The sequence below is a fragment of the Weissella sagaensis genome (assembly GCF_010306265.1).
In the GTDB taxonomy this organism is placed as follows: Bacteria; Bacillota; Bacilli; order Lactobacillales; family Lactobacillaceae; genus Weissella; species Weissella sagaensis.
Genome location: NZ_BLKA01000001.1, coordinates 173,015 through 228,380 on the forward strand (window position 1 = coordinate 173,015; position 55,366 = coordinate 228,380).

The window sequence follows — 55,366 nt, forward strand, 5'->3', positions numbered from 1 at the left end:
ATAGTTCAAATGGTGAACGTTCATACAATTCACGTGCAATTCCCACTTTTGCTAAGGCAACTTCAGCTGATGCCTTAGCAACTGCTTCGGAAGCACCAAAATTTTTAGGGCCAAACATCACATCTTTTAAAACTGTTTGTTCAAACAATTGTGCTTCAGGAAATTGGAAAACTAAGCCAATATGTGAGCGTACTTCATTTAATGCCTTTAACTTTGTATCTGCAGTAATCACTTGATTCCCAATTGTAATAGTCCCAGTCGTTGGTAGCACAAGTCCATCTAAATTTTGTACCATGGTTGATTTACCAGATCCGGTATGTCCAATCACAGCGGTAAACTGGCCTTCTGGAATATCAAAAGATACATCATGGATTCCAGGTGTTGCAAACGGCGTATTAGGCTGATAGGTAAACCCTACTTGGTTGAAATTGATTGCCATAACCACGTCACCAATCCTTCCGTTGTCAAATATTCATCAGGAACTGTAATTCCCCGCTGCCGTAATTTTTCTTTCAATTGTTCTGCAAATGGCACGGCTAAACCAAAACGACGTAATTGATCTGCATTTGCAAAAATTTCTGATGGCAAACCCGTTTCAATTAATTCACCATCATTGATGACCATTACGCGCTCTGCACTTGCCGCTTCATCAATGTCGTGGGTAATCGAGATAACCGTTAAGTCATCCCCCATTCGTGCTTTTAAATCACGAACCAATGCAATCATTTCACGACGGCCTTTAGGATCTAACATAGCTGTTGCTTCATCTAAAATTAATATTTTGGGCTGTAACGCCAACACTGAAGCAATGGCAACACGTTGTTTTTGGCCACCTGATAGTCGTGCCGGTTCACGATCAGCAAAAGGCATCATTTGTACCTCAGTTAGTGCATCGTCAACCCGTTTCATCATTTCTTCACGAGGAACACTACGATTTTCCATCCCAAAAGCCACGTCGTCTGCGACCGTTGCCCCAACAAACTGATTATCGGGATTTTGAAAGACCATGCCAACCATGTCACGAATGGTCCACATATTTTCTTCGTTAGCGACAACATCATTAATTTTAATTTCACCTTTAGTTGGTGCTAATAGATAATTTAGTAGTTTTGCAAAAGTTGATTTACCAGACCCATTATGCCCAATAATCGCAACCCATTCACCTTGATTAATTGTTAGTGACAAATCATGCAAAGCCAGTACATCACTATTTGGATATGCGTAATCTACATGCGACAACGATATAATTGGCGTCATGTTCGCGCCTCCTTTTTGTTTTCTCATAACTATTATCATAACAAATTAATAACCAATATGCTTTGAAATGTGTCATCTCATCTTATTTTATCAGGCATTATTTCGTTTGACACGTGATATTGCCACGACTAAAATAAAATTATCAATCAATCGTTTTTAACTAGGCTTATTCCTAGTTCACAAGGAGACCATAATGTCAGAAATCGACCTTAGCCGTTCAGCAGATTATCGTAATGTTACCGACTTTTATAAAGGTAAAACAGATGACGAAATTCGTACCGCTCTTGATATGCAACGTGGTGAAATGGTTTCAATCATGCAAAATCTAAGTCACGACTTTAATAAAGCATCTGCTGTTCGCAATAGTAACGCATTTGGTATGCGTAAACTTATTTTCTTGAACCCTGAAAACCCGGCCATTCCAGATGCGAAAGAAGGTATTAAAAAATGGGATCGTCGCGGATCACTGGGTACTCAAAACTATGAGCATATTGAACATCATCGCATTATTGATTATCCTGCTATTTTTAAGCAATTACATCAAGAAGGTTATACAATTTATGCTATTGATAACACACCAGGCTACAATCCACAATCATTATATGACGTAAAATTCCCTGCCAAATCAGCCTTTTTATTTGGCGAAGAAAAGCTTGGCCTTGCTGATGACTTAATTGCTGCTGCTGACGCCATGGTTTACATTCCCCAATATGGTAGTGTTCGTTCGATAAACGTCGGCGTTGCCCATGGCGTTATTGCCGCATTCTATGCATCACAACATCAACCACATGCCTAACTAAAAAGAGCGAGACAAGAGTCGTTTTGAAGCCGGTGTGTAACATGATTGGCGTAATTTTTGGCCGTAGCAACGCGAAGGACAAGGATTACGTTAATCACATTATATTGAGGCTTCAGAATTTTTGAACGCGTTTATGCCATAAAACCTACAGGCTTATAATTAATGTATTTTTAACTAAAAAGAGGCTGGGACAATTTTTTGTCCCAACCTCTTATTTTTTTACAATTAATTACTTACGCATATCGTTGTAACGTGAACGAGCCTTACCATACCATGAGTTAGCCAAAGTACGTTCTAGAACTGGTGTTACCCAGTAGTCTAATCCAATCGTACGACCAGCCCCATTCATCAATGCTAGTGATGCAAATGGAATCAACAAAGCAGCAACACTAACCCCTGATCCAGCAAATACCATTACCAAACCAAAGATGAAACCGATGAATGCTGATAATGAAGTCAACAAACCAAAGGCTAGCAACCAACCAATAATTGTGGCAAGAATACCAGCACCACCACCAAGAGATGCTCCTAGTGAGATCCAAGTGATTCCCATAACAATACGCAAAGGTACTGCCCACAAAACGTTACCAACACGTGAAGTCCAACCAAAGAATGGATTACGTCCATTTGGTGTACGGAAGAATTCATCCAATGAGTATTGGAACATGTGGTAACCACTTGTGATTTGCATGAAGAAGTAGAAATTAATAATGTGCTTGAACATGTTAGCAATGAATCCAGTTACAGGAATACCTTCCTTACCAAGCTTCATGTTACCAAGTTGTTGTACGACACCTACTGTGTAATGTGAACCAATTGATACAGCATAACCTTGGTAGTGACCCTTAAATTCATGACGATCACCAGTTTGACCAGTAACATCATAAACAACGTTAGGGACAACTGTATTGGCAGCTGATTCTCCACCTTCAACAGTTTGTGGTGTCCAACCAGCACGTGGGTTATCAGGATCAGCCAAAGCAGGTTCTTGATAAGCAGCCACGTCACCAGCAACATAGATATCTTTTTCACCCAAAGCACGTGAGTACTCGTCAGCCAAGAAACGGCCACCAGGGCCTTGTTGCAAGCCCCACTTAGCACCTTGTGGCTTAGCCTTAACACCAGCAGTCCATACCAAAGTTTCAGTAGGTACTTCTGTACCATCCTTCAATAGTGCAGCATGTTCTTTAACTTCAACAACACCAGCTGATTTACGCAACGTGATACCGTGGTTAATCATGTATTGTTCACCCTTATCAGCCAACTTACGGTCTGAAAGCATGTTCAAAATTGTTGGCACAGCTTCAATAACTTCCAACTTGATTTCTGATTCATCCAAGTTGTTATCACGTGCCAATTCACGACGTTGTTCAATCAATTCACCGGCTAATTCGACACCAGTAAATCCTGATCCGACAACGGCAATTGTTAATTTAGCAGCACGGAGCTTTGGATCTGACTCCATGGCACCTTCGCGAATAACATTTTCAATATGTGCACGAAGCTTGACAGCTTCTTCAAATGACCACAATGTGTATCCATATTCTTCAACACCTGGTGTACCAAATGTGTTCGTTGTACCACCAGTAGCGATAACTAGCTTCTCATATGTAAATTCACCTTCTGATGTCTTAACGACCTTTGCAGTCTTGTCGATATCTTCAACATTTGCCGTGACAATCTTCACATTTGATTGGTGCTTAAATAGCGTACCTAAATCAAATTGAACGTGTTTTGGTTCAACACGCTTGGTAGCAACTTCATGCAATTCAGTCATATAAGTCATAAATGAATGACGATCAATCAAAACGATTTGATAATCAGTATTCTTTAACTTTTTAGCCAACTTACGAGCAGCAAATACACCAGAAAAGCCGGCTCCTAGTACAACAATGTTCTTACTAGACATTTAAAAATTCTCCTCAATAAAAATTTCTACAACACAAATAAATTTATAAACCCAACGATACATTGTATCGTTGAAAAGCTTATTTGTAAATATTATCACTTAACCTTAAATACGGTTTGCCCAAGATTAAATATTTCACCAATTCCATTATAGCAACTTTAAGGAAAACAATCACAAATTAGTCATATTTTTTTTAAATATTTTTGAAACTAGGCATATAAAAAAGCACATTAACGAGGTTAATTCCTAATTAATGTACTTATACAAAGGCTATTTTCCTAACATACCATCGTGAATTTTATCAATATTCCACTTTACCATGTCGTAATAAGTGTCACCTTGTGTGCCTTTCTTAGCCAAAGAATCAGTATAAATCTTTGAATAAATTGGCAAGTTAGTTTCTTTTGCCACTTGTTTCATTGATTTTGGTGAAACTGAACTTTCCACAAACAATGACTTTACATCCGAATCATCAATTTTAGCCAGCACTTGTTTCATTTGTTCTGGTGTTCCTTGTGCTTCAGTATTAATTTCCCAGATAAAAGCTGGTGTAATACCATATGCTTTTGAGAAGTATTTAAAAGCACCTTCTGATGTTACAAGTAAACGTTGTGCAACTGGGATATCTGCAAATTTATTTTGTGCTTCGTTATGCAAAGTTTGTAATTTCTTCACATAAGCATCTGTACGTTCTTGATATGCCTTAGCATGCTTAGGATCTTTATCTTGTAGCACACGACTAATCAACTTGACATATTTAACACCATTACTCAAGTCTAGCCAAGCATGTGGATCTGTTTCATCTTCTTTACCTGATTCAGTTAGATACATTGGCTTAACACTTTTAGATGCTGCAAAGACTTCTTTATTATCTCGCTTATTAGCAGTCTGTGTTAATTTATTAAACCAACCACTACCACCTGTTTCAAGATTTAAACCGTTATGGAATAAAACATCTGCTTCAGTTGCAGCTGCAATATCATTAGTCGTTGGATCATATTCATGTGGGTCAGTACCACGTTTCACGATACTATAAACCTTAACGTCTTTACCACCAACTTGTTCAACCATATCTTCTAAAATCGAATTGGTTGTCACAACCCTTAATCGACCACTTTGTGTGCTTGATTGTTCATCTCGACTTTTAACAAACCATACGACACTTCCACACACCATCAAAATAATTAATAAGGCGATACTAATCTTCTTTAACATGTTTTACTCCTAGTTTGGTGATAAATCCTTGCTTGGGGGCAATAATAAACGACAATAAGAATATAATGGCAGCGACTAACACTATTACTGGTCCTGACGCCCAGTTCATGGTATAAGACAAATACAAACCAATAATCGATGCCACTGCACCAATCGTTGATGACAAAATCAACATAAATGCCAAACGATTAGTCCATAGGAACGCTGTTGCAGCCGGTGTAATTAACATCGCAACAATCAAAATAATTCCCACAGTTTGTAATGCTGATACCGTAACCAACGTTAAAATAATCATCAAACCATAATGGATAATACTCGTATTCAACCCATATGATTTTGCAAAAACTTCATCAAAAGATGTAATTTGTAATTCTTTAAATAACAGCACAACAAATATCACAACAATTGCTAAGACAATAACCGTTGATATTAGGTCTTTATCCGATACTGCCAAAACGTTTCCGAATAAAATATGATGCAAGTTGGTTGACGACTCTGCCATCGAAATTAAAATAAATCCTAATGCAAAAAATGCTGAGAATACAATTCCAATAGCGGTATCATTTTTCAATTTACTATTAGTTGCAACAAACCCTATTAGTAAGGCGGCAATGACACCAAAAACTGTTGCACCAATTAATAAATTAATGCCCAGCATGTAAGCAACAGCAACACCTGGTAAAACAGAATGCGAAATAGCATCTCCCATCAACGACATACCACGTAAAATAATAAAACTACCGATAATCCCAGACATAATTCCTACCATAATGGCAGCAATTAATGCACTTTGTAAAAAATTGTAACGGCCTAATGCCTGCATAAATTCTATGATACTAGCCATATTAAGCACCTGCTATCTTATTAAACAATACGGCACTTAAGTCAGCTGAGAACGCTTGTTGCATGTTCTGCTGTGTATAGACCGTTGCAACGGGACCATGCACAATAACACCATGATTCATAATTAATAAATCATCAAAGTATGCCGCAACCTTATTCAAATCATGATGGACAACAATAATTGACTTACCAGCATCACGCCAACCACGAAGTACATTCATAATCTCTTCTTCAGACTTCATATCAATCCCAACAAACGGCTCGTCTAATATCACCACGTCCGCTTGTTGTACGATTGCCCGTGCCACAAAGACACGCTGTAATTGACCACCTGATAATTCACCAATTTGTCGTTGCTCAAATTCAGTTAAATTAACTTGTTGCAATGCATTTCGAGCAGCTTCCTTTTCCTTGCGACCAGGGCTTTTGAATAATCCTAACTTCCCATACGTACCCGTTAAAACCACCTCAAAAACACTGATTGGAAAGGTTAAATCAAGCGCTGCACGCTGCTCAACATATGCAATTTTTTGCCGAACGCGATTAACCATAACCCCATCTAATGTTGTCTGGCCCGAATGACGAACTAAACCGAGAGCACCCTTGATAAGCGTTGACTTTCCCGCTCCGTTTGGACCGATAATTCCAGTAATCCTACCAGGTGCAAATTCGACCGATAAATTCCTAAATACAGGCACATTGCTGTAAGCGACCGTTAAGTCGTTGATTTTCAGCATAAATATGTCTCCTATTCTATTTTTTGTTGTCGTTAAAAATATTTTTTCATAACGCAACTTAATCATCATAATAAATTTCATGAAACTAATCAATATATTTTATTAAATGAAAAATATTTGTAACTAAGTGTCATCCTTGTAAAGGAAATTTTTACGAACCGTTAATTTAGGTATTAAAAAAAACAACCAATATATTTATCATATTAGTTGTTCATCCTGACCTTATTTAGCTAATTCTTGATAGCTTTGTCGTGATAATTGTTCAATTAAATCAATACCATTTTGTTCTGTTGTATCACCATTCGTTAATATAGCAATAACATAATCAACTTTTTTGGTCTTAATATGTCCTAAACTATTAACCATCCAGCCATCGTCGTCATCTGGTAACCACCCATTTTTTAGTGAAATTTCAGCATTTTTTGGTACGCCAGCACTCACACCCCAAGCTTGATCATCATCAATTTGACTCATTAAACCCTGTGCATAGTGTTGTGAATCCTTGGACAACACATCACTCTTATAAAAAATATGACGTAATAATTTAATCTGATCTGGTGCTGTCGTTGTTGAATATCCCCACGCTGTTGGATTCATTTTTGAATTATTCATGCCCAATGTTTTAAATAAATTATCTGGTGCTTGATACCCACCCATTTGGTACAATAAATTCGTTGTTGCATCATTATCACTAGCTGTAATCATACTATTCGTTAATTCTTTTTGATTATCTGTTAAGACCGTTTGTGCCTTCTCATTTTCTAATAACAACTCAGTTAAAACAGATACTTTAACTGCACTTGCCATTACAAACTTATTCGTTTGACTATGGCGGGTTGTGATTAATTTTTGTGTTTTATTGTTATAGATAGCCACGTCAACATTTACTGATTTGCCTTTTAATGTTTTTTGCCATGATTGTTTTAAAGTTTTTTCATGATTAACAAATCCTAATTTTGGTGCAACTGTATCCACAATTTTCTCACGTTGTGTCCACAACAACGCACCTAAAAGAATGGTCACAATACCGACAATCAGCATTGCTAACCTTTTTGATTTAACAATTTTTGAATTTTGGTTATTTTGACGTAACCCTCTTTGATTTTTATTTTTCATAACTAATAGTATACGGTATTAACCTTTAAATAAAATAACAAATTTATTATATTTAATCGGCACAATTCATATGAATGCACTGTTTAACTGACAAAGTTGTAATTCTGTCAATTAGGTTTCATGGCCTTCAACACTCACAAGTTTCTTACCTGCTTCATAACGATATTGTCTACTTTTCAAAACGTGTTGGTCACTCAAATGTTGGTATGACTTTGAAAATATATTCTCACATGCTTAAAGAAAAAGAAGAATCTCAATCTAATTTAACTAAAAAATTGCTACAAAAAACCGCCATTCATAAGTTCCGGTGACCAAAAGTGACCAGAATACCTATAAATAGCGGTTTAATAAGACTTTAATTACTTTACAGTAACAACGGCACCAGCTTCTTCAAGCTTTGCCTTCAAGTCGTTAGCATCGTCTTCTGAAAGACCTTCCTTGATAACTGAAGGTGCATCGTCAACAAGACCCTTAGCGTCCTTCAATCCCAAACCAGTTGCTTCACGAACTGCCTTGATAACCTTAACCTTAGCTGAACCAGCTGAAGTCAATTCAACATCAAATTCAGTCTTAGCAGCGGCATCTCCACCAGCTGCACCAGCAGCTGCAACAGGGGCAGCAGCTGAAACACCAAACTCTTCTTCGATAGCTGAAACCAAGTCAGCCAAGTCCATAATCGTAGCTTCCTTCAATGAAGCAATGATTGAATCCTTATCAAATGCCATGATAAATAATCTCCTCTTAATATTTGCGTTAATTGCAAGTTTAATTTATGGGCAATGCCCGTTTAAGATGCGAAACTAAGCGGATGCTTAGGCTTCTACCTCTTCCTTTGAATCTGATACAGCTTTAACTGCATAGGCAAAGTTGCGAACAGGTGCTTGCAACGTTGACAACAACATTGATAGCAAACCGTCGCGATCTGGCAATGAAGCGTACTTATTGATATCTTCAATAGATACGATATTACCATCGATGAATCCACCCTTGATTTCCAAGGCTTCGATTTCATCAGCATACTTCTTTAATACGCGGGCAGGTGCGATTGCATCATCATTTGAAAATGCAACAGCTGAAGGACCAGCAAACAAGTCGTTCATTTCAGAAAAATCAGCGGCTTCAGCAGCGCGAGTCAAGACTTTGTTCTTGATAACACGTAGTTCAACACCTTCTCCACGTAATTCAGCACGCAAGTTGTTTGATTGCTCAACAGTCAATCCACGCACGTCTGCAACAACAGCAGACGTTGCGTTCTTAAACTTGTCAGCAACTTCGGCAACTTGTTGTGCTTTAACAGCAATGGTTGCTTCACTCATGGTATATTATTCCTCCTGTTTAGATTTTGATTCTTACCAAAAACCCCCAGTACATGCTGCACCGGGGGTCAAAAGTCGCTTTCGCGTTTTTCACTTCCTCGGCGGGATATTAAGTCTTACGACACCTGCGTCTTAGGTAGAATCGATTTATTACTTCAACTACTTTAACAGGTAGTCGAGGAAGTGTCAACATTCACTTACTATTTTAGTAAAATCTAATTATAGAGAAGCGATGTCAATGTTCACAGCAGGACCAAATGTTGAAGCGATTGATACGTGTTGTACGTATGTTCCCTTAACAGCGGCTGGACGTGAACGCAAGATAACATTAGCCAATGATTGGATGTTTCCTGCAAGCTTGTCAGCATCAAATGATACTTTACCAACTGGTACAGCAACGTTTCCGTCACGATCAGTACGGTAAGTAACCTTACCTGACTTAGCTTCTGAAACAGCCTTTGTAACATCAAATGTTACAGTACCCGTCTTAGGGTTAGGCATCAAGCCCTTAGGTCCCAAGACACGTCCAACACGTCCAACTTGTGCCATCATATCTGGTGTTGCAACAGCAACATCAAAGTCTAGCCATCCACCTTGGATACGTTGTACCAAGTCAGCAGCACCAACAACGTCAGCACCAGCTGCTTCAGCTTCTTTAGCCTTATCACCTTGAGCAAAGACAACAACAGTTTGGTCTTTACCAGTACCGTTAGGCAAAACAACGGCACCACGCAATTGTTGATCAGCTTGACGCGTATCAACGTTTAGGTTAAATGCAATTTCAACAGTTGCATCAAACTTGGCAAAGTCAATTTCCTTTACCAATGCAGCAGCTTCTTCGACAGTGTATAACTTAGCACTGTCAACTTTTTCAGCGGCTGCTAAATAATTCTTACCATACTTAGCCATGGTAGCTATTCCTCCTTGCAAATGCGGTCAAACGGTCATTGACCTCCCGCTTGATCTTGCTTAGTTTCCTACGCGATCCGTACGTTACTTGTTATTAGCCTTCAACAGTGAAGCCCATTGAACGAGCAGTACCTTCAATCATGCGAACAGCTGCATCAACATCAGCTGCGTTTAGATCTTGCATCTTAGTTTCTGCAATTTCACGTACTTGTGCTGCAGTAACTGTTGCGACCTTCTTCGTGTTAGGCTCACCAGAACCCTTTTCAACACCAGCGGCCTTCTTCAAAAGAACAGCTGCTGGAGGAGTCTTGGTAACGAACTCGAATGAACGATCCTCATATACAGTAATAACTACAGGGATTAACAAACCACCTTGATCGGCAGTGCGAGCATTAAACTCCTTTGTGAATCCCATGATGTTAACACCAGCTTGACCCAAAGCAGGTCCAACTGGAGGTGCAGGTGTAGCCTTACCGGCTGGAATCTGCAACTTAACAATACTTGAAACTTTCTTAGCCACGATTGTTTCCTCCTTCGTGTTTGTGGTGTAAATGGCGCGTTTCGATTTACGCCTCCCACATATGCATCTAGTAACAACACATACTAGATTATAGTAACAAAACTCTTGCACCTTGGCAAGAGAAGTATTCGATTTTATTAAATTTATTTAACTGGCTTAATATCGCTAAATGAGATTTGTGTTGGCGTGTCACGACCAAAGATGTTAATCAATACCGTAACTTCTTGGTGCTCTTCATCAACGTCAGTAACGGCTGCACCTTCTTGACCAGCAAAGCTACCAGCAACAACATCAACTAAATCGCCTACTGCAATATCCAAATGTTCAACTTTACGTTCAACAATGTTCATACGGGCTAACATATCATCCACTTCTTCAGGAAGCAATGGCACTGGCTTAGAACCACCACCGTGAGATCCCAAGAATCCTGTAACCCCTGGTGTATTACGAACAACATACCAAGCTTCGTCAGTCATAATCATTTCTACCAAAGCATAGCCAGGGAAATCATTTTCTTTAATAATCTTCGTTTCACCGTCTTTTTCAACTTCGACTTCTTGTTCTGGTACCAAGACACGGAAAATATAATCCTTCATCCCCATTGTTTCAATACGTGATTCCAAATTTGACTTTACACGATTTTCATATCCTGCGTATGTGTGCAAAACGTACCATTGATTATCAAATGACTCAGTTGCCATGATTGCCTCCTCAGACTGATTGACCTATTTTTTCGTAAATTAAAAACCCTCATAATTGAGGGTTTTATCTGCTAATTCATACTGATAGTATAGCGCATTTTGTTTACTTAGACAACCAAGTAATCCCTTGTTCAAATACCCAATCAGCTGCACCAAAAATTAATGCAAATGCTAATCCAGTTATAACAACAATTGTTGTATTATGAACATTTTCGCTAAATGTTGGCCAAGTTACTTGATGCATTTCATCAATAACACCCGAAATAAATTTCATCATATCACTCCTGCTAAATACTTACATTGTCTCACGATGCAAAGTGTGCGCATCGCAATACTTGCAATACTTTTTAACTTGTAAGCGGTCTGCACGGGTTGGCTTTTTAGTTACCATATAATTACGCGAACCACAAACACTACATGCTAAAGCGACTTTCTTCACTGCCATATGGCGTTACCGCTCTTTCTAAATTTAATTTTATGTGTAAAAGTGTAGCACTTTTACCCCTAAACAGCTAGTGTTTTCTTATCTCATCATGATAAAACAGTTGCCACTTACGCCGAACACCATAACACCATGAGCGTGAACGTTTGATTACTTTCGCAGCCTCTGCTATACCATAACCTTGCATCAGTAAATAGGCTAATTCGCGTTCCTTACCAGGCAATGTTAGATACCATTCAATAATCGTCGTTAACCATTCATTAATCATTGGCTCATATTTTACAATCGATTGTTTAGCATCATACGGCGCAATAGTTTCTTTCAAAATGGGAACCTGCACATCAAAGACACGATATTCATTACGCCATATTTGGACCACGTGTGTCTGCAACGATCGTTGGTAATAGATTGTCAACGCTGCCCATGTTTGATTACGTAATAAACGGAGCGTTTTATGCAACACAACCCGACATTCTTGTTGCCAATCATTTGGTTGCGGTCGTACTCGTTGTTGCGAATACATTTTCCAAACAAGGCCTTCAAACTGCATGAAAATCTGTTCAAAAGCCTGTTCATCCCCGGACTGTGCCCTAATAATTAGCTGTACTTGCTTTGTATCCACCATTTTATACCCATTCCTTACTAATGTAAGAAAATCATACGGTGGTTTATCGTCATTGCCAAAATTATGTTAGAAATTTCAAGTGATTTATCGGGCATTATGCCATTGCATCAGTTATTTTATGATAATGGATTACGACTGTTATAACCTTGATAGATTAATAAGCTAGCCGCTACTGAAGCATTTAGACTTTGCACATGGCCAATCATCGGAATCGTTAGTGTTTCATCAACGGACTTTTTAAGTAGTGGTGAGATACCCTTACCCTCATTACCAATAATTAGTGCCGTTGCCCCTTTAGCATCCCAACGACGGTAATCTTTACCATTCATATCAGTGCCAAATACCCAAACGCCACGTTCTTTTAATTGTTCAACGGTTTGCACTAAGTTTGTTACTCGTGCAACTGGAACGTGTTCAATTGCTCCAGTTGATGTCTTGGCAACAACTGATGTTAACTGTACTGCGCGACGTTTTGGAATAATAATACCATGGACACCGGCTGCATCTGCCGTTCGCATGATTGATCCTAAATTATGTGGATCTTCAATTGAATCAAGCACCAAAAAGAATGGTGCTTCATCTTTTTGAGCAGCCTTAGCAAACAAATCTTCAATTGTGGCATATGCATATGCTGCAATTGATAACACGACCCCTTGGTGATTTTGACCATTCGTTAATTCATCAAGTTTTGCTTTAGGAGCTTCTTGAATAATTAAGCCACGTTTCTTTGCCAAGCCACTAATTTCATTGCGCGCTTTATCTGCTAAGCCATTTTGCAACCAGACTTTATTAATTTCGGTTGTTCCTTTTAGTGCTTCAACTGAGGCATGATGACCAAATACAAATTCAACTTGATCATCAATTGGTTGACTAACTTCTTTAGCAGGATGCTGGCGACGTTGTTTTGCTGGTTTACGATCAGCTTGTCGTTTGTTATTTTGTTGTCCCATGATTTGCCGTTCGCCCACTTTCCACTTGTTTATAAATCCATGAAATTATTTCTTCCAAGCGTTCTGTTTGACCACTTGCACCTAAATAACCCATCACTGCCTCAAAGCCAGTTGAAATACGATATGTCACCACATCAGTGTTTTTGGCCTTCGTATGCGAATTCGCATTACGTCCACGCTTAAAATATTGTTGCTCTGTTTCAGTATAAATGCCATCTTCTACTATCAATGCATATAATGCAGCATGTGCCTTGGCTGAAACATACTTTGTCGATTCACGTTGTAACTTTGCTGGTTTGGTAATGCCCTTTGCTAGTAGATGTTGACGAATATATACTTCATACACCGCATCCCCATAATAAGCTAAATCCAAACCATTTAATTGTTCATAATTTATCTTCTCATTCATGCTTATTATCATACCATTTTATTGCAAAAATTTGGATAGTAAGTATTGGCAAACATTTTAGGCGAGTGTTTGATGCCATTCTTGAATCATCTGCAACTCAGCGGGTGTAATCTTCCCTGACTGTTGCGCAACTTGAATTAAGCTAGAAAAATTAGTTAATGATGCAAAACTGGTTTGGGCTGCTGCGAAATTTTTCACTGCTGCTGGCAATTCATAAGAAAAAATTGATACCACACCAATCACATTACCAGCTTCTGCACGAGTTGCTTTAACTGCCCCTAAGACTGAACCGCCAGTTGAAATCAAATCATCAATGAGAACAACTTTTTGTTGCGCCGTCAAAGCCCCCTCAATTTGCTTACCGGTACCATGATCTTTCGGTTTTGCACGCACATAGATTAAGGGAAGATTCATGGCTTGCGCTACCCAAGCTGCATGAGGAATACCGGCTGTAGCAACGCCCCCAATAGCTTGAACGTCTGGATATTGTGTTTTAATCAAAGCAGTTAATCCTGCAATAACAATCTCACGTTCTTTCGGAAATGAAATAATTTTACGATTATCTGTATAAATGGGACTTTTAATCCCTGATGCCCATGTAAAAGGTGCCTGTGGTTGTAATTTCACTGCTTCAATATCTAATAATGCCTGGGCAACCTGTTTTTGATAGTCTGTCATGTTTACTCCTCATTAAACGCTTTTGTTATTTGTGTGTAGGCAGCAACTGGATTAGGTGCTTGTGTAATTGAGCGCCCCACCACAATACCATTAGCGCCGTTTTTACGTGCTTGTTGCGGCGTCATAATCCGGCTTTGATCACCTTTGGCATCCCCTTGTAAACGAATCCCTGGTGTAATTGATAAAAATTCAGTACTCGTTGCTTGATGAATCATTGGTGTTTCAAAAGCTGATGAAATAACACCGGCCATGCCTGCTTGCTTTGCTAATTGCGCCAAATGAACCACTGATTCATCCAATGACACAGCCAACTGTTGGGTTGTCTGTAATTCAGTTGGCGTAAACGAAGTCAATTGTGTAATTGCTAGTAATTTCGTTGATTGGTTAGCCATAACAATTGCTGACTTAGCTGCAGCTAACATTTTCTCACCACCAGCTGCATGTAGTGTTAAGTAATCGATGCCTAAGCGCGCTAAATTTTTAGTCGCTTGTCCCACAGTATGTGGGATGTCGTATAACTTTAAATCTAAAAAGACCGTGTATCCGCGTTGCTTTAATGCAGCAACAAATTGCGGTCCCTCACGATAGAATAGTTCCATACCAACTTTGACCGCTAATGATTGCTGTGCTGGAAACTGTGCCAAAAATGCCCAGGTTGTTTTAGCATCGGCAAAATCTAAGGCAATAAACACTGGCTTGTTTTCATTCATAATAGCTCCTTTATGATGATTACTTTTCTTGCGCCTTAACCCATGCATCTTCATCAGTAGGCAGCGGTTGCAGTGCATGTGTTACATCAGCAGCTGTTTCAAAATGGTATTTATCAAGGGCTGCTGGTAATTGTTTAATCAACTTTGACAAAAAGAGTGGATCCTCTTTATTCATAATGCCAACTTGAACTGCTGATGCCCCTGCTAACATTAATTCAAGGGCGTCATCAATTGTTGTCACACCACCAACCCCTATAATTGGAATATCCACAACCGACGCTGCTTCCCAGATAAACTCTACAGCCAATGGGTGAATTGCTTTTCCGGATAAGCCACCTTTACCACGGTATAAACGAACTGAACGATCCATTAAGTCTAAACTCATTCCAACCAAAGTATTTACCATCGTTAACCCATCTGCACCCGCTTTTTGAGCTGCAAGCGCCAGTGGCTTAATATCAGTCACATTTGGTGACAATTTTGCATACACGGCTTTGGTAGTAACGGCACGTACAGCACTAACAGCTGCTGTAATACCAGCAGTAGAAACACCAAATGCACGGCCACCCTCATCAACATTTGGACATGAAAGATTTAACTCAATGGCACTAATACTTGGTATTTTATCAATGATGATAGCCAATTCAGTAAACTCAGTAATTGTTTCTCCAGAAATTGACAGCATTTTTGGTAGGTTTGGTAATTTTTCAGCTAACTTGGGTAAGTAATCTGCTTTAACAGCTGCAATACCTGGGTTCGCCAAACCAACTGAATTTAAAACCCCCGCTTTTGTTTGAATAGTCCATGGTTGTGGGTTACCTTTGCGTGGCTGCATCGTTGTTGTTTTTAATACTAGCGCACCTAATTCGTTTAAATCAAAGTCATCAATGTGATCCAGTCCATAATAGAATGAACCTGACGATGGCATAAATGGATTTTTTAATTCCAAACCAGGTAATGACACAGCATAACGGTTATTATTCATGGGAAGACTCTCCTTTTATTTTATGCAGGGTTAACTGTAAATGATTGTGATTCAAGGACACTAAGTAGTGCTTTAACTGTATCGAATGCTGTAAACAAAGGCACTGCATTTTCAATTGCTGCATTGCGAATGCGACGACTATCATTAACTGTCGCAATATCTTGATGGGTCGAATTAATAACCAATTGTAATGACCCCTTGCTCAAAGCAGTCACCGCATTATGTGCTGTCTCACTAATCTTATCTAGGATTTGTACCCGCAGACCGTTTTTTTGTAAATATTCACCTGTTCCCGCCGTAGCAAATAATTGAAAACCTAATTCATTAAAACGGTGAGCCAATCCTAGTGCTTCTGCCTTATCTTCATCAGCAATCGTAAACAAAACATTACCAGCATGTGGAATTTTAATGTTTGATGCCACAAAGGCCTTATATAAAGCTTTTTCAAAGGTCTTATCAGACCCCATTACTTCTCCAGTTGACTTCATTTCAGGTCCAAGCAATGAGTCTACTGCTGGTAACTTGGTAAATGAAAAGATTGGTGATTTCACATGAACCATTTCTGATTCTGGCACTAGACCTGTTTCAAATCCCATATCTGCTAATTTTTCACCTAACATCACACGGGTCGCTAATTGCGCTAACTTTAATTGCGTTACTTTTGAAATAAAGGGGACTGTCCGTGATGCTCTTGGGTTAACTTCAATCACATAAGCCGTATTATCATGAATAACAAATTGCACATTCATTAAACCAATTGTTTTCAAACTCTTTGCCAATGCTATTGACGCAGCAACAATTTCAGAACGTACTTTATCAGACAATGTTTGTGTCGGATAGACGGACATTGAATCACCTGAATGCACACCTGCTCGTTCAATATGCTCCATAATTCCTGGAATAACCACCGTTTTGCCATCAGATAATACGTCGACTTCAGCTTCTGAACCAACTAGATACGAATCAATCAAAACAGGATGATCATGGGATACTTTTACTGCGCGTCCCATATAATCCTTTAATTCAGCTTGGTTATTAACAATCTCCATTGCTCGTCCACCCAAAACATAAGATGGTCGTACTAATACGGGGTACCCAATTTCATTTGCGGCGGCTAAGGCACCGTCGATGGTCGTAGCAGTTTTCCCAACTGGTTGCGCCAAACCTAGCTGCTTAATCACTTGATCAAACTCTTCTCGATCTTCGGCACGATTTAAGTTGGTAACACTCGTCCCTAAAATATTGACGCCTGCATTAACTAGCGGTTGTGCTAAATTAATAGCTGTTTGACCACCAAATTGGACTACAACACCAATTGGCTTTTCTAACTCAGTCACGTTTAAGACATCTTCTAACGTGAGCGGTTCAAAATAAAGCTTGTCTGAAACCGAAAAATCAGTTGACACTGTTTCTGGATTAGAATTCATAATAATCGCTTCATAGCCAGCTGCTTGAATTGCCTTAACAGCGTGTACAGTTGCATAATCAAACTCAACACCCTGACCAATACGAATGGGTCCTGATCCTAAAACAAGCACACTGGGCTTTTGACTAACAACGGATTCATTTTGCATTTCATAAGTTGCATAATAATAAGGTGTTTGTGATTCAAATTCAGCAGCCACCGTATCAACCATTTTATAAACGGGCTTAATATCAGCTTCCATACGATAGTCTGATACTTCCTGGCTTGTCCATCCCCAAATATCAGCAATGGTTTGATCGGCAAACCCGTTCTTTTTAGCAGCCAACAATACTTTATTATTGTCAACATGCTGTGCTAAAGCTTGCTCAATTTCAATAACATGCAAAATTTTGTCTAAGAAGAAATAATCGATTTTTGTTCGTTCATGAATGACATCAATTGCGACACCTCGACGTATTAATTCACTAATCATAAACAATCGGTCATCACGTGCGGGCATTAAGTCAGCTAATAATTGTTGGCTATTAATATCATTAAAGTTGATATCACGTAACCCAGTCGCCCCAATTTCTAATGAACGAACGGCTTTATTCAACGCTTCTTCAATGTTGCGTCCAATGGCCATAACTTCTCCGGTTGCCTTCATTTGCGTCCCCAAATGGCGATCGGCTGTCGCAAACTTATCGAATGGCCAACGTGGAATTTTAACAACGACATAATCCAAAGCTGGTTCAAAGGCTGCTTTAGTAGTACCCGTTACTGGATTGATAATTTCATCTAATGTCAATCCCACCGCAATTTTGGCAGCCATTTTTGCAATTGGATACCCAGTTGCTTTAGACGCCAACGCTGATGAACGTGAGACACGGGGGTTAACCTCAATAATGTCATATTCAAATGAATTTGGATCTAACGCCATTTGAATATTAACGCCCCCTTCAATTTTCAGAGCGCGGATAATTTTCAAAGCAGCATCACGCATCATTTGTAATTCACGATCAGCTAAAGTTTGTACGGGGGCAACGACGATAGAATCACCTGTATGAATACCAACTGGATCAAAGTTTTCCATTGAAGCAACAATTAGTGCATTATCAGCAGCATCACGCATCACTTCAAATTCAATTTCTTTATAGCCAGCAATCGATTGTTCAATAAGTACTTGTGTCACCGGTGACAACTCTAATCCATTTGCGGCAATATCCTTTAGTTCCGTTTCATTATTAGCAATACCACCACCAGTACCACCTAATGTGTAGGCCGGCCGTACAATCACGGGATAACCACTTTGATTTGCAAAGTCAACAGCTTCTGTAACCGTTACGGCTATCAATGACTCTGGTACCGGTTCATGCAAGCGATTCATTAAGTTCTTGAAAGCTTCACGATCCTCAGCTTCTTCGATGGCTGATAACTTGGTTCCCAATAAAATAATCCCTAATTCATCCAAAATACCTGCTTCTGACAATTCTTTGGCCATATTCAAGCCTGTTTGGCCACCCAAAGTTGGCAAAATTGCGTCTGGACGTTCTTTACGCAAGATTCGTGCTAAAAATTCAAATGATAATGGTTCGATATAAACTTCATCAGCCGTTTCACTATCCGTCATAATGGTTGCTGGATTCGAGTTAACTAAGACAACTTCATACCCTTCTTCTTTTAAAGACATCGCTGCTTGTGTTCCTGAATAATCAAATTCAGCAGCTTGACCAATAATAATGGGACCTGAACCAATGACCAAAATTTTGTGGATATCTGTACGTCTAGGCATGTTGTAATTGTCCTTTCTTACTTTGTGCAATCATTGCTAGGAAATCATCAAATAAGTATTCCGCATCATGGGGACCAGGCGCTGCATCTGGATGAAACTGAACTGAAAATGCAGCGTGATTTTTTAACTTAAGTCCTTCAACTGTGTGATCATTAATTTCTTCATGGGTGATTTCCAAATTCGTTTGTGCAATCGACTTAGCGTCAACAGCGTAGCCATGGTTTTGTGATGTAAAGTCAATTTGATTTTTAACTTTATTACGAACAGCATGATTAAAACCACGATGACCAAATTTCAACTTAAACGTCGTTGCACCATTAGCTAGAGCAAACAATTGGTGGCCTAAGCAAATCCCCATCAATGGCATCTTTTCTTGTAATTCTCGAATAACTGGTAAGATATGCAACACATCTTCAGGATTTCCTGGTCCATTTGACAATAAGACGCCATCCGGATCCATATCTAATATAGTCTTTGCATCAACATTAGCTGGGAAAACCATCACATTCACATCACGTTTAGCTAATGAACGTAAAATAGAATTTTTCAAGCCAAAATCAATCAACGCAATTGATGGCCCATCCGTCGGGTTAACATACGTCGTTTTCGTCGTCATTTTGTTAACTTCATCTGTTGCTGGTTTTGCTGCCTGTAGTTGCGCCAATGCGTCATCAGTAACTTCATCAACAATAACTGCCCGCATCACACCGTATTCTCTAATTTCTTTTGTTAGGGCACGTGTATCAACATCCGTAATACCTGGCAAATCCATTTTTTCTGCCCATTCAGCAAGTGACATTTGTTGGCGCCAATTAGAAGGACGGCGTGCAATTTCATGTGCCACAATGGCATTTGCTGTTGGCTTTAATGATTCATAATCATCACGATTAATACCATAATTGCCGATTAATGGATACGTAAAAGTTAGAATTTGTCCTGAATAAGAAATATCCGTTAATGATTCTTGATAACCCGTCATACCCGTATTAAAAACGAGCTCTCCTGCAACATCTTTTGTAGCGCCAAAAGCTTCACCAGTATAAATTGACCCATTTTCTAAAACTAAATAACGTTGCATGTTTTCCCCCTATGCCTCGTAAACGATTTGACCATCAACCATGGTTAATACTGTCTGCCCGTAAATTGTTGCCCCAATAAATGGTGTATTAACCCCTTTTGAGGCAAATTCGTCTGCTGTAATTTTGTGTGCATGATTAATATCAAATAATGCCAAATCTGCTGGTTGCCCAGCAGCTATTTTCTGTGCTCCTTGTAACCCAAAGGCTTGTTGTGGTTTAACAACCATCCAATCCAATAATTGGTTCAACGTTGCAATACCCGGTTTAACTAAGTGGGTATAAAGCAATTGGAAACTTGTTTCAATCCCCGTAATCCCAAAAGCAGCCCCGATAAATGACCCTTCTTTTTCTGCTTTACTATGCGGTGCATGATCAGTTGCTACCATATCAATGGTGCCATCCAATAATCCCGCAATAACAGCGGTCCGATCAGCTGGTGTTCGAAGCGGCGGATTCATTTTAAAGTAAGCATTATCACCCGTAATATGGGTTTCATCCAATAACAAATGGTGCGGCGAGACTTCAGCCGTCACGTTGACTCCTTGTGATTTAGCAAATCGAACGAGCGCCACTGATGACTTTGTCGAAAGATGTGCGACATGATAATGCACCCCACTAGCCTTAGCTAATACTAAATCACGTGCAAGCTGAGAGGATTCGCCTAAAGGATCCATACCTGGTAACTGTAATGCTTTTGATTTTTCACCTAAATTCATCACGCCACCGTTAATTAATGAATTATCTTCCACATGTGCCACTAATGGTCGTTGTACTTTGGCAGCAGCTTTCATTGCCATTAGCATCGTAGCCGCCGTTTGCACACCCTTACCATCATTTGTAAAGGCAACGGCACCTGCCTTGGCTAGTGCATCAATATCACTGACCTCTTCAGTCGTTAAAGCTGTTGAAATAGCTGCATATTGCTTTAAATGAATTAAACTATTAGCCTCATTATTAGCTTGAATCATTTGAAAATTTTCTAAGTTGTCTGGCACTGGATCTAGATTAGGCATCGCTAATACTGTCGTAAATCCCCCACGTGCCGCTGCTTTTGACCCAGTTGTGACAGTTTCTTTATAGTCAAATCCCGGTTCACGAAAATGTACATGCACATCGACCAATCCTGGTGTAACTAACGCACCATTGGCATCAATCACACGGTCAGTCGTTTCTTTGATATTAGTTGCCACCTTTGTGATCATGCCGTCAATTACTAAAATATCTTGGCGAATTAAGGCACCATCTGTCCCAACACTTTGTGCATTCTTAATCAATATTGATGTCATTTACTGTCTCCTCCATCAGGCCAGTTAAGATGGCAATACGGGCATAAACACCATTAGCCATTTGCGTAAAAATACGTGATTTGTCTGCTTCTACTAATTCATCAGCAATTTCAATCCCCCGATTAACAGGTGCTGGATGCATAATAATGGCTTTGTCATTTAATCGACTATAACGGTTGTAGGTTAAGCCGAATTGTTGATGATACGTTGTTTCTAAAAAATCAGCATTATCTTGTTGGGCTAGCCGCTCATGCTGCACACGCAATAACATCAAAACATCTAAGGTTTCTAGACCCGCATCCATTTCCCGATAAGTACCATATTGATCAAAGTCAGTCGGATACCACTGTTTGGGTCCTGAAAAACTCACTTGTGCACCTAAACGTTTTAAAATTTCAGCATTTGAACGCGCCACCCTTGAATGCGCTAAATCGCCTACAATACGAATATTTAAACCTGCAAAGTAACCAAACTGTTCAAAAATTGTCATTAAGTCAAGTAAGCTTTGTGATGGATGCTGACCATTGCCATCACCTGCATTAACAAGTTGTGGCATCAAGGCTGAATTTTCAGCAATTAATGGCTCATACCAATCATTAATACTGTGCCGGAGTACCACTACATCTACCCCAATTGCACCAAGAGTTTTTAGCGTATCACTGAGTGATTCTCCCTTTTGCGTTGAACTCGTCTGGGGATTAACTTGAATTGGTTGCCACCCTAACTTTGATTCAGCCATTTGAAAACTACTAGCTGTCCGTGTTGAATTTTCAAAAAATAAATTGGCAACATGTTTTGACTGGGTAGGCAACGCTAATTGTCCATTTTTATACGCCAAACTCTTTTTAATTAATTGCATAATTTCTTGTATTGTTAAATCATTTAAATTCACAAAGTTTCGCATGCTATCTCCTCATTGTTTACGCAAAAAAGCCCTATGAATCCAGTGATTCATAAGGCTTACTAAGTTATTCGATAGTATGATTCACCTATTTTGGGTGACTGCCATCAACTTGGGTATCCTTTGTTAGCCTCACTGGACTACACTTAAAGGTTATTCTTGATTGACATTACTATATCATGTTTATTTACTTAGGTAAACAGTTAACTAACTAGTAAAATATAATTAAAACGTTTAACTCATTAGTTTAACAGATTTTATTTTTCATTAAGTTTGTTATTCATCAACAACGTCGTTGATGGTAATAACTCCCGCAACTTCACCTTTTTCAGTAACAACTAAATTAGAGATGTTATGCGTAGCCATCTTACGCCATGCTGCTCGATTTCGTTTATTAACGTCGATACTAATAAACCCTTCTGTCATATAATCAGCAGCTGTTGATTCCTTAACCTTAGTAACATGAAGCATTTTCTTACGAATATCGCCATCTGTCACAATCCCAACAACTTTATCTTGATCCTTTACTAGCGTCATTCCAATACCAAAATCACTAATACGGTAGATAACATCGTTAAGCGGTGTCTCGATATCAACATAAGGTACCTTGGTATGCATGACATTTTTAACTGTTTGCAACAACAGCTTACCAATTGATCCACCTGGATGATACAAAGCGAAATCTTTTTTCGTGAATTGCTTTTCTTTTTGAACCGCAATTAATAACGCATCCCCAACGACCAACGTTGCCGTTGTTGAGTTGGTTGGCGCTAATTTGGTAACGTCCGCTTCAGAAGCCACATCAACAATTAATGCCTCCTGTGTATTTTTTGCCAATGTTGAATCTGATGCACCTGTTAAAGCAATTGTTTTTAAATCTTTACCAAAAATCTCTTGCAACGCAAAATACGTTTGTAATACTTCTTCTGTTTCACCACTATTAGAGACAAATACAACCACATCATCTGCGGATACTCGACCTAAGTCACCATGAAAGGCGTTTCCAGCATCGATGAAAAAGCTTGGTACCCCAATCGAGGAAAATGAAGCCGAAATTTTTTCAGCAATAATACCTGATTTACCAATCGCGATAAAAATTAAACGACCTGTCATCTGTAAAACATCATCAACAAATTGGTCAAAGCTTTCGTCTAAAGCATCACGGACCTTTTCTAAAGTTTTAATTTCAATATTAAAGGTCTCTTTAGCATCTTTATAATAAGTCTTCATCTGCATACACCACCTTACTGTTAAGATGTTCGTGGAATAGCTTGTTGGCTTCTTCTAGGATTGGACGTGCCTTTGATAGATAGAGCTGACTATCTTGATCAGAAATAGCCTTAGGTGGGTTAGGGTGGACTTCAGCAAAAATACCATCAATACCAATTGATAAGGCTGCCCGCATCAATGGGAAGATGTATTCACGATTACCACCAGAATGGTTACCATAACCACTCGGAATTTGAACTGAATGGGTTGCATCGTAAATGATTGGGTAGCCAGTTTCACGCATTTGAATCAAACTCGTCATATCCACCACCAACTGATGATAACCAAACATGGTACCACGTTCAGTGACTAAAATATGCTCATTATCTTGTGAGGCAACTTTATTCACTGCACTCTGAATATCTTCTGGTGCCATGAACTGCGCCTTTTTAATGTTAACAACGCGACCTGTCTTAGCAGCAGCTAACAATAAATCAGTCTGACGACTCAAATAAGCTGGAATCTGCAACACATCAGCAACTTCAGCAACTGGTGCACATTGGTAAGACTCATGGACATCAGTCACAATTGGCACATTATACTTCTCTTTAATCTGACGTAGAATTTCAAGTCCCGTCTCCATGCCAGAACCACGATCAGATGAGATGGCACTACGGTTAGCCTTATCAAAGGATGACTTAAACACATAGTTAATCCCTAACTCATCAGTAATCTTCTTCAATTCTTCAACAACTTCAGCACAAGTTTCATATGATTCAATGGCACATGGGCCGGCTAGTAAAGTTAAACGATCGTCCTTAAAGCCATACTCTTGAAATACTTCACTAATTTTTGGCATATCTTTTCCCCCGCTCTTTGACTAGTTCATTTGCTAAACATTATTAGAAATTATTAATTTTTAAATATTATATGCTAACTATTGCGATTTTTCACTTTTAAAGTCTTCTTCTATTTTGCTTAGTGGGCAAAAAAAGCTGGTTAATGACTTGTAAATCAAGTATTTTAACCAACTTTTTTGTCTTATCATCATTTCAAAAATTAAGCTTCCACAACATGACGAACATATGGATCATCTGAAAAACCTTGATCCAAAATAATGCGCGCCCATTCTTTAGCAGAGTGCAAACTGTGGTCTTTAAAATTACCACATTCACGAATTGTTGTTGCAGGCACGTCATCCCATTGAATATCATCACGAATCTTACGTAGTGCATGCGTAAAGGCAACAGCTACCTCAGTCGATGAATAATCTTGCCAACTAATCACATGAAAACCAGTACGGCAACCGAATGGTGAAATATCAATAATACCGTCTAATTCATCACGCACCAAACTTGCAAATAAGTGTTCCAAAGTGTGTACACCAGCAGTTTCGATGGCGGTTTCGTTTGGTTGCGTCAAACGTAAATCATAATTTACAATTTGTCCACCTGCAGGTCCTTGTTGTGTCTCGATTTTACGAACGTATGGTGCTTGTACCTTGGTGTGATCCAATGAAAAACTTTCAACTTCTGCCATGTTAAATTCCTCCTAAGTAACTTCCCCTAAATTATCGACATGCTTTTAAACAAAAACGTCCCGTAATCAATTAAGATTACGGGACGTTATCACGTGGTACCACCCGAATTTAATAAACCAATTAGGCTCATCCTCTCATCGCTATAACGGGCGTTTCCGAACGGCATTCACGTGTTGTTCATGTCATTTATGACTCCAAGACCATCTTCCAATCAAGTGTTTATCAGTTTTCACCCATCACTGACTCTCTATAAAACACATTGACCGTACTCATCTTATCGCTGTCGATACGACTATGCTAAATCTAATCTCACGTTGTGTCAACTGTTTGATTAAAAAAAGCTCATTTTTGCCATTTATTATTAACGATGCCAACGTGTTCCTTGTGGTGTATCTTCTAAAATGATTGCTTGCTTTGCTAAAGTGTCCCGAATTTCATCAGAACGGGCAAAGTTTTTTGCTGCTCGAGCTTGGTCGCGTTCTTTAATCAATGCATCAATATCAGCATCTAATAATTCTTCTTGTGCTAAACCATCAACCCCAAAAACACCCATTAACGTCACAAGACTATCCAAAATAAATTGAACTGCTTGTTGATAAACAGCCTTAGCATTCGCATATTGATTAGCCAAATCCACTAGCTCATAAATCGCTGTTAACGCATTGGGCGCATTAAAATCATCATCCATTGCTGCATTAAATGCTGCAATATGTGTATTAACTTGCTTTGTTATGTGCTCGTCATTCCCCTCAAGCGCATCCTGCAAGCGGAATTGTAAATTACGATAACCAGTACGAATATGTTCCAAGTTTTGACCTGCTTGCGCCATGTTTTTTGTTGAATAGGCAATCGCACGACGATATTGTGTTGTGGCCATGAAAAAGCGTAATACCATTGGATCATCAATCTGTTGTAATAAGTCATGAACAGTCACAAAATTTCCAAGTGACTTAGACATCTTTTCATTTTCATCACCAACTGTCACAAAGCCATTATGTAACCACATATTCACAAATTGCTCGCCCGTATGAACTTCACTTTGCGCAATTTCATTCGTATGATGTGGGAACGCTAAATCAATGCCCCCACCATGGATATCAAAATGGTTACCCAGATACTTCGTCGACATCACTGAACATTCAATATGCCATCCTGGACGACCTTTACCCCATGGTGAATCCCAGGCAATCGCACCATCACCATCTTCACCTTTCCAAACTGCAAAATCCATTGGATCTTCTTTACGGGCCAATTCAACATCGTCCAAACGCCCTGCTGCATTTGAAGTCATCTCTTGTAAATCTTGATGAGCTAGTGCACCATAATTTTTAAATTTTTTGGCACGATAATACACATCACCAGCTGATTCATAAGCGTAACCTTTATCAATTAAGTCAGTCACAAAATCAATGATTTCTGTAATGTGTTCGGTTGCTCGAGGTCGTACTGTAGCTGGCTTAATATTTAACGCAGCCGTATCCTCATTAAAGGCAGCAATATATTTCTCAGCTAACTGTGGGACTGTAATGTCCTGAGCTGCTGCTGCCTTGATCATTTTATCATCCACATCAGTAAAATTAGATACGTAATCCACCTCATAACCGCGATACTCAAAATAACGACGAATCGTATCAAAGGCAATTGCGGAACGTGCATTTCCAATATGAATATAATTATAGACAGTTGGCCCACAAACATACATACTGATTTTATCTTCATGCATAGGTTGGAAATCTTCCTTAGTCAACGTCATGGTATTAAACATTTTCATCATGTTACGTCCCTCTCTCCTTTTAAAAATGTGGTAACCCTCATTTTTATTAACTGACTAAATGTCAGTATCGATATAAATATTTTACCATATTTCTCTATGACTTAGAATGTGGTCTAAATGGCTTTGGACACCCCACTAAATTACAGCTATAATTTACAATTAAGAATAGCTATTGTATATCATAAAATCATCGGGGGAATTTTAATGTATCAAGCAAATAAAGAACGTTATGACAAGATGGTTTATAATCGTGTTGGTCAAAGTGGTCTAAAATTATCAGCTATCGGATTAGGTCTCTGGCATAATTTTGGCAGTGTCGATCCTATTGAAAATCAAAAAGCCATTATCCATCAGGCCTTTGACTTGGGCATTACCTATTTTGACTTGGCCAATAACTACGGGCCAATACCTGGTAGTGCGGAACAAAACTTTGGCCATATTTTAGCGCAGGATTTACATGCCTATCGTGATGAACTTGTTATTTCAAGTAAAGCAGGTTATGAAATGTGGGATGGTCCTTATGGTAATTGGGGTTCTAAAAAAAGCATCATCGCCAGTGCTGACCAAAGTTTAGCACGACTACAATTAGATTACGTGGATATTTTTTATTCTCATCGCCCTGACCCAGACACACCAATTGAAGAAACAGCACTGGCTTTGGATCAACTTGTTCGCACTGGCAAAGCACTATATATTGGTATTTCTAACTATTCTGGTGCTCAAACTCAGGCAATGATTAAAATTTTCAATGATTTAAAGACACCTTTCATTATTCATCAACCACGCTATAATATGTTCAATCGTCAAATTGAACAGGATTTATTGCCCGTCTTACGCCAGTATGGCAAAGCAGCCGCTGTCTTTAGTCCGCTATCACAAGGTTTGTTGACTGATAAATATCTAAATGGTATTCCAAAGTCCTCACGTGCAGCTAAAAGTAACAGTCCCTTCTTGCATGAAAATCAAGTCGAAGCTACTATTCAAACTGTTCAAAACTTAAACGAGGTTGCTAAAAACCGCCACCAAACATTAGCTGAAATGGCTTTAGCTTGGGATCTTAGACATTCTGAAGTCGCTAGTGTTATTATCGGCGCTAGTCGTCCGGAACAATTAGTTGACAATGTTAAAGCTTTAAACCACTTAAACTTTAGCCAAGCTGAATTAGATCAAATCGATAATATTTTAAGCCAACAACCTCGTATTGATTGGCAAGCACATTAAAATCACATCATAAAAACAGGGCCGTTAATCTACCATCTCAAAATGGTTAGACTAACGGCCCATAATTTTTACACTTTTTATTTTTTAACGCCACCACTCATCAAAGACAGTTACAGGTTGACGGCGTTTATGTTCAGAAGTTGTATACAAATGCTCAATTTGATTAGCATCCGCATCAGATACTTCTTTGCCTTCCAAATAGTCATCAATTGCATCATAGGTTACGCCTAAAGCCTCTTCGTCAGGCAATGCTGGCCGATCTTCTTCCAAATCAGCTGTTGGCACCTTTTCGTATAAGTTTTTTGGTGCATCTAAGTAAGCTAATAGCTGACGACCTTGTCGTTTATTTAAACGATATAATGGTGTCACATCTGCTGCACCATCCCCAAACTTCGTATAAAAGCCTGCTAACGCTTCGGCTGCATGATCAGTTCCAATCACAACACCTTGTTTAGCTGCAGCAACACCATACTGTGCAATCATACGCTCACGAGCTTTAATATTTCCCTTATTAAAATCAGTTACTGCAATACCATTAGCTTCTAACTGCGTCACAACACCTTCAACTGAATCTTTAATATTAACCGTTACTGTTTGATCAGCACCTTGCCAAGCAATAGCAGCCATTGCATCTGACTCATCAGATTGTTGACTATATGGTAACCGCATCGCAATAAATTGATAAGTTTTATCACCAGTTTCTGCACGTAGTTGCATAACAGCCAACTGCGCTAACTTACCAGCCAACAATGAGTCCTGGCCACCTGAAATACCTAATACAAGAGTCTTAAGACCGGTCTTAATTAAGTAATCTTTCAATAATGATATTGAACGGTTAATTTCAGTTTCTGAATCAATTGTCGGTTGAACACCTAATGTTTGAATAATCTCTGCTTGTAATGTTCGCATAACAGCCTCCCTTAAGAAATATTACTATTAATTGTTTTTATTAATTTCATCAACATATGCACGGGTTTTCTTAATAAGATTCATCTTATGGTCCCATGCATCTTGTGACAAATCAACAGGATATTCTTGTGGATTCATATCACGGCGATATTCTGAATATAATGAATTGATGTGGTGTTGGGCAAATGTCCGTACTTCATCCAAAGTTGGTAGTTTATAAACCAATTCGCCGTCCACAAAAATATCTTGTAAGATTGGTCGTGCTGTATAATCAACAACTGTCTTATTCAAGTATGGATAACTAGGATGGAACATATACAAGCCCTCAGGCAAATTAGTTGGGTCTTCATGCCATAAGGCAACATAATCCCCTTGTGACTTACCATCAGAATTACGTGTAATACGCCAAACTTGCTTTTGACCTGGCGTTGAAATCTTTTCAGCCGACCCTGAAATCTTAATTGTGTCGGTCATCTCACCATTTTCATCCTCGACTGATACCACTTTATAAACACCACCAAGCGCAGCCTGGTCGTATGCCGTGATTAATTTTGTTCCAATACCCCATGTATCAATTTTAGCACCTTGGAACTTCAAACTCTTAATCGTTGTTTCATCCAAATCATTTGATGCCACAATAGATGCCTCTGGAAAACCAGCTTCATCCAACATCTTACGAACCCCTTTAGAGACGTAAGCCAAGTCACCTGAATCGATACGAACACCGATAAAGTTAATTTTATCACCCATTTCTTGTGCCACACGAATTGCAGCTGGCACACCAGAGCGTAATGTATCATACGTATCAACCAAAAAGACCACATCATGATGCGTCTCTGCATAGGCTTTAAAAGCTTCATAATCATTACGATAGACTTGTACTAAACTGTGTGCATGTGTCCCAGAAATTGGAATACCAAATAATTTACCTGCTCGCACATTTGAAGTTGCGTTAAAGCCCCCAATGTAAGCAGCACGTGTTCCCCAAAGGGCTGCGTCCATTTCTTGTGCACGACGTGAACCAAATTCCATCAAAGTTTGATCACCAACAACTGAACGAATTCTTGAAGCCTTTGTGGCAATCAAAGTTTGATAGTTAATAATGTTTAGTAACGGGGTCTCTATTAATTGCGCATCAAAAACAGTTGCCTCAACCTGCACGATAGGCTCATTGTTAAAAACAACATCTCCTTCGCTTGGCATCCGAACGGTTCCTTTAAAGCGCCAATTTTTTAAGTAATCTAAAAATGCTTCATTAAACTCCCCAGTTGAACGTAGATAATCAAGATCACTCTGAGAAAAATGTAACCCACTCAAAAAATTTACAACCCGTTCCAATCCTGCAAAAACGGCATAACCATTTTGAAATGGTAGTTTGCGAAAGTACATTTCGTAAACTGCCTTGCGTTCATGAATTCCCTTCATAAAGTACGTTTGCATCATTGATAATTGGTACGCATCTGTGTGTAATGCCAAGCTATCATCTGGATATGCTAAAGCCATAACAAAATTCTCCTCATTTTCTATATTGTTACTATTTTAACACAAATCACAGGGTGTAAAGTCATGTTAGGATGATATAACTAGTGGTATACTAAGGAAATTGTCACAGCAATAATTTTTTATTAAGGAACGATTATCATGATTCATCATTATCCAATTAAAGAATCAATGCGCACGGGGATGTTGCTCGCAGCAACAGCTGGCTTTATTGATGCCTATACATTTCAAATTCATGATATGCGTTTTGCAAGCTTTCAAAGCGGTAATTTATTACAAATTGGTCTAAATATTGCCAACGGTAAATGGTTACATGCCTTAATTTATTTCTGGCCCGTATTTGCTTTTTTAATGGGCACTAGTTTTAACCAGCTTTTGAAACAATTTGCAAAAAAACACCAGCAATCACATACTATGATAGCTTTACTCATTGAATTTATAGGTTTAGTCGGTGTCGCTTTATTAGAATATCACACTGTTTCATCCAATATTATCCTGCCATTACTAGCCTTTTTTATGGCCATTCAGGCAGATACATTTAATCTCATTCATGGAATGCCTTATATGACCATCTTAAGCACTGGTAATTTACGAACCCTTAGTAGTGGTTTAACTAATGGTTTATTATGGCATGATAAATCGGCGTTGCATCGTGCTGGACGGGTGGCTCCCGTTATTTTGGCTTTTTTTGCTTCAGCAATTTTGGCTTTTTTTGCGATGCAATTATTACATCAAGGTGCACTCTTCATCGCCCCCATTTTAATACTAGGCATCCTTGTTTTGGTTAATCGTGAAGAAAAATGATAGTGGTAGTTGACACAACAGATAATATCAACTAAAATACGGTTAAGTATTTCAGAAGAATAAACAAGTTGATCAGGAAAGTAAATTAATTATGATTTGTTAAGAGAGACAGTATTTGGTGTAAGCTGTTCAAATCATACTAGTTGAAAATGGCCTGTGATTGGCGTTAATGAGTAGCAAGTCTATAAATTAACGACGGAATGGTCTACGTTAAAAGACACACGAATCAGCATAGCATCATATCGCTCACTGCTCGCTCGTTGCTAAGGTTTTAATTAGTAATAGTTAAAATAAAAGTAGAATGGTAACACGAGACTCGTTTCTATCAGATTATATCTAATCATGATGGGACGAGTCTTTTTTGTTCCCCTTCCTTTCTAAAATACACTAACTCATACTTATAAAATTGTCTAAGGAGAAACGTTATGACACATAAAGGATTAAAAATTGGTACTATCTTAGCAGTTAGTGCCTTTGCTGCTGGAACTATTGCGCCTATTACGGCTAATGCTGCTGCCAAAAAAACAGTAACTGTTGGAATTGTTGGTACTAGTGATAAAGAACTTTGGGATAATATCAACAAAACAACGCAAAAGAAATATAACTTAACTGTTAAAACAAAAGTCTTTACTGACTACAACCAACCAAACAAAGCCGTTGCTGACGGATCACTTGACTTAAATGCTTTCCAACACGTTTATTTCTTAAACAACTGGAATAAATCAAATAACAATAAGGTCAAAGCAATTGGTAAAACTTTCATTACCCCAATTCGTCTTTATTCTGAAAAATACAAAGACGTTAAAGATTTTAAAAAGGGTGATAGTATTGCCGTACCAAATGACAGTACTAATGAAGGCCGTGCTTTAACTTTGCTACAATCAGCTGGCTTGATTAAAATCAAGAAAGGGGTTGATTTGCCAACCCTTAAAGATATTCAATCGAACAAGTTAAACCTTAAATTTAAAGAAGTTGCTGCTGATCAAGGCCCATCTTCTCTAAAGTCAATGGATGGTGCTGTTATTAATACTAACTATGCCCAAGAAGCTAAACTTAAGTTAAATTCAGCTGTCTACGTTGAACCAATTAATAAAAAGTCAAAGCAATGGATTAATGTTATTGTTGCCCGCAAGAGTGATGCTAACAAGAAAGCATACAAGCAAGTCGTTAAAACTTACCAAAGCAAGCAAACAAAGCAATACCTAAAGGACACTTGGGGTAAGGCTGAAATTCCATCATGGGATATCAAGTTGAAGTAAGCCATTTGCAACAACCGTGACGGGCCTTCGCTCGTTCACATACATATCAATAGTAGGAGAAGAATATGGCTGTTATTTCATTAAAAAATATAAATGTAACTTTTAAACAAAAAAAAAGTGAAATTGTCGCTGTTCAAGATGAATCCATCGAAGTTGAAAAAGGCGATATTTATGGCATTGTTGGTTATTCTGGTGCTGGTAAGTCAACGCTGGTTCGTACCATTAATTTATTGCAACGTCCAACCAAAGGTTCAGTCATTGTAAACGATATCGACATGCTACAACTTTCACCAAAAGAATTACGTAATCAACGTAAGAAAATTGGGATGATTTTCCAGCATTTCAATCTAATGAATGAGTTAACAATTTTTGGCAACGTCGCACAACCTTTGAAACATTCTAATTTATCAAAAGTTGATAAAGCTAAAAAGGTTAACAAATTACTAAAACTTGTTGGTCTTGATGACCGTGCTGATAACTATCCTAATCAACTTTCTGGTGGTCAAAAGCAACGTGTGGCCATTGCACGTGCATTGGCAAATGATCCTGAAATTTTGATTTCTGATGAGGCAACTTCAGCCCTAGACCCCCGAACGACTAACCAAATTTTGGCATTACTAAAGCAATTAAATCGTGAATTAGGCTTAACTATTGTTTTGATTACTCACGAAATGCAAGCCATCAAAGAAACTGCTAACAAAGTTGCTGTGATGGAAAACGGTACGATCATTGAACGTGGTTCGTTATTAGAAATTTTTACCAATCCTCAAAAGCCACTAACAAAAGATTTCATCAATACAGCTACTAATTTGGATGAAGCACTTGTTAAGGTGAATGAGCTATTAACCACCCAACCACTAGCAGACGATGAAGAACTAATCAAAATCAGTTATGTTGGTGCCGATACAGCGCAACCATTACTATCAACAATTTATGCAGATTTCGATGTCACAACAAATATTCTCTATTCAAACATGGAAATCTTGACACAGACACCTGTTGGTCTTGCCGTTGCAATATTTAAGGGAACGGTTGCTAATCGTAAGGCTGCTAAAGCAAGTTTTAGTGATCACGGGGTGGTCATTACTGAATTACAAGGAGGTACCAACTAATTATGGGATGGATTCAAGAACATATGCCTAATGCTTACGCTTTGGGCTGGTCAGGTGACTATGGCTGGGGTGTTGCAATTTGGCAAACAGTTTATATGACTCTCGGCGCCGCCATTATTGGTGGTATTATTGGTTTGTTATTTGGGATTGGCTTAGTTTTGACTGCCGATGACGGGATTGCACCTAATCGCACAGCTTTCCAAATCTTAGATAAAATTGTTTCAGTTGGGCGTGCTATTCCATTCATCATTATGGTGGTGGCTTTCTCACCTCTAACACAATTAATTGTCGGTACAACTATTGGAACAACAGCTGCGCTAGTCCCACTGTCCCTTGGTGTTTTCCCCTTTTACGCTCGTCAGGTACAGGTTGCTTTACTTGGTGTTGAAGGTGGTAAAGTTGAAGCTGCTCGTTCGTTTGGCGCAACTAATTGGGACATTATCTCAGACGTCTACTTACGAGAAGGTCGTGCCGAACTAATTCGTGTTTCAACTGTTACATTAATCAGTTTAGTTGGTTTGACTGCAATGGCTGGCGCTATCGGTGCTGGTGGTCTTGGAACAACTGCAATCGTTACCGGTTACCAACGTTTCCAAAACGACGTTATGTGGACTGCAACGGTCATTATCCTACTGTTCATTGTCATTATTCAATTTGTGGGTGACTTACTAGCAAAGCATGCTCGTCATAACTAAATGTTAATAAAAATAAGGATGGAACAAAAATGTTCCATCCTTATTTTTTATTTATTTTTTTGTTGAAATAATTCATTTGCAACCGTTAGATTTCCCAACGCATCAATGGCTGTATTAGGAACAACAACCGTATTAGATTGGCCGTTTGCAACTTCACGGAAAGCATCAATATTTTGCGCAGCTAGATACTTGCTATCTACAGCTGCTAGGGCATCATTCGCTTTTTGAATACGATATGCTTCAGCATCAGCCGCTAAACGCACTGCCTTTGCTTTCGCTTCAGCAGTCGTCACTAAGGCGTCATTTTTAGCTTTTGTGGTCAATTCAATTGAACGTGCTTCACCCTCTGCTTTTGCAATAGCTGCCTCACGTTCACGCGTGGCATTAATTTGCTTATTCATTGATTCTTGAATTTCCGGTGTTGGTTGGATTGTATCAATATTAATCCGATCAACATTAACACCATAAGCATCCGTAATTGTCGCTAATTCATGACTTAACGCAGCGTTAATTCTTTCTGTCCCATTAAGAACATCATTCAAATCCATCGTACCAATAATTCCACGTAAATGCGCTCTCGATTGTTGAACCATAGATTTAATTGAATCCGCATTTTCAAAAGTAAATTTATATGGGTTCGTAACATGATAATTCATTGAAAGTGAAATAATAACTTCTGCATTATCTTGTGAAATAACACTTTGTTCACTTAAACTAAGTGGTACCTGTGCCAAATCGACTCGATCCACTCGCGTAATAATCGGTATTGTAAAATGAATACCAGGTGTAATTTGCTTTTTATACTTACCTAAAATCGAAACCATACCTACCATATTTTGTGGAATGATTCGAATACTTGAAACCAACAAATAAATGATCAATAAAAAGATAATGACATATAAAATACTAGCTAATATCATTTTTTGACGTCTCCTTTTCTAAGCTAATCGCATTGCCTTGTACTGCAACGATTACAACCTCATCTCCCCAGATTAATTTTTCGGTTGTCGTAACACGATAATAAATACCATTTAATTTAACAAAGCCATCCGCATAGTTATCCATAGATAAAGTAAACGATTTATCCAACAGGCGATTATCAAAATTATAGTTCATAATAGTTTTTACCATATTTAAATGCTTTTTCAACAACTAGAAAATTACCGACTTGTTGCCGAATTCGAACTGTATCACCCATCTTTAGATCAATACCCCGATAATCAAAATAGTGACCATTAACTAACATACGATTTGCCATAAAATTACTTGGTGTTAAGTGTATTGTCATACCCGTTGTATTTACATTACGTTTCCTATTCATTTGTAACCCCCCCAAGAACACTTTTGTTTTAGTATATACTAGCTTTGCTAACACGTAAATTATTAAAAGTGATTTTTAGAAAAATCATTATTTTTTTTCGATAAATCAAAAACTCAACACTACAAAAGTCTTTCATTACTGCAGTCCCGAGTTTCGGGTATACAAAAAAAAGCACAAAAAAACCTCACACGTTATAGGTGCGACATAAATGCCTTTCAACCTAGACTTGGCTATTAGCCATCATCTTAGCGGTTTATACCATATAACATGAGAGATCTCATTGTGTTTATTAATTAACCAATGAAATTAGTCAACCAATTCCAAGATAGCCATTGGAGCAGCGTCACCACGACGTTGAGTAGTCTTCAAAATGCGAGTGTAACCACCGGCACGACCCTCAAAGCGAGGTGCAACATCGTTAAATAAGTGTTGCAAAGCTGTTTCAACTTGAACTTTGTTATCATCAGTTGTTTTTACGTCTGCAACAACGTTACGCATAAAGGCAGCTGCCTTGCGGCGTGATGATAAATCACCATGCTTACCCAACGTAATCATTTTGTCAGCAGTACGACGAACTTCTTTTGCACGAGCTTCAGTCGTAATGATACGACCATTGATTAATAGATCAGTAGTCAAATCACGCAACAAAGCCTTACGTTGTGCACTGTTACGTCCCAACTTACGGTATCCCATGAGTGTGTCCTCCTTTACTTGGTATTCTATCGTTTAAACTAATCTTCCTTGCGGAATCCCAAACCTAGCAATGTAAGTTTGTCTTGGATTTCGTCAAGTGATTTCCGACCGAGGTTACGAACAGACATCATTTGAGTCTCCGTACGCTCAGTTAACTCTTGGACAGAGTTAATCCCGGCCCTTTTGAGACAATTATAAGAGCGAACAGACAAGTCCAATTCTTCAATTGGCGTATCTGCATGTTTTGCGGTTGGCTCTTCTTCCTTGTCTGCCATCACTTGTGCAGTAATTGCACGCTCAGACATATCAACAAATGCGTTCAAATGATCAGACATAATACGAGCGGCCAAAGAAACAGCTTCAGTAGCTGTCAATGAACCGTCAGTCCAAACATCCAAAGTTAATTTATCAAAGTCATCACGTTGACCAACACGAGTGTTTTCAACTTGATAGTTGACGCGTTCGATTGGGGTAAAGATTGAATCAATTGCTAGAACGCCAATAGGCATTTCATCATGCAATTCCTTATTCTGGTCCCCTGAAACATAACCACGACCACGAGCAGCAGTCAAAGTCATGTGCAAAGTAGCCCCAGCCGCAACAGTAGCAATGTGAAGATCTTTATTCAAGACTTCAACATCACTATCACCAGTTATATCACCGGCCGTCACATCAGCGGGACCGGTTACGTTAACTTCGAGTGTTTTTTCATCGTCACTGTCGATGCGCATTGAAACCTTTTTAAGGTTCAAAATAATTTGCGTGACATCTTCAACGACACCTTCGACCGTTGAAAATTCATGCAAAACGCCATCAATCTGTACTGAATTGATTGCCGCACCAGGCAATGAAGACAACAATACACGGCGTAGTGAGTTACCCAAAGTAGTTCCGTAACCACGTTCAAGCGGCTCAACCACAAACTTACCGTAATTGCTATCCTCTTCAACCAGCATAATCTTAGGATTTTCGAATTCAAGCATACTGTTTGTTACCCCTTTCAAAGCTTGTTGTGCACTATTTGCAACCGGCAATTAGACACGACGACGCTTTGGTGGACGTGAACCGTTGTGAGGTACTGGTGTAACATCCTTAATAGATGAAACATCCAAACCTGCAGCGGCTAACGAACGGATAGCTGACTCACGACCTGAACCAGGTCCCTTAACAGTTACCTCAACAGTCTTCATGCCATTTTCCATTGCGCTCTTAGCAGCAGCTTCAGCAGCCATTTGCGCAGCAAACGGCGTTGACTTACGGCTACCTTTAAAACCAAGTGCACCAGCTGATGACCAAGCAACAGCATTTCCTTGAACGTCGGTGATCATTACGATCGTGTTGTTGAACGTTGCGTGGATGTGTGCTACACCAGACTCAATATTCTTACGTACACGACGCTTACGATTAGTACGACCTGCCATAATCAAGTTATCTCCTTTCTAGTTAGTTTAAATTACTTCTTCTTACCTGCAATTGCAACAGCTGGGCCCTTACGAGTACGAGCGTTGTTCTTCGTGTGTTGTCCACGAACTGGTAAGCCCTTACGGTGACGGATACCACGGTATGAATTGATTTCTTGTAGACCTTTAATGTTCATTGAGACCTCACGACGCAAGTCACCTTCTACCTTAATACCATCAACGACGGCACGGATAGCGTCTTCTTGGTCTGGGGTTAAGTCACGAACACGGACATCCTCAGAAACCTTTGCATCTGCCAAAACTTTTTGTGCAGTTGCATTCCCGATTCCATATACATATGTTAATGCGATCACGATACGCTTATCGCGAGGCAAATCAACACCAGCAATACGAGCCATTACGATTACCTCCTTTTTCTATATAATAAATAAATTTTCTAACGTCAGTAAAATTACTTACCTTGACGTTGCTTGTGCTTTGGGTTTGCAGAGCAAATCACCATTACACGACCATTACGCTTGACAACCTTGCAGCTGTCGCACATACGCTTAACTGATGGACGAACCTTCATGATATTTACCTCCTTGAATTTTTTGTACGATTTGCTTACTTGAACCGGTATGTAATACGGCCCTTCGTCAAATCATATGGCGACATCTCAACCGTTACACGATCTCCAGGTAGAATACGAATGAAATTCTTTCGGATCTTACCAGAAACGTGTGCTAAGATGTCTGCGCCGTTTTCCAGTTCAACGGTAAACATGGCATTGGGCAAAGTTTCCTTTACCACACCAGAAATTTCAATAACATCACTGGCCACGTTGCTGCCTCCTTAGTTGTGACATTGGAGAACGTAACAAGTTATTATAACACGATAGATTTACCTTGAAAAGTAAAAAATATTGGTTAAACTTAGTCGTTCTTCAAACTATCAAGTAACTTCTTTACATCTGCGAACACGACATCAAGCTCACGTGAACCATCGATTTTATTTAATAGACCTTTTTCGTCATAAAATTCAGCGATTGGTTCAGTAAGCTTACCATTAACGTCCAAGCGATTTTGAATCACTTCAGGCGTGTCATCTGCACGTCCACGGGCCATCATACGATCAACTAATACTTGCATATCAGCAGTAAAGTAAAGAACAGCGTCCAATGAACGGCCTTCTTTACTTAGCATATCTTCTAAAGCTTTCGCTTGCTCTAAGTTACGAGGGAATCCATCTAAGATAAATCCTGGTTTCGTATCTTCTTCTGCTAGACGCTCGGCAACAATACCGTTAGTAACTTCGTCAGGAACTAAGTTACCAGCATCCATATAAGACTTTGCTTGCATACCAAGATCAGTTTCGTTGGCCATTGCCGCACGGAACATATCACCCGTACTGATGTGTGGCAAGTTGTACATCTCAACGATCTTTGCAGCCTGGGTTCCTTTACCAACACCTGGCAAACCCAACAACATGATGTTCAAACTCATTTTGTCTCGACTCCTTCTCGAATAAATCCAACATACTGCCGCTTCATCATCAATCCTTCAAGTTGGCGAATCAGGTCAATTGCCACACCAATGACAATCAAGATCGACGTTCCTGACATTGCAAGGTTACTATCCAACCCAAAGAAGTGTGTTGCTAGAATTGGTGCTAAAGCGACAAATCCTAGGAACAAAGCGCCGACTACTGACAAACGCATCAATAGTCCTGACATCCACTTTTCAGTAGATGGACCAGGCCAGACGCCTACAATATAACTACCTTGTTTTTGTAGATTCTCTTGTACCTTTTCAGGATTAACCTGAACAAACGCATAGAAGAATGTAAACAAAACAATCAGTAATGTATACACAATACCACCTTGCATCGTTTGAATTGAAAGGTATTGCATAACTGTATTATACCAACTTGCGTCTGCAAACTTAGTTGCAAATGCTTGCAAAATAGTTTGTGGCGTAACCAATAATGATGACGCAAAGATAACCGGGATAACCCCCGCAATATTAATACGTAATGGTAGATAGGAAGAACTTCCTGCACCTGTCGAACGACGTGTATATTGCATTGGTACCTTGCGAATCGCCTGATTAAACCAAGTAACAAAGCCAATAACAATTATAAAAATCATCATTAGTCCAATCAAAAATGCCCATCCACGCGCTGGATCGTCACCTTGTAGGATATGTTCCTTGAATAGTTGATAAATACCTGCTGGTAAACGCGCAATTATACCAGCAAAAATCAACATTGAAACACCTTGACCAAGACCACGTTCAGTAATCATCTCACCTAACCAAACTGATAACATTGTACCAGCCGTTAAAATGAATCCGATTAATATGTAAGTCTCTGCATTTGGTGTTTTCACCAAGTTAACTTGGCTTAGTTGATTAAATCCTGCCGTGATTCCAATAGATTGGACAAAAGCTAGGACAATGGTCAGCCACCGAGTAACTTGGTTCAACTTACGTCGTCCCACTTCACCTTGTTTCGACCATTCAACAAATCGTGGCACAATATCCATTTGTAGGAGCTGTACCACGATTTGTGCAGTAACGTATGGTGAAACTCCCATTGCAAATAATGAGTAATTTGTTAATCCACCACCGCTAAACATATTCAAAATGCTGCCGAGCCCAGAATTTGCTACCTCTGTTAATGCCGCCGTGTTAATACCCGGGACAGTAATATAGGCACCTAACCGATAAACAATTAGGATTCCCAAAGTAAAAAATAGTTTCTTTCGAATATCTTTTTCTTTAAGTGAATCGAGCACGGTTTTCAGCATTAGATCACCTCAGCTTTACCACCAGCAGCTTCGATAGCTGCGGTTGCTGCTGCTGAGAACTTGTTAGCTTTAATAGTCAATGATTTCTCAAGTTGACCATTTGCCAAGATCTTAACACCGTTCAATTCGTTCTTAACAATACCTGCTTCAACCAACAATGCTGGAGAAACTTCAGTACCGTTATCAAAACGATTCAACATGTCAAGGTTGACAACAGCATACTCCTTACGGTTAATGTTCGTGAAACCACGCTTTGGCATACGACGGAACAATGGCATTTGTCCACCTTCGAAACCTTGACGAGTCTTACCACGAGCCTTTTGACCTTTTTGACCACGACCTGCAGTCTTACCATTACCTGATGACTCACCACGTCCAACACGGTTGCGGACGTTACGTGCACCTTCAGCTACTTGGAGTTCATTTAGCTTCATTAGGGTTTTACCTCCTTCAATGCAATCTAATTATTTAGCTCTTACTTAACTACTTCAACAGTAACCAAGTGAGCAATCTTGAACACTGCACCACGCGTTGCTGCGTTGTCAGGCAATACGACTGATGATTGGACCTTGTTCAAACCAAGGGCCTTAACAATCGCACGTTGCTTTGGCAAACGGTGGGCAGCACTCTTTACAAGAGTAATTTTAACTTGTTCAGCCATTTTCTGCCTCCTTAATCTGCCAAGTGCTCTAATGAGACCTGACGCAATTCAGCAACTTCTTCAGCGTTCTTCAATGAGTTGATTGCATCGAAAGTTGCGCGTACAACGTTAATTGGTGTAGCTGAGCCTAATGACTTTGCAGTCACATCACCAACTCCAGCTAGTTCCAAAACGGCACGAGCAGCACCACCAGCTGCTACTCCAGATCCTTCAACGGCGGGCTTCACTAGGATGCGGCCACCAGCAAAGACACCCAATGTAGAGTGAGGAAGGGTTGTACCAACCATAGGTACACTAATAATGTTGCGCTTTGCATCTTCAGCAGCCTTACGGATTGCTTCAGGAACTTCTTGCGCTTTACCAGTACCAAAACCAACATGTCCGTTACGGTCACCAACAACTACCAAAGCAGCGAAACGCAAACGGCGTCCACCTTTAACAACCTTGGTAACACGGTTGATGGCTACAACGTTTTCTTCAAGCTCACCGAGCTTATTTGCATCAATAAATGCCATGTTTTTCTTTCCTCCTTCCCTTAGAACTTCAAACCAGCTTCACGAGCTGCTTCAGCCAAAGCTTGTACACGACCGTGGTACAAGTAACCACCACGATCAAATACAACAACTTCAACATTAGCTTCTTTTGCTCGTTCTGCGATTAAAGCACCAACTTTAGCTGCCTGTTCAGTTTTTGGAGCAGTCTCAATTGACTTATCCAAAGTTGAGGCACTAGCAAGCGTCACACCCGCTACGTCATCAATTAATTGCGCGTAGATGTTCTTGTTAGAACGGTAAACGTTCAAGCGTGGGCGCTCAGCAGTACCAGAAATCTTTCCACGAACGCGAGTGTGTCGGTGTTGACGCACTTTGTTCTTGTCTGACTTCGTAATCATGTTCGTAACCTCTTTTTTTCAGTTCGAAAGATATACTCATAAGTAAAATCGTAACGTTGCTTACGACTTTAAGCACAAAGCTTAAGTTTACTTACCAGTCTTACCTTCCTTACGTGCAACGTATTCACCTTCGTAACGAATACCCTTACCCTTGTATGGTTCAGGTGCGCGTACGGCGCGGATTTCAGCAGCGAAATCACCAACAAATTGCTTGCTGATTCCTGCAACTGTAACCGTCGTTGAGTCAGGAACTTCAACAGTTAACCCTTCACGAGCTTCAAATTCTACGGGGTGTGAGTAACCTACGTTCAAAACAAGCTTGTCGCCTTGCTTTGCTGCACGGTATCCAACACCGACTAGCTTCAATGTCTTCTTGAAGCCATTTGAAACACCCTCGACCATGTTGTTAACAATGGCACGAGTAGTTCCGTGAAGTGCCTTCATGCGTCCATCATCAGATGGGCGAGTGAATGAAACCTCAGTTCCATCAACAGTCAAATTGATTTCGTGAGCAATCGTGCGTGATAGCTCACCTTTAGGTCCTTTAACAGTAACAACGTCACCTTCGCGTGATAGTTCAACGCCAGCTGGCAATGTTACGGCCTTATTACCAATACGACTCATTGGTTGACACCTCCTTATTTAAATTTTGTTTTTACCAGACGTAAGCCAATACCTCGCCACCAATTTTCTTGGCGCGAGCTTCTTTATCGGTGATAACACCTTCAGAAGTTGAGATGATTGCAATACCCAAACCGTTTAATACCTTAGGTACATTATCTGACTTAACATATGTACGTAGACCAGGCTTTGAAATACGCTTCAAACCTGTAATTACGCGAGTCTTGTCAGCAGAATACTTAAGGAAAACACGGATGACACCTTGCTTGTCATCTTCAATGTATTCAACGTCACGAACAAAGCCTTCACTCTTTAAGATCTCGGCGATGTCCTTCTTGATCTTTGATGCAGGTACTTCAACTGAGTCGTGGCGAACCATGTTCGCATTACGAATGCGTGTCAAAAAATCTGCAATTGGGTCAGTCATTGACATTGATATTTGCCTCCTATTATTAATTACTGTAAATCAGTGTTGATTACTTTGAGAAAGGCATACCCATTTGAGTAAGCAATTCACGAGATTCCTCGTCTGAGTTGGCAGTCGTTACAAGAACGATATCCAAACCACGAACGCGGTTAACCTTATCATAATCAATTTCTGGGAAAATAAGTTGCTCACGAACTCCCAATGTGTAGTTTCCACGGCCATCAAAAGCCTTTGGTGAAACTCCACGGAAGTCACGAACACGTGGCAATGAAACGTTGATCAACTTATCTAAGAAGTCATACATACGTTCACCACGCAAAGTAACCTTTGTACCGATTGCCATACCCTCACGCAAACGGAAGCCAGCGATTGACTTCTTAGCACGAGTGATAACTGGCTTTTGACCAGCAATCAATTCCAATTCAGCAACAGCTTCATCCAAGTTCTTTGAGTTTGAAACAGCATCACCAACACCCATGTTAAGCACGATCTTTTCGATCTTAGGTGCTTGCATGATTGATGAATACTCAAACTTCTCGACCAATGAAGGTGTAACTTCATTGACGTACTTTTCCTTCAAGCGATTTGCCATGATAATGATTTCCTCCTTTCACCTAGAAAATTATGCTAAAGTCTTTCCAGACTTCTTAGCGAAACGTACCTTCTTACCATCTTCAACTTTGTAACCAACCTTAGTTGGTTCGTTAGTAGAAGGGTCAAGCAATTGTACGTTTGAAACGTGGATTGGAGCTTCAAGCTCAACAATACCACCTTGTGGGTATTGGTTATTAGGCTTTTGGTGCTTCTTAACCATATTGACACCTTCAACAACAACGCGGTTTTGGGCTGCGTCAATCTTTACGATTACGCCTTCCTTACCCTTGTCCTTGCCGGCGATAACCTTAACCTTGTCACCAGTCTTCACAAACATGCGAGGCTTCCTCCTTGATTTAATGATGGTAATTACAATACTTCAGGTGCCAATGACACAATACGCATGTAATCATTGTCACGCAATTCACGCGCAACAGGTCCAAAGATACGAGTACCTACTGGACTTTTATCATCTTTAACGATAACAGCAGCATTTTCATCGAAACTGATGTATGAACCATCAGCACGGTGTGTACTAGCGGCAGTACGAACGATAACGGCTTTAACAACGTCACCCTTCTTAACATTTCCACCAGGAATAGCTTGCTTAACAGTTGCGACGATCATGTCACCGATTCCGGCAAACTTACGACCAGATCCACCTAACACCTTGATAGTCAAGATTTCACGTGCACCTGAGTTATCTGCAACCTTTAAACGACTCTCTTGTTGAATCACGATTTTGTCCTCCTTCCGTTATTGGTAATATTCGAGATTAAACGATTAGATAATAACGGCCTTCTCGACGATTTCTACCAAACGGAAGCGCTTTGTAGCTGATGTTGGACGTGTCTCCATGATACGTACCAAATCACCTGTCTTAGCTTCGTTGTTCTCATCGTGAGCCTTAAACTTTTTCGTGTACTTAACACGCTTACCATATACTGGGTGGTTCTTGTAAGTGTTGATGGCAACAGTAACTGTCTTATCCATCTTATCTGAAACCACGCGGCCTTGGTAAACCTTACGTGTGTTACGAGCTTCAGTCATAACGAACGGTCTCCTCTCTTAGTCTACTTGTTCAATTCTTGTTGACGAATGACCGTCTTGATACGGGCAATTTGCTTACGTACTTCTGACAATCGAGCCGTGTTCTCAAGTTGACCAGTAGCTAATTGGAAACGCAAGTTGAACAACTCTTCCTTGTAGCTCTTTTCCTTGGCAACTAGCTCAGCTTGGCTGAGACCCTTGATTTCATTTTGTTGATCCTTGATCTTCATTATTCACCCTCCACTTGACGAGCCAAGATTTTAGTCTTGACTGGCAACTTGTTAGATGCAAGACGCAAGGCTTCGCGGGCAACCTCTTCAGGAACACCGGCAACTTCAAATAATACCTTGCCGCGCTTAACAGGTGCTACCCAGCCTTCTGGGGTACCTTTTCCGTTACCCATACGAACACCAACACCCTTTGAAGTGTAGGCCAAGTGTGGAAAAATCTTAATCCATACTTTACCACCACGCTTCATATAACGCGTCATAGCAATACGAGCAGCCTCGATTTGACGGTTTGTAATCCAGTGTGATTCAGTAGCTTGTAAACCGAAATCTCCGAAAGCTACTGTCTTACCACCTTTAGCCTCACCACGCATCTTACCGCGGTGTGGGCGACGGTACTTTACACGCTTTGGAACTAGCATGTTACTCGCCTCCTTGCTTCTTTACTGACTTCTTCTCTGGCAAAATGTCACCACGGTAAATCCAAGTCTTAACTCCGATTTGACCGTAAGTAGTTGTTGCCTCATCCCATGAGTAGTCAATGTCTGCACGCAATGTGTGCAAAGGCACTGTACCCTCAGTATATTGCTCAATACGAGCCATATCTGCACCGTTCAAACGTCCAGAAACTTGTGTCTTGATACCCTTGGCACCAGCACGCATTGCACGTTGGATAGCACTACGCATTGCACGACGGAAAGCCACACGGCGAACCAAGTCTGCTGCAATTTGTGAACCTACCAAGTGGGCGTCCAAATCAGGTTTCTTAATCTCAATGATGTTGATGTGAACACGTTCACCCTTGGCAACGATCTTTGAAAGCTCGTTACGCAATGCATCAACTTCAGAACCACCTTTACCAATAACCATACCTGGCTTAGCAGTGTGGATTGAGATATTTACACGGTTAGCAGTACGTTCAATTTCAACACGTGAAATTGATGCTTCAGCCAACTTAGCTTCGATGTACTCGCGCAACTTTAAATCTTCATGCAAAGTTGTTGCGAAGTCCTTCTTGTTTGCGTACCATTTTGCATCCCAGTCGCGGATGATGCCGACACGCATACCAGTTGGGTTAATTTTGTGACCCATGACTCAATCCTCCTTACTTTTCTGTTACCACAATCGTAATGTGGCTTGTACGCTTGTTGATTGGTGAAGCTGAACCCTTGGCACGTGGACGGAAACGCTTTAGCGTTGGTCCTTCGTTTGCAAAGGCTTCAGCAACTACCAAATCTTCACGATCTAATGAGAAGTTGTTCTCAGCATTTGCTACTGCTGAGTTCAACACTTTGTATACATCTTCTGAGCTGTGGTTTGGCATAAATTGCAAAATTGCAAATGCTTCTGCCACAGACTTACCACGAACTTGGTCAAGCACTAGGCGGACCTTACGTGGTGCGACACGGACGATCTTGGCCGTGGCGCGTGCTGACGTGATTTGTTCAGCCATTGTATTGTCCTCCTAATTACTTACGCTTAGTTGCTTTATCGTCTGCTGCGTGTCCGCGGAACGTACGCGTAGGAACGAACTCTCCAAGCTTGTGACCAACCATGTCTTCTTGTACCAAAACTGGCATGTGCTTACGACCATCGTAAACTGCAAAAGTCAATCCAATAAAGCTAGGGAAAATCGTTGAGCGACGTGACCATGTCTTAATGACAGTATGCTTTTCAGAAGCGTTAGCCTCTTCAACCTTCTTTAACAAAGAAGCATCAGCAAATGGCCCTTTTTTTAGGCTACGACCCATTTTGAGGTCCTCCTCTCGTTTTTTAAAAACTTATAATAGCTGGCGTAGTTATTAATTACTTGCTCTTGCGACCACGAACGATAAACTTAGTTGAACGAGCCTTAACGTTACGAGTCTTCTTACCAGCTGTCTTCTTACCCCATGGTGACAATGGTGATGGCATTCCGATAGGAGCCTTTCCTTCACCACCTCCGTGAGGGTGATCGTTAGGGTTCATTACAGATCCACGAACGTGTGGACGTTGACCCTTCCAACGACGACGACCAGCCTTACCCCAGTTGATCAATGAGTGTTGTTCGTTTCCAACAACTCCAACTGTGGCACGGTTAACAGCCAAGATCATACGAACTTCACCTGATTGTAGGCGAACTAGAACGTACTTTCCTTCTTTACCTAGCACTTGAGCTGAGGCACCGGCTGAACGAACAAGTTGTCCACCGTGACCAGGCTTCAATTCAATGTTGTGGATTTGAGTTCCATCAGGAATGTTTGATAGTGGTAGTGAGTTACCTACCTTAATATCAGCATCTGCTCCAGATTGAACAGTCATACCAACTTCTAGTCCCTTAGGAGCCAAGATATATGCCTTAGTTCCATCAGTATATTGTAGCAAAGCGATGTTTGCAGTACGGTTTGGATCGTATTCGATCGCAACAACCTTAGCTGGTACATCATCCTTAGTACGCTTGAAGTCGATAATACGGTATTGGCGCTTGTGTCCACCACCACGGTGGCGTACAGTCATGTGACCGTATGAGTTACGAGCACCAGTGTTTGACTTTGATTCCAACAAGCTCTTTTCGGGCGTCGTCTTAGTGATTTCAGAAAAATCTGAAGAAGTCATGTTACGACGACCGTTAGAGGTTGGCTTGTACTTTTTGATAGCCACGCTAATTTCCTCCTAATTAGTTTTCGTTGAACAATTGAATGTCCTTAGAAGCTGCAGACAACTTAACAGTTGCCTTCTTACGCTTCTTAGTGTAACCAGAAAAGCGTCCTTGACGCTTCAACTTACCACGTACGTTAGCGGTGTTGATTTTTTCAACTTTAACATCGAAAATTTCTTCAACAGCGCGCTTAATTTGTGGCTTTGTGGCGCGAACATCAACTTCAAACGTGTAACGCTTTTCATCCAAAACGTTCATCGTTTGTTCAGTGATGACCGGGCGCAAAATGATATCGCGTGCGTCCATTATGCCAAAACCTCCTCAACTTGTGCCAAAGCTGATTGAACTACAATCAACTTATCGTTGTTGATTACGTCAAGCACGTTAACACCCTTAGCAGTCATAACAGTCACGTTTTCTAAGTTACGTGCTGCTAGTGCTGCATTAGCATTATCATCGTCCAAGACAACCAACGTCTTTTCATTTACGTTTAAGTTGTTCAAAACTGCCTTAAATTCTTTAGTCTTTGGTGCGTCAAATGACAATGCATCAACAACTACCAATGAAGAATCCAAAACCTTTTGTGACAACACTGACTTCAATGCCAAACGGTATGCCTTCTTAGGCATCTTGTAGGCATATGAACGTGGTGTAGGTCCGAAGACAACTCCACCCCCACGCCATTGTGGTGAACGGATTGAACCTTGGCGGGCACGACCCGTTCCCTTTTGACGCCAAGGCTTCTTTCCACCACCAGAAACCGCTGAACGGTTCTTAACGGCGTGAGTTCCTTGACGCATTGAAGCGCGTTGCATCAATACGGCATCCGTAATGACATTGTTGTTTGGCTCTACACCGAATACTGAAGCATTTAGCTCAATATCACCGGCATTTGAACCGTCTTGCTTAAACAAAGCAACCTTAGTCATGTTAATTTCCTCCCTTCGTCCTTATTACTTAGCTTTTTTTGAGTACTTAACAGTAACAAGTGACTTGTTGGCACCAGGAACATTACCCTTAACCAAGATCACGTTATTTTCTACATCAACGCGAACAACTTGCAAGTTTTGTACAGTACGCTTGTGGTTACCCATACGTCCAGGCAATTTCTTACCCTTGAAGACGCGGTTAATAATGGCACCCAATGAACCAGGACGACGGTGGTAACGAGAACCGTGAGCCATAGGTCCACGTGATTGGCCATCCTTCTTGATGTTACCTTGGTAACCATGACCCTTCGTAATTCCAGTAACGTCAACAGCTTCACCAGCGGCAAAGATATCAACCTTTACTTCATCCCCAACATTGAATTCTCCCTCAGCATCGCGGATTTCACGAATGTAGCGCTTAGGGGTCGTATTTGCTTTGGCAACGTGACCTTGCTCAGGTTTGTTGCTCAAAACTTGGCGCTTATCTTGGTAACCCAATTGAAGTGCATTGTAACCATCGTTTTCCAAAGTTTTAACTTGCAAAACAACGTTTGGTGTAGCTTCAACAACCGTTACAGGGATAAGTTCACCAGTCTCAGTGAATACCTGAGTCATGCCGACTTTGCGGCCTAAGATACCCTTAGTAGTCATGACTATCTCCTTTTCATAGTAAATCTAAAATTTTTAGTTAGTTAAATGCATAACTGGGCAAGTCATTATCTTAATTAAAGTTATAAGGATTACAACTTAATTTCGATGTCAACACCACTTGGCAATTCCAACTTTGACAATGCATCGACTGTCTTGGCAGTTGGGTTCATGATGTCAATCAAACGCTTGTGTGTACGCAATTCGAATTGCTCACGTGCATCTTTGTGCTTGTGAGGTGAACTCAAAACTGTGTATAGTGTACGTTCAGTTGGCAATGGAATAGGACCTGAAATTTCAGCACCTGTACGCTTTGCAGTTTCAACAATCTTTTCAGCTGATGAATCCAAAATCTTGTGCTCGTATGCCTTTAGGCGGATACGAATCTTCTTGTTAGCCATGATAAATTCTCCCTTCGTCCATATTGGAATATGAAACTAACTCCGCGGAAACTACCGACACACCCCACAAGGCTCCATGGCAATGGGCCTCGTGGCAATGCTGCCGGGTGTGTCGCAACCTCCCGCATCATTGCTTGTTTGTGCACACTAATATACAAGGATATTAAAATATCCCTCAATTAGCGTACTTGATTATAATACAGTAGTTATGCCGGACAATCAAGTGTTTTTGTTTACTTTATCAGAATTATTTTAAATAATAATCCTGTCGCATCACAACGTTATTTATAATACACAATTTCCCAAAAAAATTCCAATAAAAACTCTCGAATTGTTTAAATATCTTTTTTTCGAATTTTTACCTGCGCATTCTATTTTTTTCATATATAATAGGAATTAGTTTAAAAGACAGTATGTCAATTTATGTTTTACTATATAGTAGATTTAAGGAATGCCAAATTAATGAAACAAACTCTTACACAAATCCACCCTATGTGGGAGAACTTTCCAACAGTTCAAGCGGAGCTCCAAGATGTGTTATTGATTATTCAAAATTCATTACATGCAAATGACAAAGAAGTTGAACAAGCATTGTTGGATATGTTCCGTGCTGGTGGTAAAATGCTACGGCCTGCTTTTACACTGATAATTGGTCAGTTTTACCCTCGCAATAATTCAGATTTAAAACATATCGCTGCTGCAATTGAAATGCTACACACTGCAACGCTTGTTCATGATGATATCATTGATGATTCTCCTGAACGACGTCATGCGCCTAGCATTCAGTCTCGCTTTGGCAAAGATGTTGCCGCTTATGCCGGTGATTATTTGTTTGCTGCAACATTTAAAACACTTGCCTACCATACAAGTGATATGAAACTTGTCCAACAAGCGACTTCGTTATTAGAAGCTATTTTGACAGGTGAATTAACCCAGCGCACAAATCATTATGATCGTCATATGACATTAGCCAACTATAAAGAACAAATTGCAGGTAAAACTGCTGCACTATTTGTATTATCAGCTAAGCTTGGTGCTGCTAACGGAAACGCACCAGAAGAATTTATGACTTTGGTTTCTGATTTTTCTTATAATGTTGGGATGGCATTTCAAATTTTAGATGATATCTTAGACTACCAATCAACTACTCATGATTTAGGTAAGCCAACACTACAAGATGTTCGTGAGGGCGTTTACTCAGCACCCTTAATCATCGCAATGCAGAATAATGATGAAATTCAAACACTATTAAAGAAAAAAGAACAAATCAGTAATGATGAATCCATTGCTTTACGTGATATGGTAATAGCTAGCGGTGCTGTTGATGATGCCATTGCTTTAGCCAGTGACTATACTAACAATGCACTAGAACAATTAGACAAACTACCCGAAAGTGATGCTAAAGATACGCTAGTTGCCATCAGCGAGGCGCTACTTGAACGTGCTAATTAATTAACACCATTATATAGTAGAAAAAATGTTTTTTTAATTAAAAAGCCAGTTTCCAACTGCAATAATTGCGGTATGGAAACTGGCTATTTTTTATAGTTCTTGATAATCAAATTCTAAAGCTGGATTAGCATTTAACGTCCAGTCACCACGTTGACCATGACGATAAGCAATATCAGCGGCAGCACCAATCATGGCTGCATTATCACCAGCCAACTTAATTGGCACTGGTAAAAAGTTAATTTGTGGTCGCTTTGTCAGCATCTCAGTTAGCGCATCACGTAAGCCACGATTAGCCGCAACTCCACCGGCCACGATAAATGATTTCACAGGATAATTATCCAGTGCTCGTGCTGTCTTAGTGACCAGCACTTCAACCACCGCCGCTTGAAATGAAGCAGCTAAATTATCATGATCAATTGTTTCACCACGCTGATCAGCATTATGCATCAAATTAATGACCGCACTTTTCAAACCAGAAAATGAGAAATCATAGGCATCATCATTCATAAGTGCTCGTGGTAAATTATATGATGGTTGGCCACGATGCGCCATCTCATCTAATATTTTACCAGCTGGGTACTGCAAGCCCATCGTGCGTCCTACTTTATCGTAACTTTCCCCCGCAGCATCATCGCGAGTATCACCAATAATAACGTATTCATATTCTTTAGGCATTAAGACTAGCTCAGTGTGCCCACCTGATACCATTAAAGCTAACGCTGGATACTGAATAGGTGCAACAAAATTAGCAGCACTAATATGACCAGCCATATGTAATACAGGCACTAATGGTAAGTTATGCGCCCAAGCAATTGTTTTGGCTGCTGTTACACCGATTAACAAAGCGCCCACTAAACCTGGGCCTTGTGTCACACCAATCGCAGTTAAGTCTTGGTATGTTAACTTAGCATCTGCTAATGCAGCATCTGCTAAAATAGTCACTTGTTCAATATGATGACGACTAGCTACTTCTGGCACGATACCGCCAAATCTTTGGTGGCTTTTAATTTGGGTCGCTGTCGCCAAACTAATAATTTCGACACCATTTTTAACAATGGCGACACTCGTTTCATCAGCACTTGATTCAAACGCCATGATATAACGTGTTTCTGTCATCACTTACTCCTTTGATCTTATTGGTAATTGCAACATCATCAGCACAGCATCTTCAACAGGATGATTATAATATGCTTTTCGTTTGCGATATGTCTCAAAGCCTAAACGACGATATAAACGTTTCGCGCCCTCATTACCATCACGTACTTCTAATAACACCGTTGTTTGCGCTACAAACATATTAAACCATGTTCTTAATAATAACTCGCCAAGATGTTGTTTTTGATAAGCCTGCATAATTGCAACATTACTAATGTCTAATACACCATCTAAGTAGGTACCTCCTACAAAACCGATTAATCGTCCTAGGTCATCAACCATCCCCAAATAATACGTATATTCATTTAGTAATTCTGTTTGAAATGTTTTAAGCTGCCATGGTGACCCATTCAAATAAGCATCATCAGCTACTTGAAATAACTGTTGGGCCGTTAATTCTTGTTTATTTAAGAAGTTCATGATCGTTATGATCTCCTAATATTTGTGCCATATCAAACGCATCCTCATCATTTTCCCCATAGTAATGCGTTTTGCGTCGAACAACTTGAAATCCTAGTCGTTCATAAAGGGCTTTTGCTGCGACATTTGATACACGCACTTCTAATGAAATACGATGAAAATCAAGTTGCTGCGCAATGGTCATCATATACATCACCAAAAAAGTCCCAATCCCTCGATTTTGCCAATGGGGTGCTACCATAATGTTGGTAATATGTACTTCATGAATTCCCATACGAAAAGCACCACCAATAAGTGCAACTAATGAACCCGTTTCCGGTTGACGAACAACCACATACAAACGATCATTCGTTCGTTGTAATTCTTCCGTAAAAACTTCCAAAGGCCATTGCATTTCACCCTGATATGCATTTTCTTGTAATGCAATTATATCAGCCAAATCAGATAACTGTGCAGGCATTAAATCAAATTCAAAATCTTTAATCACAATTTTTTGCCGAAAACGCTGCATACTTTCTGGCACTGGCTGTTTGACCAGTTTCAACCACTCTTTAAACTTTTTCCACATAGGTGTGTCCACCTTTGTCATTAGGATGTGCTTTCGCCCAATCAGCTTCAGCCTGTGATAGCCGATGATATTGCGGCACAAATTGATGAATATCATTCATATTTGTTAATTTATGACCGTCTTTAGCTAATTGTAGACTGTTTGATGCATGTGGTAAATTATCACTCGCAAATTTTGCCTGCGGAAAAGCTGTTTTTAATTGCATTTCAAACCGTTGCCATTCTCCAACAAATACAATATCTTGTTGCGGATTAACTAAAGCTGCTTGTAATTTATCAAGATTCATATGAGCATCAGGTTGTACAACCGTTAAATGGCCTGCTTGCCATTGATATTGGGCAGCATAAATATTTTGATTACGTGCATCCATAATAGGTACAATCACAACGTTGTCATCATTAACATTACTAGCCAACAGTGCCAAACTTGAAATACCTGTTAACGTTAAGCCAAGTGTAAATGCTAATGTTTTAGCTGTCGTTACTGCAATTCGCAAACCTGTGTATGATCCTGGTCCTTGACTAACAATCACATTATCTAAATCTTGTGGTGTCCAATTTACTTGGCGCACCAATTCGTCAATAAATGGTAATAATTGTGTGGAATGATTTCGTTTTATATTAGTTTCACGTTGGTCAATTAATTGGTCATCTTCAAATAATGCCACGCTCAAAGGTTGATTGCTTGTATCAAAAGCAATGGTTTTCATATCACCTAACTCCTTTATTTGTAAAATACTATTATTCATTTTACCGCAAATTTAATAGAACTACACATTTATTACATTGATAACGAGCACTGAACACCTCATATCATATTTTTGATTTTGATGATGACAAAACACAGGCTCATATACATGTAAGTATATCTAAAAATAACACTATATTAAAGGCCGCCAAATTCAAGAGAATTCAGCGGCCTTTTGTTTAACTTAATTTTAATTAACGGTCTTCATAACCATTTGGATGCTTTTGTAGCCAGTTCCAAGCCGTACGAATAATTTCTTTGACATCATCATACTTTGGTTCCCAACCTAGCACTTCACGCGCCTTAGCTGATGAAGCAACTAATGAATCTGGGTCTCCTGCACGTCGAGGTCCGATCTCAGCTGGAATTTCCTTACCTGTTGCTTGACGAGCTGCTTCAACCATTTGCTTAACTGAGAAACCATTTGCTGATCCCAAATTAAATTGATTTGAATCATTTCCCTTAGCTAAGTAGTCTAATGCCAACACATGAGCGTCTGCCAAATCCATTACATGAACGTAATCACGGACATTAAAACCATCTGGTGTATTATAGTCATCACCAAACATCATAATCTTTTCACGTTTTCCAAGCGCCGTTTGCAAAATAATTGGTACGAGATGGGTTTCTGTTGGATGATCTTCTCCAATAGAACCATCAGCTTTTGCACCAGCAACGTTAAAGTAACGTAGTGCCACCCACTTCAAACCATAAGCTTGATCAGCCCATTTCATAATGTGTTCCATTTGAAGCTTTGACTCACCATATGGATTAATTGGATTTTGTGGCGTTGTTTCCTTAATTGGATTTTCTTTAGCCACACCATATGTTGCAGCAGTTGATGAAAAGACAATTTGCTTAACATCAAAATCCAACATTACTTCAAGCAAGTTAATCATACCGTAAACATTATTATCAAAGTACTTCAATGGTTGTTCCACTGATTCAGGTACAATTGAAGATGCTGCAAAATGAACAACTTGATCAATATTTTCTTTTTCAAATACTTCAGTTAATGCTGCCTTATCACGAATATCAACTTCGTAAAAAGGTACCCCCTCTGGTACAGATGAACGATGACCTGTTAATAGATTATCAACGACAAC

General features: G+C 39.7%; 73 protein-coding genes and 3 other annotated features (2 of these 76 cut by a window edge). Of the genes, 7 read left to right on the top strand and 66 right to left on the bottom strand.

Features of this window, described 5'->3' with window-relative positions:
- Both G7Y65_RS00845 and G7Y65_RS00850 read right to left on the bottom strand, forming a co-directional pair.
- Positions 1-439 carry the 5' portion of an energy-coupling factor transporter ATPase gene (locus tag G7Y65_RS00845; protein WP_042491790.1) on the bottom strand. It extends 428 nt beyond the left edge of the window, so the window shows 439 of its 867 coding nt (coding positions 1-439); its start codon is at positions 437-439; the stop codon falls past the left edge of the window.
- Positions 415-1,257 carry an energy-coupling factor ABC transporter ATP-binding protein gene (locus G7Y65_RS00850; RefSeq protein ID WP_042491792.1) on the bottom strand — a complete coding sequence of 281 codons (843 nt, stop codon included), beginning with the start codon at positions 1,255-1,257 and terminating at the stop codon, positions 415-417. The genes G7Y65_RS00845 and G7Y65_RS00850 overlap by 25 nt, the downstream gene beginning before the upstream one ends.
- A gap of 193 nt (positions 1,258-1,450) precedes the next feature.
- Here G7Y65_RS00850 and G7Y65_RS00855 point away from each other — a divergent pair, with 193 nt between their 5' ends.
- Positions 1,451-2,053, top strand: coding sequence for a TrmH family RNA methyltransferase (locus tag G7Y65_RS00855; RefSeq protein ID WP_042491794.1), 603 nt, complete (start codon positions 1,451-1,453; stop codon positions 2,051-2,053).
- Positions 2,054-2,285: 232 nt separating this feature from the next.
- On the opposite strand, the gene G7Y65_RS00860 is transcribed toward G7Y65_RS00855, so the two are convergent.
- From G7Y65_RS00860 to cysS, 26 genes are all read right to left on the bottom strand, one after another.
- Positions 2,286-3,965, bottom strand: a complete 1,680-nt coding sequence (locus G7Y65_RS00860; protein ID WP_042491795.1) for an NAD(P)/FAD-dependent oxidoreductase — start codon at positions 3,963-3,965, stop codon at positions 2,286-2,288.
- Between the two features lie 270 nt (positions 3,966-4,235).
- On the bottom strand, positions 4,236-5,180 hold the full coding sequence (locus G7Y65_RS00865) for a metal ABC transporter solute-binding protein, Zn/Mn family (RefSeq protein ID WP_165314482.1): 945 nt from the start codon (positions 5,178-5,180) through the stop codon (positions 4,236-4,238).
- Positions 5,164-6,024: a metal ABC transporter permease gene (locus tag G7Y65_RS00870; RefSeq protein ID WP_165314483.1), complete on the bottom strand. Its 861-nt coding sequence runs from the start codon at positions 6,022-6,024 to the stop codon at positions 5,164-5,166. Before G7Y65_RS00870 ends, G7Y65_RS00865 begins: the two co-directional genes overlap by 17 nt.
- 1 nt (position 6,025) lies before the next feature.
- Positions 6,026-6,760, bottom strand: a complete 735-nt coding sequence (locus G7Y65_RS00875; protein ID WP_165314484.1) for a metal ABC transporter ATP-binding protein — start codon at positions 6,758-6,760, stop codon at positions 6,026-6,028.
- Positions 6,761-6,982: 222 nt separating this feature from the next.
- Positions 6,983-7,876: a serine hydrolase gene (locus G7Y65_RS00880; protein WP_052348366.1), complete on the bottom strand. Its 894-nt coding sequence runs from the start codon at positions 7,874-7,876 to the stop codon at positions 6,983-6,985.
- Between the two features lie 359 nt (positions 7,877-8,235).
- On the bottom strand, positions 8,236-8,601 hold the full coding sequence (gene rplL / locus G7Y65_RS00885) for a 50S ribosomal protein L7/L12 (RefSeq protein WP_042491800.1): 366 nt from the start codon (positions 8,599-8,601) through the stop codon (positions 8,236-8,238).
- 87 nt (positions 8,602-8,688) lie between these two features.
- Positions 8,689-9,192: a 50S ribosomal protein L10 gene (gene rplJ, locus G7Y65_RS00890; protein ID WP_042491802.1), complete on the bottom strand. Its 504-nt coding sequence runs from the start codon at positions 9,190-9,192 to the stop codon at positions 8,689-8,691.
- A 28-nt stretch (positions 9,193-9,220) separates the two neighbouring features.
- Positions 9,221-9,347: a sequence feature (ribosomal protein L10 leader region), on the bottom strand.
- 64 nt (positions 9,348-9,411) lie between these two features.
- Positions 9,412-10,101, bottom strand: a complete 690-nt coding sequence (rplA, locus tag G7Y65_RS00895; RefSeq protein WP_042491803.1) for a 50S ribosomal protein L1 — start codon at positions 10,099-10,101, stop codon at positions 9,412-9,414.
- A 94-nt stretch (positions 10,102-10,195) separates the two neighbouring features.
- The gene (gene rplK, locus G7Y65_RS00900) at positions 10,196-10,621 is read right to left on the bottom strand and encodes a 50S ribosomal protein L11 (protein WP_042491805.1); all 426 of its coding nucleotides are present in this window, start codon (positions 10,619-10,621) and stop codon (positions 10,196-10,198) included.
- A gap of 143 nt (positions 10,622-10,764) precedes the next feature.
- Positions 10,765-11,322, bottom strand: coding sequence for a transcription termination/antitermination protein NusG (gene nusG, locus G7Y65_RS00905; RefSeq protein ID WP_042491807.1), 558 nt, complete (start codon positions 11,320-11,322; stop codon positions 10,765-10,767).
- Between the two features lie 103 nt (positions 11,323-11,425).
- Entirely contained in the window at positions 11,426-11,596 is a 171-nt protein-coding gene (gene secE, locus G7Y65_RS00910) for a preprotein translocase subunit SecE (RefSeq protein ID WP_042491809.1), read from the bottom strand.
- A gap of 21 nt (positions 11,597-11,617) precedes the next feature.
- Positions 11,618-11,767: a 50S ribosomal protein L33 gene (gene rpmG, locus G7Y65_RS00915; protein WP_074426820.1), complete on the bottom strand. Its 150-nt coding sequence runs from the start codon at positions 11,765-11,767 to the stop codon at positions 11,618-11,620.
- A gap of 67 nt (positions 11,768-11,834) precedes the next feature.
- Positions 11,835-12,389: an RNA polymerase sigma factor gene (locus tag G7Y65_RS00920; protein WP_137600405.1), complete on the bottom strand. Its 555-nt coding sequence runs from the start codon at positions 12,387-12,389 to the stop codon at positions 11,835-11,837.
- A gap of 116 nt (positions 12,390-12,505) precedes the next feature.
- Entirely contained in the window at positions 12,506-13,339 is an 834-nt protein-coding gene (rlmB, locus tag G7Y65_RS00925; protein ID WP_081839268.1) for a 23S rRNA (guanosine(2251)-2'-O)-methyltransferase RlmB, read from the bottom strand.
- Positions 13,323-13,748, bottom strand: coding sequence for a Mini-ribonuclease 3 (locus G7Y65_RS00930; RefSeq protein ID WP_042491817.1), 426 nt, complete (start codon positions 13,746-13,748; stop codon positions 13,323-13,325). Before G7Y65_RS00930 ends, rlmB begins: the two co-directional genes overlap by 17 nt.
- Positions 13,749-13,805: 57 nt before the next feature.
- A complete protein-coding gene (gene pyrE, locus G7Y65_RS00935) occupies positions 13,806-14,426 on the bottom strand; it encodes an orotate phosphoribosyltransferase (protein ID WP_137600404.1) in 621 nt (206 codons plus the stop codon).
- 2 nt (positions 14,427-14,428) lie between these two features.
- The gene (gene pyrF, locus G7Y65_RS00940) at positions 14,429-15,136 is read right to left on the bottom strand and encodes an orotidine-5'-phosphate decarboxylase (RefSeq protein ID WP_042491820.1); all 708 of its coding nucleotides are present in this window, start codon (positions 15,134-15,136) and stop codon (positions 14,429-14,431) included.
- 19 nt (positions 15,137-15,155) lie between these two features.
- Positions 15,156-16,121 (bottom strand): dihydroorotate dehydrogenase, encoded by a 966-nt coding sequence (locus G7Y65_RS00945; protein WP_042491822.1) that lies wholly within the window; start codon positions 16,119-16,121, stop codon positions 15,156-15,158.
- Positions 16,122-16,141: 20 nt separating this feature from the next.
- Positions 16,142-19,318: a carbamoyl-phosphate synthase large subunit gene (carB, locus tag G7Y65_RS00950; protein ID WP_165314485.1), complete on the bottom strand. Its 3,177-nt coding sequence runs from the start codon at positions 19,316-19,318 to the stop codon at positions 16,142-16,144.
- Positions 19,311-20,396 carry a carbamoyl phosphate synthase small subunit gene (locus G7Y65_RS00955; RefSeq protein ID WP_165314486.1) on the bottom strand — a complete coding sequence of 362 codons (1,086 nt, stop codon included), beginning with the start codon at positions 20,394-20,396 and terminating at the stop codon, positions 19,311-19,313. The genes carB and G7Y65_RS00955 overlap by 8 nt, the downstream gene beginning before the upstream one ends.
- Before the next feature lie 9 nt (positions 20,397-20,405).
- Positions 20,406-21,683: a dihydroorotase gene (pyrC, locus tag G7Y65_RS00960; protein ID WP_042491826.1), complete on the bottom strand. Its 1,278-nt coding sequence runs from the start codon at positions 21,681-21,683 to the stop codon at positions 20,406-20,408.
- On the bottom strand, positions 21,664-22,587 hold the full coding sequence (locus G7Y65_RS00965; RefSeq protein ID WP_042491827.1) for an aspartate carbamoyltransferase catalytic subunit: 924 nt from the start codon (positions 22,585-22,587) through the stop codon (positions 21,664-21,666). The genes pyrC and G7Y65_RS00965 overlap by 20 nt, the downstream gene beginning before the upstream one ends.
- Before the next feature lie 273 nt (positions 22,588-22,860).
- Positions 22,861-23,814 (bottom strand): KpsF/GutQ family sugar-phosphate isomerase, encoded by a 954-nt coding sequence (locus G7Y65_RS00970; protein WP_042491828.1) that lies wholly within the window; start codon positions 23,812-23,814, stop codon positions 22,861-22,863.
- Positions 23,798-24,652, bottom strand: a complete 855-nt coding sequence (gene kdsA / locus G7Y65_RS00975) for a 3-deoxy-8-phosphooctulonate synthase (RefSeq protein WP_137600400.1) — start codon at positions 24,650-24,652, stop codon at positions 23,798-23,800. Before kdsA ends, G7Y65_RS00970 begins: the two co-directional genes overlap by 17 nt.
- Before the next feature lie 200 nt (positions 24,653-24,852).
- A complete protein-coding gene (locus G7Y65_RS00980; protein WP_042491831.1) occupies positions 24,853-25,332 on the bottom strand; it encodes an S-ribosylhomocysteine lyase in 480 nt (159 codons plus the stop codon).
- A 76-nt stretch (positions 25,333-25,408) separates the two neighbouring features.
- Positions 25,409-25,623: a binding site (T-box leader), on the bottom strand.
- 71 nt (positions 25,624-25,694) lie between these two features.
- Entirely contained in the window at positions 25,695-27,107 is a 1,413-nt protein-coding gene (gene cysS / locus G7Y65_RS00985; RefSeq protein WP_042491834.1) for a cysteine--tRNA ligase, read from the bottom strand.
- 204 nt (positions 27,108-27,311) lie between these two features.
- Here cysS and G7Y65_RS00990 point away from each other — a divergent pair, with 204 nt between their 5' ends.
- Positions 27,312-28,328 (top strand): aldo/keto reductase, encoded by a 1,017-nt coding sequence (locus G7Y65_RS00990; protein WP_042491836.1) that lies wholly within the window; start codon positions 27,312-27,314, stop codon positions 28,326-28,328.
- An 84-nt stretch (positions 28,329-28,412) separates the two neighbouring features.
- Here G7Y65_RS00990 and nadE read toward each other — a convergent pair whose 3' ends face one another.
- Together nadE and G7Y65_RS01000 are read right to left on the bottom strand one after the other, a co-directional pair.
- Positions 28,413-29,237, bottom strand: a complete 825-nt coding sequence (gene nadE, locus G7Y65_RS00995) for an NAD(+) synthase (protein WP_042491838.1) — start codon at positions 29,235-29,237, stop codon at positions 28,413-28,415.
- A gap of 27 nt (positions 29,238-29,264) precedes the next feature.
- On the bottom strand, positions 29,265-30,740 hold the full coding sequence (locus G7Y65_RS01000) for a nicotinate phosphoribosyltransferase (RefSeq protein ID WP_042491840.1): 1,476 nt from the start codon (positions 30,738-30,740) through the stop codon (positions 29,265-29,267).
- Between the two features lie 138 nt (positions 30,741-30,878).
- On the opposite strand from G7Y65_RS01000, the gene G7Y65_RS01005 reads away from it, so the two are divergent.
- The 4 genes from G7Y65_RS01005 (at position 30,879) to G7Y65_RS01020 (ending at position 34,607) form a co-directional block, all read left to right on the top strand.
- Positions 30,879-31,541, top strand: a complete 663-nt coding sequence (locus tag G7Y65_RS01005; RefSeq protein ID WP_137600399.1) for a YoaK family protein — start codon at positions 30,879-30,881, stop codon at positions 31,539-31,541.
- A gap of 59 nt (positions 31,542-31,600) precedes the next feature.
- Positions 31,601-31,868 (top strand) — a binding site (T-box leader).
- A gap of 98 nt (positions 31,869-31,966) precedes the next feature.
- Entirely contained in the window at positions 31,967-32,800 is an 834-nt protein-coding gene (locus G7Y65_RS01010) for a MetQ/NlpA family ABC transporter substrate-binding protein (protein WP_042491841.1), read from the top strand.
- 65 nt (positions 32,801-32,865) lie between these two features.
- On the top strand, positions 32,866-33,912 hold the full coding sequence (locus tag G7Y65_RS01015; RefSeq protein WP_042491842.1) for a methionine ABC transporter ATP-binding protein: 1,047 nt from the start codon (positions 32,866-32,868) through the stop codon (positions 33,910-33,912).
- 2 nt (positions 33,913-33,914) lie between these two features.
- Positions 33,915-34,607: a methionine ABC transporter permease gene (locus G7Y65_RS01020; protein WP_042491843.1), complete on the top strand. Its 693-nt coding sequence runs from the start codon at positions 33,915-33,917 to the stop codon at positions 34,605-34,607.
- A gap of 47 nt (positions 34,608-34,654) precedes the next feature.
- On the opposite strand, the gene G7Y65_RS01025 is transcribed toward G7Y65_RS01020, so the two are convergent.
- From G7Y65_RS01025 to rpsJ, 31 genes are all read right to left on the bottom strand, one after another.
- Positions 34,655-35,527 (bottom strand): SPFH domain-containing protein, encoded by an 873-nt coding sequence (locus tag G7Y65_RS01025; RefSeq protein ID WP_052348368.1) that lies wholly within the window; start codon positions 35,525-35,527, stop codon positions 34,655-34,657.
- Complete coding sequence (locus G7Y65_RS01030) at positions 35,514-35,723, bottom strand: NfeD family protein (RefSeq protein WP_165314487.1); 210 nt, start codon at positions 35,721-35,723, stop codon at positions 35,514-35,516. The genes G7Y65_RS01025 and G7Y65_RS01030 overlap by 14 nt, the downstream gene beginning before the upstream one ends.
- Positions 35,713-35,928, bottom strand: coding sequence for a hypothetical protein (locus tag G7Y65_RS01035; RefSeq protein ID WP_042491845.1), 216 nt, complete (start codon positions 35,926-35,928; stop codon positions 35,713-35,715). Before G7Y65_RS01035 ends, G7Y65_RS01030 begins: the two co-directional genes overlap by 11 nt.
- 306 nt (positions 35,929-36,234) lie before the next feature.
- Entirely contained in the window at positions 36,235-36,621 is a 387-nt protein-coding gene (rplQ, locus tag G7Y65_RS01040; protein WP_042491846.1) for a 50S ribosomal protein L17, read from the bottom strand.
- A 38-nt stretch (positions 36,622-36,659) separates the two neighbouring features.
- Positions 36,660-37,604: a DNA-directed RNA polymerase subunit alpha gene (locus G7Y65_RS01045; protein WP_042491847.1), complete on the bottom strand. Its 945-nt coding sequence runs from the start codon at positions 37,602-37,604 to the stop codon at positions 36,660-36,662.
- 51 nt (positions 37,605-37,655) lie between these two features.
- Positions 37,656-38,042, bottom strand: coding sequence for a 30S ribosomal protein S11 (rpsK, locus tag G7Y65_RS01050; protein ID WP_042491849.1), 387 nt, complete (start codon positions 38,040-38,042; stop codon positions 37,656-37,658).
- A 32-nt stretch (positions 38,043-38,074) separates the two neighbouring features.
- Positions 38,075-38,440: a 30S ribosomal protein S13 gene (rpsM, locus tag G7Y65_RS01055; protein ID WP_042491851.1), complete on the bottom strand. Its 366-nt coding sequence runs from the start codon at positions 38,438-38,440 to the stop codon at positions 38,075-38,077.
- Between the two features lie 53 nt (positions 38,441-38,493).
- Positions 38,494-38,613, bottom strand: coding sequence for a 50S ribosomal protein L36 (rpmJ, locus tag G7Y65_RS01060; protein WP_040760535.1), 120 nt, complete (start codon positions 38,611-38,613; stop codon positions 38,494-38,496).
- Between the two features lie 35 nt (positions 38,614-38,648).
- A complete protein-coding gene (gene infA, locus G7Y65_RS01065) occupies positions 38,649-38,864 on the bottom strand; it encodes a translation initiation factor IF-1 (RefSeq protein WP_002827967.1) in 216 nt (71 codons plus the stop codon).
- Positions 38,865-38,956: 92 nt separating this feature from the next.
- On the bottom strand, positions 38,957-39,526 hold the full coding sequence (locus G7Y65_RS01070; RefSeq protein WP_042491854.1) for an adenylate kinase: 570 nt from the start codon (positions 39,524-39,526) through the stop codon (positions 38,957-38,959).
- The gene (secY, locus tag G7Y65_RS01075; protein WP_042491855.1) at positions 39,523-40,830 is read right to left on the bottom strand and encodes a preprotein translocase subunit SecY; all 1,308 of its coding nucleotides are present in this window, start codon (positions 40,828-40,830) and stop codon (positions 39,523-39,525) included. The genes G7Y65_RS01070 and secY overlap by 4 nt, the downstream gene beginning before the upstream one ends.
- Positions 40,830-41,264 (bottom strand): 50S ribosomal protein L15, encoded by a 435-nt coding sequence (gene rplO / locus G7Y65_RS01080; protein WP_042491857.1) that lies wholly within the window; start codon positions 41,262-41,264, stop codon positions 40,830-40,832. The genes secY and rplO overlap by 1 nt, the downstream gene beginning before the upstream one ends.
- A gap of 41 nt (positions 41,265-41,305) precedes the next feature.
- Positions 41,306-41,491 (bottom strand): 50S ribosomal protein L30, encoded by a 186-nt coding sequence (rpmD, locus tag G7Y65_RS01085; protein ID WP_002827972.1) that lies wholly within the window; start codon positions 41,489-41,491, stop codon positions 41,306-41,308.
- An 11-nt stretch (positions 41,492-41,502) separates the two neighbouring features.
- Positions 41,503-42,006, bottom strand: coding sequence for a 30S ribosomal protein S5 (gene rpsE / locus G7Y65_RS01090; protein WP_042491859.1), 504 nt, complete (start codon positions 42,004-42,006; stop codon positions 41,503-41,505).
- A gap of 20 nt (positions 42,007-42,026) precedes the next feature.
- Positions 42,027-42,383: a 50S ribosomal protein L18 gene (rplR, locus tag G7Y65_RS01095; RefSeq protein ID WP_042491860.1), complete on the bottom strand. Its 357-nt coding sequence runs from the start codon at positions 42,381-42,383 to the stop codon at positions 42,027-42,029.
- An 87-nt stretch (positions 42,384-42,470) separates the two neighbouring features.
- The gene (gene rplF, locus G7Y65_RS01100) at positions 42,471-43,007 is read right to left on the bottom strand and encodes a 50S ribosomal protein L6 (RefSeq protein ID WP_042491862.1); all 537 of its coding nucleotides are present in this window, start codon (positions 43,005-43,007) and stop codon (positions 42,471-42,473) included.
- Positions 43,008-43,038: 31 nt separating this feature from the next.
- The gene (gene rpsH, locus G7Y65_RS01105; protein ID WP_042491863.1) at positions 43,039-43,437 is read right to left on the bottom strand and encodes a 30S ribosomal protein S8; all 399 of its coding nucleotides are present in this window, start codon (positions 43,435-43,437) and stop codon (positions 43,039-43,041) included.
- A gap of 43 nt (positions 43,438-43,480) precedes the next feature.
- The gene (rplE, locus tag G7Y65_RS01110; protein ID WP_042491864.1) at positions 43,481-44,023 is read right to left on the bottom strand and encodes a 50S ribosomal protein L5; all 543 of its coding nucleotides are present in this window, start codon (positions 44,021-44,023) and stop codon (positions 43,481-43,483) included.
- 30 nt (positions 44,024-44,053) lie between these two features.
- Positions 44,054-44,362, bottom strand: coding sequence for a 50S ribosomal protein L24 (rplX, locus tag G7Y65_RS01115; RefSeq protein WP_042491865.1), 309 nt, complete (start codon positions 44,360-44,362; stop codon positions 44,054-44,056).
- A 32-nt stretch (positions 44,363-44,394) separates the two neighbouring features.
- A complete protein-coding gene (gene rplN / locus G7Y65_RS01120) occupies positions 44,395-44,763 on the bottom strand; it encodes a 50S ribosomal protein L14 (protein ID WP_002827979.1) in 369 nt (122 codons plus the stop codon).
- A gap of 45 nt (positions 44,764-44,808) precedes the next feature.
- A complete protein-coding gene (gene rpsQ / locus G7Y65_RS01125) occupies positions 44,809-45,075 on the bottom strand; it encodes a 30S ribosomal protein S17 (RefSeq protein ID WP_042491867.1) in 267 nt (88 codons plus the stop codon).
- Positions 45,076-45,098: 23 nt separating this feature from the next.
- Positions 45,099-45,305, bottom strand: a complete 207-nt coding sequence (rpmC, locus tag G7Y65_RS01130; protein WP_002827981.1) for a 50S ribosomal protein L29 — start codon at positions 45,303-45,305, stop codon at positions 45,099-45,101.
- Positions 45,305-45,724 carry a 50S ribosomal protein L16 gene (gene rplP, locus G7Y65_RS01135; RefSeq protein WP_042491869.1) on the bottom strand — a complete coding sequence of 140 codons (420 nt, stop codon included), beginning with the start codon at positions 45,722-45,724 and terminating at the stop codon, positions 45,305-45,307. Before rplP ends, rpmC begins: the two co-directional genes overlap by 1 nt.
- Before the next feature lies 1 nt (position 45,725).
- Positions 45,726-46,394 (bottom strand): 30S ribosomal protein S3, encoded by a 669-nt coding sequence (rpsC, locus tag G7Y65_RS01140; protein ID WP_042491870.1) that lies wholly within the window; start codon positions 46,392-46,394, stop codon positions 45,726-45,728.
- Between the two features lie 13 nt (positions 46,395-46,407).
- On the bottom strand, positions 46,408-46,755 hold the full coding sequence (gene rplV, locus G7Y65_RS01145) for a 50S ribosomal protein L22 (protein WP_042491871.1): 348 nt from the start codon (positions 46,753-46,755) through the stop codon (positions 46,408-46,410).
- A 16-nt stretch (positions 46,756-46,771) separates the two neighbouring features.
- Complete coding sequence (gene rpsS / locus G7Y65_RS01150) at positions 46,772-47,053, bottom strand: 30S ribosomal protein S19 (protein ID WP_042491873.1); 282 nt, start codon at positions 47,051-47,053, stop codon at positions 46,772-46,774.
- Between the two features lie 55 nt (positions 47,054-47,108).
- A complete protein-coding gene (gene rplB / locus G7Y65_RS01155; protein ID WP_042491876.1) occupies positions 47,109-47,942 on the bottom strand; it encodes a 50S ribosomal protein L2 in 834 nt (277 codons plus the stop codon).
- Positions 47,943-47,958: 16 nt separating this feature from the next.
- Positions 47,959-48,246 (bottom strand): 50S ribosomal protein L23, encoded by a 288-nt coding sequence (gene rplW, locus G7Y65_RS01160; RefSeq protein ID WP_042491878.1) that lies wholly within the window; start codon positions 48,244-48,246, stop codon positions 47,959-47,961.
- Positions 48,246-48,869 carry a 50S ribosomal protein L4 gene (rplD, locus tag G7Y65_RS01165; protein WP_042491879.1) on the bottom strand — a complete coding sequence of 208 codons (624 nt, stop codon included), beginning with the start codon at positions 48,867-48,869 and terminating at the stop codon, positions 48,246-48,248. The genes rplW and rplD overlap by 1 nt, the downstream gene beginning before the upstream one ends.
- 24 nt (positions 48,870-48,893) lie before the next feature.
- On the bottom strand, positions 48,894-49,520 hold the full coding sequence (gene rplC / locus G7Y65_RS01170) for a 50S ribosomal protein L3 (RefSeq protein ID WP_042491880.1): 627 nt from the start codon (positions 49,518-49,520) through the stop codon (positions 48,894-48,896).
- 89 nt (positions 49,521-49,609) lie between these two features.
- On the bottom strand, positions 49,610-49,918 hold the full coding sequence (gene rpsJ, locus G7Y65_RS01175) for a 30S ribosomal protein S10 (RefSeq protein ID WP_042491882.1): 309 nt from the start codon (positions 49,916-49,918) through the stop codon (positions 49,610-49,612).
- A 462-nt stretch (positions 49,919-50,380) separates the two neighbouring features.
- Here rpsJ and G7Y65_RS01180 point away from each other — a divergent pair, with 462 nt between their 5' ends.
- Positions 50,381-51,370 carry a polyprenyl synthetase family protein gene (locus G7Y65_RS01180; protein ID WP_228179949.1) on the top strand — a complete coding sequence of 330 codons (990 nt, stop codon included), beginning with the start codon at positions 50,381-50,383 and terminating at the stop codon, positions 51,368-51,370.
- Between the two features lie 90 nt (positions 51,371-51,460).
- Here the strand turns inward: G7Y65_RS01180 and tsaD are convergent, their stop codons facing one another.
- The 5 genes from tsaD to galE all read right to left on the bottom strand — a co-directional run.
- Positions 51,461-52,486 carry a tRNA (adenosine(37)-N6)-threonylcarbamoyltransferase complex transferase subunit TsaD gene (tsaD, locus tag G7Y65_RS01185; RefSeq protein ID WP_042491885.1) on the bottom strand — a complete coding sequence of 342 codons (1,026 nt, stop codon included), beginning with the start codon at positions 52,484-52,486 and terminating at the stop codon, positions 51,461-51,463.
- 3 nt (positions 52,487-52,489) lie between these two features.
- Positions 52,490-52,945, bottom strand: a complete 456-nt coding sequence (rimI, locus tag G7Y65_RS01190; RefSeq protein ID WP_042491887.1) for a ribosomal protein S18-alanine N-acetyltransferase — start codon at positions 52,943-52,945, stop codon at positions 52,490-52,492.
- Entirely contained in the window at positions 52,929-53,513 is a 585-nt protein-coding gene (gene rimI, locus G7Y65_RS01195) for a ribosomal protein S18-alanine N-acetyltransferase (protein ID WP_042491888.1), read from the bottom strand. The genes rimI (G7Y65_RS01190) and rimI (G7Y65_RS01195) overlap by 17 nt, the downstream gene beginning before the upstream one ends.
- Positions 53,497-54,222, bottom strand: a complete 726-nt coding sequence (tsaB, locus tag G7Y65_RS01200; RefSeq protein WP_042491890.1) for a tRNA (adenosine(37)-N6)-threonylcarbamoyltransferase complex dimerization subunit type 1 TsaB — start codon at positions 54,220-54,222, stop codon at positions 53,497-53,499. Before tsaB ends, rimI (G7Y65_RS01195) begins: the two co-directional genes overlap by 17 nt.
- Before the next feature lie 232 nt (positions 54,223-54,454).
- Positions 54,455-55,366, bottom strand: the 3' portion of a protein-coding gene (gene galE / locus G7Y65_RS01205) for a UDP-glucose 4-epimerase GalE (RefSeq protein WP_042491892.1). 81 nt of this gene lie beyond the right edge of the window; only the last 912 of its 993 coding nucleotides appear in the window; the start codon falls outside the window, past its right edge — the gene reads right to left on this strand; the stop codon is at positions 54,455-54,457.

Coding starts and splice junctions, on each gene's coding strand:
- G7Y65_RS00850 (WP_042491792.1), bottom strand. CDS start 1,257: ATGACGCCAATTATATCGTTGTCGCATGTAGATTACGCATATCCAAAT.
- G7Y65_RS00855 (WP_042491794.1), top strand. CDS start 1,451: ATGTCAGAAATCGACCTTAGCCGTTCAGCAGATTATCGTAATGTTACC.
- G7Y65_RS00860 (WP_042491795.1), bottom strand. CDS start 3,965: ATGTCTAGTAAGAACATTGTTGTACTAGGAGCCGGCTTTTCTGGTGTA.
- G7Y65_RS00865 (WP_165314482.1), bottom strand. CDS start 5,180: ATGTTAAAGAAGATTAGTATCGCCTTATTAATTATTTTGATGGTGTGT.
- G7Y65_RS00870 (WP_165314483.1), bottom strand. CDS start 6,024: ATGGCTAGTATCATAGAATTTATGCAGGCATTAGGCCGTTACAATTTT.
- G7Y65_RS00875 (WP_165314484.1), bottom strand. CDS start 6,760: ATGCTGAAAATCAACGACTTAACGGTCGCTTACAGCAATGTGCCTGTA.
- G7Y65_RS00880 (WP_052348366.1), bottom strand. CDS start 7,876: ATGAAAAATAAAAATCAAAGAGGGTTACGTCAAAATAACCAAAATTCA.
- rplL (WP_042491800.1), bottom strand. CDS start 8,601: ATGGCATTTGATAAGGATTCAATCATTGCTTCATTGAAGGAAGCTACG.
- rplJ (WP_042491802.1), bottom strand. CDS start 9,192: ATGAGTGAAGCAACCATTGCTGTTAAAGCACAACAAGTTGCCGAAGTT.
- rplA (WP_042491803.1), bottom strand. CDS start 10,101: ATGGCTAAGTATGGTAAGAATTATTTAGCAGCCGCTGAAAAAGTTGAC.
- nusG (WP_042491807.1), bottom strand. CDS start 11,322: ATGGCAACTGAGTCATTTGATAATCAATGGTACGTTTTGCACACATAC.
- secE (WP_042491809.1), bottom strand. CDS start 11,596: ATGAAATTTATTTCGGGTGTTATTGATGAAATGCATCAAGTAACTTGG.
- rpmG (WP_074426820.1), bottom strand. CDS start 11,767: ATGGCAGTGAAGAAAGTCGCTTTAGCATGTAGTGTTTGTGGTTCGCGT.
- G7Y65_RS00920 (WP_137600405.1), bottom strand. CDS start 12,389: ATGGTGGATACAAAGCAAGTACAGCTAATTATTAGGGCACAGTCCGGG.
- rlmB (WP_081839268.1), bottom strand. CDS start 13,339: ATGGGACAACAAAATAACAAACGACAAGCTGATCGTAAACCAGCAAAA.
- G7Y65_RS00930 (WP_042491817.1), bottom strand. CDS start 13,748: ATGAATGAGAAGATAAATTATGAACAATTAAATGGTTTGGATTTAGCT.
- pyrE (WP_137600404.1), bottom strand. CDS start 14,426: ATGACAGACTATCAAAAACAGGTTGCCCAGGCATTATTAGATATTGAA.
- pyrF (WP_042491820.1), bottom strand. CDS start 15,136: ATGAATGAAAACAAGCCAGTGTTTATTGCCTTAGATTTTGCCGATGCT.
- G7Y65_RS00945 (WP_042491822.1), bottom strand. CDS start 16,121: ATGAATAATAACCGTTATGCTGTGTCATTACCTGGTTTGGAATTAAAA.
- carB (WP_165314485.1), bottom strand. CDS start 19,318: ATGCCTAGACGTACAGATATCCACAAAATTTTGGTCATTGGTTCAGGT.
- G7Y65_RS00955 (WP_165314486.1), bottom strand. CDS start 20,396: ATGCAACGTTATTTAGTTTTAGAAAATGGGTCAATTTATACTGGTGAA.
- pyrC (WP_042491826.1), bottom strand. CDS start 21,683: ATGACATCAATATTGATTAAGAATGCACAAAGTGTTGGGACAGATGGT.
- G7Y65_RS00965 (WP_042491827.1), bottom strand. CDS start 22,587: ATGCGAAACTTTGTGAATTTAAATGATTTAACAATACAAGAAATTATG.
- G7Y65_RS00970 (WP_042491828.1), bottom strand. CDS start 23,814: ATGAAGACTTATTATAAAGATGCTAAAGAGACCTTTAATATTGAAATT.
- kdsA (WP_137600400.1), bottom strand. CDS start 24,652: ATGCCAAAAATTAGTGAAGTATTTCAAGAGTATGGCTTTAAGGACGAT.
- G7Y65_RS00980 (WP_042491831.1), bottom strand. CDS start 25,332: ATGGCAGAAGTTGAAAGTTTTTCATTGGATCACACCAAGGTACAAGCA.
- cysS (WP_042491834.1), bottom strand. CDS start 27,107: ATGATGAAAATGTTTAATACCATGACGTTGACTAAGGAAGATTTCCAA.
- G7Y65_RS00990 (WP_042491836.1), top strand. CDS start 27,312: ATGTATCAAGCAAATAAAGAACGTTATGACAAGATGGTTTATAATCGT.
- nadE (WP_042491838.1), bottom strand. CDS start 29,237: ATGCGAACATTACAAGCAGAGATTATTCAAACATTAGGTGTTCAACCG.
- G7Y65_RS01000 (WP_042491840.1), bottom strand. CDS start 30,740: ATGGCTTTAGCATATCCAGATGATAGCTTGGCATTACACACAGATGCG.
- G7Y65_RS01005 (WP_137600399.1), top strand. CDS start 30,879: ATGATTCATCATTATCCAATTAAAGAATCAATGCGCACGGGGATGTTG.
- G7Y65_RS01010 (WP_042491841.1), top strand. CDS start 31,967: ATGACACATAAAGGATTAAAAATTGGTACTATCTTAGCAGTTAGTGCC.
- G7Y65_RS01015 (WP_042491842.1), top strand. CDS start 32,866: ATGGCTGTTATTTCATTAAAAAATATAAATGTAACTTTTAAACAAAAA.
- G7Y65_RS01020 (WP_042491843.1), top strand. CDS start 33,915: ATGGGATGGATTCAAGAACATATGCCTAATGCTTACGCTTTGGGCTGG.
- G7Y65_RS01025 (WP_052348368.1), bottom strand. CDS start 35,527: ATGATATTAGCTAGTATTTTATATGTCATTATCTTTTTATTGATCATT.
- G7Y65_RS01030 (WP_165314487.1), bottom strand. CDS start 35,723: ATGAACTATAATTTTGATAATCGCCTGTTGGATAAATCGTTTACTTTA.
- G7Y65_RS01035 (WP_042491845.1), bottom strand. CDS start 35,928: ATGAATAGGAAACGTAATGTAAATACAACGGGTATGACAATACACTTA.
- rplQ (WP_042491846.1), bottom strand. CDS start 36,621: ATGGGATACCGTAAGTTGGGACGTAACAGTGCACAACGTAAGGCTTTG.
- G7Y65_RS01045 (WP_042491847.1), bottom strand. CDS start 37,604: ATGCTTGAATTCGAAAATCCTAAGATTATGCTGGTTGAAGAGGATAGC.
- rpsK (WP_042491849.1), bottom strand. CDS start 38,042: ATGGCAGGTCGTACTAATCGTAAGCGTCGTGTACGTAAGAATATTGAG.
- rpsM (WP_042491851.1), bottom strand. CDS start 38,440: ATGGCTCGTATTGCTGGTGTTGATTTGCCTCGCGATAAGCGTATCGTG.
- rpmJ (WP_040760535.1), bottom strand. CDS start 38,613: ATGAAGGTTCGTCCATCAGTTAAGCGTATGTGCGACAGCTGCAAGGTT.
- G7Y65_RS01070 (WP_042491854.1), bottom strand. CDS start 39,526: ATGAGTTTGAACATCATGTTGTTGGGTTTGCCAGGTGTTGGTAAAGGA.
- secY (WP_042491855.1), bottom strand. CDS start 40,830: ATGCTGAAAACCGTGCTCGATTCACTTAAAGAAAAAGATATTCGAAAG.
- rplO (WP_042491857.1), bottom strand. CDS start 41,264: ATGAAGCTAAATGAACTCCAAGTAGCTGAAGGTGCACGTAACGTCCGC.
- rpmD (WP_002827972.1), bottom strand. CDS start 41,491: ATGGCTGAACAAGTTAAAATTACTCTTGTAAAGAGTGCTGCCCACCGT.
- rpsE (WP_042491859.1), bottom strand. CDS start 42,006: ATGGCATTTATTGATGCAAATAAGCTCGGTGAGCTTGAAGAAAACGTT.
- rplR (WP_042491860.1), bottom strand. CDS start 42,383: ATGATTACGAAGTCAGACAAGAACAAAGTGCGTCAACACCGACACACT.
- rplF (WP_042491862.1), bottom strand. CDS start 43,007: ATGAGTCGTATTGGTAATAAGGCCGTAACATTGCCAGCTGGCGTTGAA.
- rpsH (WP_042491863.1), bottom strand. CDS start 43,437: ATGTCAATGACTGACCCAATTGCAGATTTTTTGACACGCATTCGTAAT.
- rplE (WP_042491864.1), bottom strand. CDS start 44,023: ATGGCAAATCGCTTGAAGGAAAAGTACGTCAATGAAGTTACACCTTCA.
- rplX (WP_042491865.1), bottom strand. CDS start 44,362: ATGTTTGTGAAGACTGGTGACAAGGTTAAGGTTATCGCCGGCAAGGAC.
- rpsQ (WP_042491867.1), bottom strand. CDS start 45,075: ATGACTGAAGCTCGTAACACACGTAAGGTTTACCAAGGCCGCGTGGTT.
- rpmC (WP_002827981.1), bottom strand. CDS start 45,305: ATGAAGATCAAGGATCAACAAAATGAAATCAAGGGTCTCAGCCAAGCT.
- rplP (WP_042491869.1), bottom strand. CDS start 45,724: ATGCTAGTTCCAAAGCGTGTAAAGTACCGTCGCCCACACCGCGGTAAG.
- rpsC (WP_042491870.1), bottom strand. CDS start 46,394: ATGGGTCACAAAATTAACCCAACTGGTATGCGTGTCGGCATCATCCGC.
- rplV (WP_042491871.1), bottom strand. CDS start 46,755: ATGGCTGAACAAATCACGTCAGCACGCGCCACGGCCAAGATCGTCCGT.
- rpsS (WP_042491873.1), bottom strand. CDS start 47,053: ATGGGTCGTAGCCTAAAAAAAGGGCCATTTGCTGATGCTTCTTTGTTA.
- rplW (WP_042491878.1), bottom strand. CDS start 48,246: ATGGACGCACGCGATATCATTTTGCGCCCGGTCATCACTGAACAAACG.
- rplD (WP_042491879.1), bottom strand. CDS start 48,869: ATGACTAAGGTTGCTTTGTTTAAGCAAGACGGTTCAAATGCCGGTGAT.
- rplC (WP_042491880.1), bottom strand. CDS start 49,520: ATGACTACTAAGGGTATCTTAGGCCGCAAAGTCGGCATGACTCAGGTA.
- rpsJ (WP_042491882.1), bottom strand. CDS start 49,918: ATGGCTAACAAGAAGATTCGTATCCGCCTAAAGGCATACGAGCACAAG.
- G7Y65_RS01180 (WP_228179949.1), top strand. CDS start 50,381: ATGAAACAAACTCTTACACAAATCCACCCTATGTGGGAGAACTTTCCA.
- tsaD (WP_042491885.1), bottom strand. CDS start 52,486: ATGACAGAAACACGTTATATCATGGCGTTTGAATCAAGTGCTGATGAA.
- rimI (WP_042491887.1), bottom strand. CDS start 52,945: ATGAACTTCTTAAATAAACAAGAATTAACGGCCCAACAGTTATTTCAA.
- rimI (WP_042491888.1), bottom strand. CDS start 53,513: ATGTGGAAAAAGTTTAAAGAGTGGTTGAAACTGGTCAAACAGCCAGTG.
- tsaB (WP_042491890.1), bottom strand. CDS start 54,222: ATGAAAACCATTGCTTTTGATACAAGCAATCAACCTTTGAGCGTGGCA.